The sequence below is a fragment of the Yinghuangia sp. YIM S09857 genome (assembly GCF_051388915.1).
GTDB lineage: Bacteria > Actinomycetota > Actinomycetes > Streptomycetales > Streptomycetaceae > Yinghuangia.
The window spans coordinates 598,758-649,613 of sequence record NZ_JBPKBH010000001.1 but is presented as its reverse complement, the minus strand read 5'-3'; the positions used below and the strand labels follow the sequence as shown (position 1 = coordinate 649,613).

At 72.7% G+C, this 50,856-nt stretch carries 45 protein-coding genes, 1 pseudogene and 2 riboswitches; of the genes and pseudogenes, 27 read left to right on the top strand and 19 right to left on the bottom strand.

The genetic code is table 11. From position 1 onward, the window contains the following. The 4 genes and pseudogenes from ACRX5S_RS02755 to ACRX5S_RS02740 form a co-directional block, all read right to left on the bottom strand. A pseudogene (locus tag ACRX5S_RS02755) lies at positions 1 to 558 on the bottom strand (acyl-CoA dehydrogenase); the annotation flags it as partial. Between the two features lie 2 nt (positions 559 to 560). Further along, a complete protein-coding gene (locus tag ACRX5S_RS02750; RefSeq protein ID WP_436771046.1) occupies positions 561 to 1,703 on the bottom strand; it encodes an acyl-CoA dehydrogenase family protein in 1,143 nt (380 codons plus the stop codon). Positions 1,704 to 2,031: 328 nt separating this feature from the next. Further along, the gene (locus ACRX5S_RS02745) at positions 2,032 to 2,490 is read right to left on the bottom strand and encodes a MaoC family dehydratase (protein WP_436771045.1); all 459 of its coding nucleotides are present in this window, start codon (positions 2,488 to 2,490) and stop codon (positions 2,032 to 2,034) included. A 111-nt stretch (positions 2,491 to 2,601) separates the two neighbouring features. Next, a complete protein-coding gene (locus ACRX5S_RS02740) occupies positions 2,602 to 3,516 on the bottom strand; it encodes a LysR family transcriptional regulator (protein ID WP_436771044.1) in 915 nt (304 codons plus the stop codon). A gap of 163 nt (positions 3,517 to 3,679) precedes the next feature. On the opposite strand from ACRX5S_RS02740, the gene ACRX5S_RS02735 reads away from it, so the two are divergent. The 3 genes from ACRX5S_RS02735 to ACRX5S_RS02725 all read left to right on the top strand — a co-directional run bounded on the left by ACRX5S_RS02735 (position 3,680) and on the right by ACRX5S_RS02725 (position 7,582). Then, positions 3,680 to 5,236, top strand: a complete 1,557-nt coding sequence (locus tag ACRX5S_RS02735) for a 3-hydroxyacyl-CoA dehydrogenase (RefSeq protein ID WP_436771043.1) — start codon at positions 3,680 to 3,682, stop codon at positions 5,234 to 5,236. 103 nt (positions 5,237 to 5,339) lie between these two features. Further along, positions 5,340 to 6,500, top strand: coding sequence for an acyl-CoA dehydrogenase family protein (locus tag ACRX5S_RS02730; RefSeq protein WP_436771042.1), 1,161 nt, complete (start codon positions 5,340 to 5,342; stop codon positions 6,498 to 6,500). 17 nt (positions 6,501 to 6,517) lie between these two features. Next, positions 6,518 to 7,582, top strand: coding sequence for a TIGR03617 family F420-dependent LLM class oxidoreductase (locus ACRX5S_RS02725; protein WP_436771041.1), 1,065 nt, complete (start codon positions 6,518 to 6,520; stop codon positions 7,580 to 7,582). A gap of 217 nt (positions 7,583 to 7,799) precedes the next feature. On the opposite strand, the gene ACRX5S_RS02720 is transcribed toward ACRX5S_RS02725, so the two are convergent. From ACRX5S_RS02720 to ACRX5S_RS02710, 3 genes are all read right to left on the bottom strand, one after another. Then, positions 7,800 to 8,558, bottom strand: coding sequence for an SDR family NAD(P)-dependent oxidoreductase (locus ACRX5S_RS02720; RefSeq protein WP_436771040.1), 759 nt, complete (start codon positions 8,556 to 8,558; stop codon positions 7,800 to 7,802). Positions 8,559 to 8,850: 292 nt separating this feature from the next. Continuing rightward, the gene (locus ACRX5S_RS02715; protein ID WP_436771039.1) at positions 8,851 to 9,885 is read right to left on the bottom strand and encodes a phosphotransferase family protein; all 1,035 of its coding nucleotides are present in this window, start codon (positions 9,883 to 9,885) and stop codon (positions 8,851 to 8,853) included. After that, entirely contained in the window at positions 9,882 to 11,075 is a 1,194-nt protein-coding gene (locus ACRX5S_RS02710; RefSeq protein WP_436771038.1) for an acyl-CoA dehydrogenase family protein, read from the bottom strand. The genes ACRX5S_RS02715 and ACRX5S_RS02710 overlap by 4 nt, the downstream gene beginning before the upstream one ends. Before the next feature lie 151 nt (positions 11,076 to 11,226). Here ACRX5S_RS02710 and ACRX5S_RS02705 point away from each other — a divergent pair, with 151 nt between their 5' ends. The 3 genes from ACRX5S_RS02705 (at position 11,227) to ACRX5S_RS02695 (ending at position 12,868) form a co-directional block, all read left to right on the top strand. Continuing rightward, on the top strand, positions 11,227 to 11,835 hold the full coding sequence (locus ACRX5S_RS02705) for a TetR/AcrR family transcriptional regulator (RefSeq protein WP_436771037.1): 609 nt from the start codon (positions 11,227 to 11,229) through the stop codon (positions 11,833 to 11,835). A gap of 149 nt (positions 11,836 to 11,984) precedes the next feature. After that, a complete protein-coding gene (locus tag ACRX5S_RS02700; RefSeq protein ID WP_436771036.1) occupies positions 11,985 to 12,506 on the top strand; it encodes a FadR/GntR family transcriptional regulator in 522 nt (173 codons plus the stop codon). Then, positions 12,503 to 12,868 carry a FadR/GntR family transcriptional regulator gene (locus ACRX5S_RS02695; protein ID WP_436771150.1) on the top strand — a complete coding sequence of 122 codons (366 nt, stop codon included), beginning with the start codon at positions 12,503 to 12,505 and terminating at the stop codon, positions 12,866 to 12,868. The genes ACRX5S_RS02700 and ACRX5S_RS02695 overlap by 4 nt, the downstream gene beginning before the upstream one ends. 66 nt (positions 12,869 to 12,934) lie before the next feature. On the opposite strand, the gene ACRX5S_RS02690 is transcribed toward ACRX5S_RS02695, so the two are convergent. Continuing rightward, positions 12,935 to 13,813 carry a cyclase family protein gene (locus ACRX5S_RS02690; protein WP_436771035.1) on the bottom strand — a complete coding sequence of 293 codons (879 nt, stop codon included), beginning with the start codon at positions 13,811 to 13,813 and terminating at the stop codon, positions 12,935 to 12,937. A gap of 289 nt (positions 13,814 to 14,102) precedes the next feature. On the opposite strand from ACRX5S_RS02690, the gene ACRX5S_RS02685 reads away from it, so the two are divergent. The 4 genes from ACRX5S_RS02685 to ACRX5S_RS02670 all read left to right on the top strand — a co-directional run bounded on the left by ACRX5S_RS02685 (position 14,103) and on the right by ACRX5S_RS02670 (position 18,471). Beyond that, entirely contained in the window at positions 14,103 to 15,245 is a 1,143-nt protein-coding gene (locus ACRX5S_RS02685; protein WP_436771034.1) for a thiolase family protein, read from the top strand. Between the two features lie 3 nt (positions 15,246 to 15,248). Further along, complete coding sequence (locus ACRX5S_RS02680; protein ID WP_436771033.1) at positions 15,249 to 15,665, top strand: Zn-ribbon domain-containing OB-fold protein; 417 nt, start codon at positions 15,249 to 15,251, stop codon at positions 15,663 to 15,665. A gap of 5 nt (positions 15,666 to 15,670) precedes the next feature. Continuing rightward, complete coding sequence (locus ACRX5S_RS02675; RefSeq protein WP_436771032.1) at positions 15,671 to 17,227, top strand: AMP-binding protein; 1,557 nt, start codon at positions 15,671 to 15,673, stop codon at positions 17,225 to 17,227. Positions 17,228 to 17,397: 170 nt separating this feature from the next. Beyond that, positions 17,398 to 18,471, top strand: a complete 1,074-nt coding sequence (locus tag ACRX5S_RS02670; RefSeq protein WP_436771031.1) for an SMP-30/gluconolactonase/LRE family protein — start codon at positions 17,398 to 17,400, stop codon at positions 18,469 to 18,471. 91 nt (positions 18,472 to 18,562) lie between these two features. Here the strand turns inward: ACRX5S_RS02670 and ACRX5S_RS02665 are convergent, their stop codons facing one another. The 4 genes from ACRX5S_RS02665 to ACRX5S_RS02650 all read right to left on the bottom strand — a co-directional run bounded on the left by ACRX5S_RS02665 (position 18,563) and on the right by ACRX5S_RS02650 (position 20,766). Further along, positions 18,563 to 19,297, bottom strand: coding sequence for a DUF6766 family protein (locus ACRX5S_RS02665; RefSeq protein ID WP_436771030.1), 735 nt, complete (start codon positions 19,295 to 19,297; stop codon positions 18,563 to 18,565). Between the two features lie 87 nt (positions 19,298 to 19,384). Continuing rightward, positions 19,385 to 19,801, bottom strand: a complete 417-nt coding sequence (locus ACRX5S_RS02660; RefSeq protein ID WP_436771029.1) for a hypothetical protein — start codon at positions 19,799 to 19,801, stop codon at positions 19,385 to 19,387. 76 nt (positions 19,802 to 19,877) lie between these two features. Then, positions 19,878 to 20,120, bottom strand: coding sequence for a CDGSH iron-sulfur domain-containing protein (locus tag ACRX5S_RS02655; protein WP_436771028.1), 243 nt, complete (start codon positions 20,118 to 20,120; stop codon positions 19,878 to 19,880). Beyond that, positions 20,098 to 20,766 (bottom strand): HemK2/MTQ2 family protein methyltransferase, encoded by a 669-nt coding sequence (locus tag ACRX5S_RS02650; RefSeq protein ID WP_436771027.1) that lies wholly within the window; start codon positions 20,764 to 20,766, stop codon positions 20,098 to 20,100. Before ACRX5S_RS02650 ends, ACRX5S_RS02655 begins: the two co-directional genes overlap by 23 nt. Positions 20,767 to 20,919: 153 nt before the next feature. On the opposite strand from ACRX5S_RS02650, the gene ACRX5S_RS02645 reads away from it, so the two are divergent. Beyond that, on the top strand, positions 20,920 to 21,864 hold the full coding sequence (locus tag ACRX5S_RS02645) for an iron-containing redox enzyme family protein (RefSeq protein WP_436771026.1): 945 nt from the start codon (positions 20,920 to 20,922) through the stop codon (positions 21,862 to 21,864). Here ACRX5S_RS02645 and ACRX5S_RS02640 read toward each other — a convergent pair. Genes ACRX5S_RS02640 through ACRX5S_RS02630 form a run of 3 tightly spaced genes read right to left on the bottom strand, consistent with a single transcriptional unit; the run spans position 21,810 to position 27,539 of the window. Continuing rightward, the gene (locus ACRX5S_RS02640; RefSeq protein ID WP_436771025.1) at positions 21,810 to 23,306 is read right to left on the bottom strand and encodes an MFS transporter; all 1,497 of its coding nucleotides are present in this window, start codon (positions 23,304 to 23,306) and stop codon (positions 21,810 to 21,812) included. The two genes, ACRX5S_RS02645 and ACRX5S_RS02640, sit on opposite strands and share 55 nt — an antisense overlap. Continuing rightward, positions 23,303 to 25,642, bottom strand: a complete 2,340-nt coding sequence (locus ACRX5S_RS02635) for a hydantoinase/oxoprolinase family protein (RefSeq protein ID WP_436771024.1) — start codon at positions 25,640 to 25,642, stop codon at positions 23,303 to 23,305. The genes ACRX5S_RS02640 and ACRX5S_RS02635 overlap by 4 nt, the downstream gene beginning before the upstream one ends. After that, positions 25,635 to 27,539, bottom strand: coding sequence for a hydantoinase B/oxoprolinase family protein (locus tag ACRX5S_RS02630; protein ID WP_436771023.1), 1,905 nt, complete (start codon positions 27,537 to 27,539; stop codon positions 25,635 to 25,637). The genes ACRX5S_RS02635 and ACRX5S_RS02630 overlap by 8 nt, the downstream gene beginning before the upstream one ends. 166 nt (positions 27,540 to 27,705) lie before the next feature. Between ACRX5S_RS02630 and ACRX5S_RS02625 the strand changes: the two genes are divergently transcribed. The 5 genes from ACRX5S_RS02625 to ACRX5S_RS02605 all read left to right on the top strand — a co-directional run bounded on the left by ACRX5S_RS02625 (position 27,706) and on the right by ACRX5S_RS02605 (position 33,342). Further along, positions 27,706 to 29,010 (top strand): helix-turn-helix domain-containing protein, encoded by a 1,305-nt coding sequence (locus tag ACRX5S_RS02625; RefSeq protein ID WP_436771022.1) that lies wholly within the window; start codon positions 27,706 to 27,708, stop codon positions 29,008 to 29,010. 348 nt (positions 29,011 to 29,358) lie between these two features. Continuing rightward, positions 29,359 to 30,237, top strand: a complete 879-nt coding sequence (locus tag ACRX5S_RS02620; protein ID WP_436771021.1) for a DUF4253 domain-containing protein — start codon at positions 29,359 to 29,361, stop codon at positions 30,235 to 30,237. A gap of 279 nt (positions 30,238 to 30,516) precedes the next feature. Beyond that, positions 30,517 to 31,158 carry a MarR family winged helix-turn-helix transcriptional regulator gene (locus ACRX5S_RS02615; RefSeq protein ID WP_436771020.1) on the top strand — a complete coding sequence of 214 codons (642 nt, stop codon included), beginning with the start codon at positions 30,517 to 30,519 and terminating at the stop codon, positions 31,156 to 31,158. Positions 31,159 to 31,359: 201 nt separating this feature from the next. Then, on the top strand, positions 31,360 to 32,232 hold the full coding sequence (locus tag ACRX5S_RS02610; RefSeq protein ID WP_436771019.1) for an eCIS core domain-containing protein: 873 nt from the start codon (positions 31,360 to 31,362) through the stop codon (positions 32,230 to 32,232). A 270-nt stretch (positions 32,233 to 32,502) separates the two neighbouring features. After that, positions 32,503 to 33,342, top strand: a complete 840-nt coding sequence (locus tag ACRX5S_RS02605; protein WP_436771018.1) for an amidohydrolase family protein — start codon at positions 32,503 to 32,505, stop codon at positions 33,340 to 33,342. A 9-nt stretch (positions 33,343 to 33,351) separates the two neighbouring features. Here ACRX5S_RS02605 and ACRX5S_RS02600 read toward each other — a convergent pair whose 3' ends face one another. Beyond that, positions 33,352 to 33,987, bottom strand: coding sequence for a hypothetical protein (locus ACRX5S_RS02600; protein ID WP_436771017.1), 636 nt, complete (start codon positions 33,985 to 33,987; stop codon positions 33,352 to 33,354). A 64-nt stretch (positions 33,988 to 34,051) separates the two neighbouring features. On the opposite strand from ACRX5S_RS02600, the gene ACRX5S_RS02595 reads away from it, so the two are divergent. Beyond that, on the top strand, positions 34,052 to 34,987 hold the full coding sequence (locus ACRX5S_RS02595; protein ID WP_436771016.1) for a tyrosine-type recombinase/integrase: 936 nt from the start codon (positions 34,052 to 34,054) through the stop codon (positions 34,985 to 34,987). A gap of 24 nt (positions 34,988 to 35,011) precedes the next feature. Here the strand turns inward: ACRX5S_RS02595 and ACRX5S_RS02590 are convergent, their stop codons facing one another. Next, entirely contained in the window at positions 35,012 to 35,809 is a 798-nt protein-coding gene (locus tag ACRX5S_RS02590; protein WP_436771015.1) for a CPBP family glutamic-type intramembrane protease, read from the bottom strand. A gap of 67 nt (positions 35,810 to 35,876) precedes the next feature. Continuing rightward, positions 35,877 to 37,355: a glutamate--cysteine ligase gene (locus ACRX5S_RS02585; protein ID WP_436771014.1), complete on the bottom strand. Its 1,479-nt coding sequence runs from the start codon at positions 37,353 to 37,355 to the stop codon at positions 35,877 to 35,879. Between the two features lie 248 nt (positions 37,356 to 37,603). On the opposite strand from ACRX5S_RS02585, the gene ACRX5S_RS02580 reads away from it, so the two are divergent. From ACRX5S_RS02580 to ACRX5S_RS02550, 7 genes are all read left to right on the top strand, one after another. After that, positions 37,604 to 38,446 (top strand): polysaccharide deacetylase family protein, encoded by an 843-nt coding sequence (locus ACRX5S_RS02580; RefSeq protein ID WP_436771013.1) that lies wholly within the window; start codon positions 37,604 to 37,606, stop codon positions 38,444 to 38,446. Positions 38,447 to 38,665: 219 nt separating this feature from the next. Beyond that, the gene (locus tag ACRX5S_RS02575; RefSeq protein ID WP_436771149.1) at positions 38,666 to 39,997 is read left to right on the top strand and encodes a hemolysin family protein; all 1,332 of its coding nucleotides are present in this window, start codon (positions 38,666 to 38,668) and stop codon (positions 39,995 to 39,997) included. Continuing rightward, complete coding sequence (locus ACRX5S_RS02570; RefSeq protein ID WP_436771012.1) at positions 39,994 to 40,980, top strand: hemolysin family protein; 987 nt, start codon at positions 39,994 to 39,996, stop codon at positions 40,978 to 40,980. The genes ACRX5S_RS02575 and ACRX5S_RS02570 overlap by 4 nt, the downstream gene beginning before the upstream one ends. A 403-nt stretch (positions 40,981 to 41,383) precedes the next feature. Further along, on the top strand, positions 41,384 to 41,998 hold the full coding sequence (locus tag ACRX5S_RS02565; protein WP_436771011.1) for a hypothetical protein: 615 nt from the start codon (positions 41,384 to 41,386) through the stop codon (positions 41,996 to 41,998). Positions 41,999 to 42,501: 503 nt separating this feature from the next. Beyond that, positions 42,502 to 43,095 carry a sigma-70 family RNA polymerase sigma factor gene (locus ACRX5S_RS02560; RefSeq protein WP_436771010.1) on the top strand — a complete coding sequence of 198 codons (594 nt, stop codon included), beginning with the start codon at positions 42,502 to 42,504 and terminating at the stop codon, positions 43,093 to 43,095. Then, positions 43,092 to 43,865 (top strand): anti-sigma factor, encoded by a 774-nt coding sequence (locus ACRX5S_RS02555; protein ID WP_436771009.1) that lies wholly within the window; start codon positions 43,092 to 43,094, stop codon positions 43,863 to 43,865. The genes ACRX5S_RS02560 and ACRX5S_RS02555 overlap by 4 nt, the downstream gene beginning before the upstream one ends. Positions 43,866 to 44,053: 188 nt before the next feature. Then, the gene (locus ACRX5S_RS02550) at positions 44,054 to 44,248 is read left to right on the top strand and encodes a DUF5999 family protein (protein WP_436771008.1); all 195 of its coding nucleotides are present in this window, start codon (positions 44,054 to 44,056) and stop codon (positions 44,246 to 44,248) included. Positions 44,249 to 44,428: 180 nt separating this feature from the next. On the opposite strand, the gene gcvP is transcribed toward ACRX5S_RS02550, so the two are convergent. Next, positions 44,429 to 47,314, bottom strand: a complete 2,886-nt coding sequence (gene gcvP / locus ACRX5S_RS02545; protein WP_436771148.1) for an aminomethyl-transferring glycine dehydrogenase — start codon at positions 47,312 to 47,314, stop codon at positions 44,429 to 44,431. 116 nt (positions 47,315 to 47,430) lie between these two features. Continuing rightward, positions 47,431 to 47,541, bottom strand: a riboswitch (glycine riboswitch). A gap of 2 nt (positions 47,542 to 47,543) precedes the next feature. Further along, a riboswitch (glycine riboswitch) is annotated at positions 47,544 to 47,635 on the bottom strand. A gap of 289 nt (positions 47,636 to 47,924) precedes the next feature. On the opposite strand from gcvP, the gene ACRX5S_RS02540 reads away from it, so the two are divergent. The 3 genes from ACRX5S_RS02540 to ACRX5S_RS02530 all read left to right on the top strand — a co-directional run bounded on the left by ACRX5S_RS02540 (position 47,925) and on the right by ACRX5S_RS02530 (position 50,833). After that, positions 47,925 to 48,554: an NADPH-dependent FMN reductase gene (locus tag ACRX5S_RS02540; RefSeq protein WP_436771007.1), complete on the top strand. Its 630-nt coding sequence runs from the start codon at positions 47,925 to 47,927 to the stop codon at positions 48,552 to 48,554. A 342-nt stretch (positions 48,555 to 48,896) separates the two neighbouring features. After that, positions 48,897 to 49,979, top strand: coding sequence for an ATP-binding cassette domain-containing protein (locus ACRX5S_RS02535; RefSeq protein ID WP_436771006.1), 1,083 nt, complete (start codon positions 48,897 to 48,899; stop codon positions 49,977 to 49,979). Continuing rightward, a complete protein-coding gene (locus ACRX5S_RS02530) occupies positions 49,976 to 50,833 on the top strand; it encodes an ABC transporter permease (RefSeq protein WP_436771005.1) in 858 nt (285 codons plus the stop codon). The genes ACRX5S_RS02535 and ACRX5S_RS02530 overlap by 4 nt, the downstream gene beginning before the upstream one ends. Positions 50,834 to 50,856: the final 23 nt, after the last annotated feature.

Here is a 50,856-nt window from a genome sequence, read left to right as displayed (position 1 = left end):
CCCCGCCCCCTCACCCCCCCCCCCCCCCCGCCACCAGTTCACCATGATCCGGGACGAACCCGGCGCAAGCTTCTCCGTGTGGCGCAGACTGCCGCGCACCGCGACGCGGGCCAGCGGGTAACCGAACGCGGAGGGCAACGGGGTCGCGTCGTGCGTGTCCAGGTCGCCCGCGACACAGTGGTCGGGTCCCGCGATGAGGATGCGTCCGGCCTGCGCGCCGTACCGCACCGGCCCGGCGGCGTCGGGGGCGGCCAGGACGACCGGCCCGTCGTGCGCGGGCAGGCCGAGCGCGGGCAGGACCAGCAGGTGCGGGACGGGGGTGATGGCGCCGAGTTCCCCGCTGATCTGCTCGACGGCGAGGACGGCGTCGAGCGGTCCGGCACCGGGGTCGGCGAAAAGGTCCAGGAATCCGCCGGTGCGCAGGGCCGATTCGAGCGCGTGGTCGTAGTCGCCGCCGACCGCGAGTGCGCGGGAGCGCGCGACCCCGGCGTACCGGCCGAGCAGGGCGCCCAGCGCGTCGCGCAGCGCTCGCTGGGTATCCGATCGTTCGAAATCCACGGCTATTCCTTGGGAAGTTGGAGGATCAGGCGGGAGATCAGATTGAGCTGGACCTCATAACTGCCCGCGGCGATTCCGGCACCCAGCGAATTGCGGAACTGCGCGTCGCCCGGCGACTTCTCGACGAGGGCCTCGGCCCCCATGACGTCGAGCGCGAGGTCGCCGACCGCGCGTTCGGCCTGCACCATCGCGGCCCGGGCCTGGTACGCCTTCGGGGAGGGCTCCTTCGCCTTGGCCCGCTCGTCGATGACCCGGTAGACGAGCACGCGGGCGGCCTCGCACAGCGCGCGGGCCTCGCCGAACTGCTCCCGGATCCCGGGGTCGGCGAACAGCCCGGCTTCGCGGCACCAGGCGGCGAGGCCGTCGAGGACGAGGGCGGCGCGGGCGTAGCGCGGCGCGCCCACGCGTTCGTACGCGAGGGTGCGGCGCACGATGTCCCAGCCCTTGTTCTCCTCGCCGAGGCGGCATTCCAGAGGGACGCGCACGCCGGTGAGGAAGAGTTCGTTGAACGAGTCGTTGCCGACGAACCCCTCGATGCGCCGGACCTCGACGCCGGGCGTGTCGAGCGGCAGCAGGAAGACGGAGATGCCGTCGCGGCCCTCGGCCGGGGAGCCGGTGCGCGCGAGCAGGAAGCAGTAGTCGGCCTGGTGCGCGTACGAGGTCCAGATCTTCTGGCCGTCGATGACGTAGCCGTCGCCGTCCCGGACGGCGCGCGTCTTCAGGGCCGCGAGGTCGGTGCCGGCCTCGGGCTCGGAGAAGCCCTGGCACCAGAACACCTCTCCTCGGGTGATCGGCGGGAGGAGCGTCTTCTTCTGCTCCTCGGTGCCGTATTTGATGATGGCGGGGCCGACCCAGTTCACGTTCATGTACTGCGGGCCACGGGGTTCGCCGCGCTTCCACATCTCCTCACCGAGGACGAAGTGCTGCCACGCGCCCTGGCCCCCGCCGCCGTACTCCTCCGGCCAGTGCGGGGTGAGCCACCCGCGGTCGGCCAGCCGGCCCACGAATCCCCGTGAGAAATCGGTGAACACCGCGCTGCCGAGACCGAACTCGGAACGGTTCCAACCGTCGGCCAATTCGCGATCCAGAAATTCGACCAGGTCGTTCCGAAACGCGGCGTCCGCTTTGCTGAACGCGAACTCCACCAGTTCCTCCCTGTCGTGCGTTCATGCGCCCCGGGCGGATTGCCGCGGCGGGCGCATATTCGGGCGCCGCACTTGTCCGTGGATATCGACCGGAGGAGGCGCCTCGGGAAAAGAGTACACTCTATTGAGTACATCAACAAGTCGGGGCGGAACCACGGGCAGGCGCCGGCAGATGAGTATCCTCAAAGTGGGTCCGTGAAGGCGCCTCACGTCCGGAAGGCGAAGGCGCGTCGCCGGCGCATCGCAGGAAGGCGGCCGTGCGCCGAGCCGACGGGCCCAGGAGTTGACGTCAGGAGCTGAAGCCGGAAGTTGAAGCCGGGAGTTGAAGTCAGGGGTAGAAGTGGGTCAGCGACTCCGCGACGCACGCGGGCTTCACCGAGCCCTCCAGTTCGAAGGTGAAGGCGCGGTGCATCCGGACGCCGCCCCGGGCGACCTCCTCGACGGCGGTCACCGCGGCGTGCAGGCGGACCCGGCTGCCGACCGGCACCGGCGCCGGGTGGCGGACCCTGTCCATGCCGTAGTTGAGCGCCATGCCCACGCCGGTGACACGCAGGAGTTCGGCGCACATCGGCACGCCCCAGCTCAGCACCATGTAGCCGTGCGCGATGGTCCGTCCGAAGGGCCCCTCGGCCGCGCGTGCGGTGTCGACGTGGATCCACTGGTGGTCACCGGACACCCGGGCGAACGCGTCGATCATCTCCTGGGTGACCTCCCTCCACGCCGAGTGTCCGAGGTCCCGCCCGGCGAGCCTGGTGATCTCCGGTATGCCGTCGACGGTCAGTGCCACTGTGAACTCCGGTGTGCGAGAGGGGCGATCGGTTCCCGCCGACCCTCGCATCCCACTACGGAACGGGTCCAATACCGAATAACGGTCGTATCGATACCATATTCGTCTCAATCAGCCTTGATCGGTCTCAGCGAACTCCGGTGTGGGCAGCACCTGTTCGGCCACCGCGAGAACCGAGCGCAGCGCAGCGGACGGGTTGTCGGCCCGCCACGCGAGTGCGGCCCGGAGCCGGATCGGCGCGCCGTCGAGCGGCCGGTAGGCCAGCCCGGTCTGCTGGATGTGGCGGCACGAGGTGAGCGTGAAGGTGACACCGACGCCCGCCGCCACCAGCGCGAGGATCGTGTGCGAGTCCGGCGCCTCCTGGACCACCACCGGGAGGAACCCGGCGGCCTCGCAGGCCCGGACGGTGGCGTCGCGCAGCGACGACCCCGCGTTCGCCGGGAAGCCGACGAACGGCTCCTCGGCCAGCGCGGCGACCGGGATGCGGGCGTGCCGGGCGAGCGGGTGGTCCGAGGGCAGCGCGCAGATCAGCTCCTCCTCGTGGATCACCCGGGCCCGGACGCCGGGACGGTTCACCGGCAGGCGTACGAAGCCGAGGTCCAGCGCCCCTTCGGCGATTTGGGCCAGGGCGACGTTCGCGTACGTCTGGCCGGTCAGCACCAGCTCGATGCCCGGGTGCGCGGCGCGGACCGCGCGCGTCAGCCTGGGCAGCGACTCGTGGCTGGACGCGCCCGCGAAGCCGACCGTGACGCGCCCGTACTCGCCGAGGGCGGCTGCCTTCGCGGCGCGCGCGGCGACGTCGGCGTCCAGCAGGACGGTCCGGGCGGGCTCCAGGAAGGACTGGCCTGCGCTGGTGAGGCGCACCGAGCGGGTGTTGCGCTCGAACAACTGCACGCCCAGCTCGCGTTCCAGGGTGCGGATCTGCTGGCTCAGCGGCGGTTGGGCCATCTGGAGCCGCCTGGCGGCGCGGCCGAAGTGCAGTTCCTCCGCCACCGCGACGAACGCGGTCAGATGGCGCAGCTCCACGGTTCCTCCGTCCCGGGCGGTGCCCGACTGTCCCGAGATTCATAAGTATTGCGTCTCAGTGTGATCCTAATTAGGTATTGGACAGTGATCAATAAGCTTTGGCAGCTTGGGTGCGCGCCCTGTGCGCGCTCCGCCACCCGTCCGAACCCTTGGGGGACTCAACGTGCACATCAGGATCGTCGGCGCCGGGGTCATGGGCCGCGGCATCGCCCAGTGGGCGGCGACCGCGGGCCACACGGTCGAGCTGTGCGACGCCCGCCCGGCGTCGGTGCCCGAGGCGCTGACCTTCGTCGAGGACATGCTGCGGCGCGCGGTGCGGAACGGGCGGATGTCCTCCGAGGACGCGGCGGACGCCCGGGCCCGCATCACCGCGGTCGACGCGCCGACCGCCCCGGGACCGGCGGTGGACCTGGTCGTCGAGGCGATCCACGAAGACCTGGCCGCCAAACGGGAGTTGTTCCGGGCGCTGGAGGACGCGCTGCCCGCCGAGGCGGTATTCGCCACCAACACCTCGTCGCTGACGGTCACCGGGATCGCGGCGGGCCTCGCCGACCCCTCGCGGCTCGCGGGGCTGCACTTCTTCAACCCGGTGCCGCTGATGCGGATCGCCGAGGTCGTGCCGGGGGCCCGCACTCGCGCGGAGATCCCGGGCATGCTGGCCGAGTTCGTACGCGGGACCGGGCATGCCGCGGTGGTCGTGGCGGACACCCCGGGCTTCCTGGTCAACCACGCCGGACGCGGCCTCGCGACGGAGGCGTTTGCCCTCCTGGAGGAGTCTGTCTCCGACGCCGTGGGGATCGACCGCATCGCGCGGGACGTACTCGGGCTGCGGATGGGGCCGTTCGAGCTCATGGACCTCACCGGCCTGGACGTCACCGCCTCGGTCACCGACACGATCTGGCGGGGCTTCGCGCACTCGGACCGGCTGCGTCCGTCCGTGGTCGCGGCCAACCGGGTCGCGGCCGGCCTGCTCGGGCGGAAGACGGGGCGCGGCTTCTACACCTACTCCGGTTCCGGCTCCCGTCCCGAGGTCCCGGCTGAGGCACCGGTCGACGGGGACGCGGATCGACCGGTGTGGGTGCCAGGAGACGGGGCGGATACCGAGGCGCTGCGCCAATTCCTGGGCCGGGCCGGGGTCTTGCTGCGCGATGGCGCCTCGCCGCCGCCCGATGCCGTGGTGTTGGTGCCGACGTGGGGAACGACCGTGGCGGCCGCCGTGGCCTCGGCGGGGCTGCCGGCCGGGCGGAGCCTGGGCGTCGACCCCCTGTCTCTTGCCGCGCGGCGGCGCGTGCTGGCCGTGACACCGGCGACGGACCCGGTGGCGGCGCGCGACGCCCGGGCGGTGCTCGCGCGGGCCGGAGCCGGCGAGGCGCCACGGCGCGTCACGGTCGTCCGCGACACCGCGGGCTCGGTCGCCCAGCGCCTGCTGGCGTCGATCGTCTCGGTGGCCGCGTCGATCGCCGAACGGTCCATCGCCGACCCGGCGGACATCGACACGGCGGTCGTGGCCGGACTCGGCTACCCCGCGGGACCGTTGTCATGGGGTGACAAGCTCGGGGCGCGGCGCATGCTCGCCCTTCACGAGGGCCTGCACCGCAGCACCGGCGACCCCCGGTACCGGCCGACGCGCTGGGTCGCCGAACGGGTGCAACTCGGGCTGCCGCTCACGGAGTCGGGCACGCCCCCGACGCTCACTGAGCGGGTGGCGTACCGCACCTGACCCTGGCCGATCCGGTCGGGTATCGCACCCCCGGCCACGCCCGTCGGGTGTCGCGCCCGACCCCCGCCGCGCCGATCGCGGCGACCACACCAAGGAGGATCCTTTGCGTTCACGGGAGTTCGGTCTCACCGCGACCCAACGCGAGATCAAGGCCATGGCCGCGCAGTTCGTCGACCGCGAGGTCGCGCCGCACGCCCGCGAGTGGGACCGCGCCGAGCGGGTCGACCCGGGCATCGCCAGGCGCCTCGGGGAACTCGGCTTCCTGGGGCTGATGATCCCGGAGGAGTACGGGGGCGTGGACGCGGACATGCTGTCGTACGCCCTCGTCACCGAGGAACTGGGCCGCGGGGACTCCTCGGTCCGCGGAATCGTGTCGGTCTCGCTCGGCCTGGTGACCAAGACCATCGCGGCACACGGCACCGAGGCGCAGAAGAAGGAGTGGCTGCCGCGGCTGGTCCGCGGCGACGCGCTCGGCTGCTTCGCCCTCACCGAGCCCGGCACCGGTTCGGACGCGGCCTCGCTCGCCACCCGGGCGGTGCGCGACGGCGGCGACTGGCTGATCACCGGCGCCAAGATGTTCATCACCAACGGAACCTCGGCCGCGATCGCCCTCACCTTCGCACGGACCGGCGATGCGGGCATCACGGCCTTCCTCGTGCCGACCGACTCCCCCGGCTTCACCGCCCGGGAGATCCACGGCAAGCTCGGGCTGCGCGCCCAGGCGACCGCCGAGATCGGGTACGACGCGGTACGCGTCCCGGACTCCGCGCGCCTCGGCGGCGTCGGCAAGGGGCTGGCCATCGCCCTCGGGGCGCTGACGCGCGGGCGGGTCTCGGTGGCGGCAGGCGCCGTGGGCGTGGCGCAGGCGGCGCTCGACGCGGCCGTGCGGTATGCCCAGGAGCGGCCCCAGTTCGGCCGGCCGATCGCGGGCTTCCAGCTCGTCCAGGAACTGCTCGCCGACTCCGAGGTGGACGTACGCGCGTCCCGTCTGCTGACCCACCAGGTCGCGCGGATGGCGGACGCCGGGATCGAGCCGAAGGACTACGCGGTGGACGCCTCGGCCGCCAAGTACCACGCATCCGAGACCGCGGTGCGGGTGACCAACAACTGTCTTCAAGTGCTGGGGGGTTACGGCTTCATCGACGAATACCCGCTCGGCAGATACCTGCGGGACGCGCGCGTCCTCACCCTCTACGAAGGCACCAGCCAGGTCCAGAAGCTCATCATCGGTCGCGCCCTCACCGGCGTGAACGCCATGGCCTGAAGGGGATTTCGCGCACCATGACCACCACCTCGCAGTCCCGCCGGCCGCTGCCTCCGCCGAAGCTGGACGTCGGCACGGGAGCCTCACTCCGCGCGGCGGAGGCCGCGGCCACCGCCGAGCAGCGCGGCGTCGACCGCGTCCTGATACCGGAAACCGCACAGGACCCCTTCCAGCACCTCGCGGTCGCCGCGTCGCGCACGTCCCGGATCGAGCTGGCCACGGGCGTGGCCATCGCCTTCGCCCGCACGCCGATGACGCTGGCGTCCAGCGCCTGGACCTTGCAGCAGATCTCCGGCGGCCGGGCGGTGATCGGGCTCGGGTCCCAGGTGAAGGCGCACATCACCCGCCGCTTCGCCATGCCGTGGTCGCAACCGGCTGCGCGCATGAGGGAGTTCGTCGCCGCGACCCGGGCGATCTGGCAGAGCTGGCAGACCGGCGGAAAGCTGGATTTCCAGGGCGAGTTCTACCGCCACAGCCTGATGAACCCGCTGTTCGACCCGGGCCCGGTGGCCCAGGGCGAGCCGCTGGTCCTGGTCGCGGCGGTCGGACCGCGGATGGCCGCGGCGGCGGGCGCGGTCGGGGACGGCGTGATCTGCCACCCGTTCAGCACGGTTTCGTACGTCGCCGAACACCTCGCCCCGCGGGCGCTGGCCGCGCGGACGGAGGCCGAGGCGGCGCAAGAGCCTTGGACCGCAAGGCCGTTCGAGGTCGCCGGGAACGTGCTCGTGGCCACCGGTCGTTCGGAGGAGGAGTACGAGCGCGGCCGCGCCGGGATCCGGGGACGGATCGCCTTCTACGGCTCCACACCGGCGTACCGGAGCGTGCTGGAGCACCACGGCTGGGGTGCGCTCCAGGAGGAGTTGCGCACGCTGTCCCTCGCAGGGCGGTGGCAGGAGATGGGACGGCTGATCGACGACGATGTGCTGAACGCATTTGCCGTCGTCGCCGAAAAACCGGCGGACGCGGGCAGGTTGATCCGCGAGCGATGTGCCGGGGTCTACGACCGCGTGTCGGTGTCGCTGGCCGACGGGGCGGATCCTGGACTGGCTTTGGACGTCCTTGACGGGGTCCGCGGCCACTGAGGGGGCCTGGGGGCGGCCCCGGGGGGCGAGCTGGGGACAGCCTCGGGCGAGGCCCCAAGGCACAGGGGGGCCGGGGCCCAGGGCACGGGCCCGGAGCCTCAGGACACCGGGCCAGAGCCTCAGGACACGGGGCCGGGACCTCAGGCACGGGCCCGGAGCCCCAAGCCGGGCCCGGAGCCCCAAGCCGGGCCGGGAGCCCCAGGCACGGGGCGGGGCCTCAGGACACGGTCAGGCCGCCGTCGACGGTCAGCGTCGTGCCGGTGACGTAGCCGCCCGCGTCCGAGGCGAGGAACAGGACTGCGGCGGCCAGCTCCTCGGCCTCGCCGAGGCGCGGGATGGGCAGGCCGCCGAGGCGGTCGGCGAGGTAGCCGTCCGGGTACTGGTCGGTCATCTCTGAGGCGAAGAAGCCGGGCGCGACGGCGTTGACCCGGATGCCGCGGCGGCTGCTCCACTGCGCGGCGAGGTCCCGGGTGAGGCCGAGGAGCCCGGCCTTGGAGGCGGCGTACGCGGCCTGCGGGAGCCCGGCGGTGACCAGGCCGAGAATGCTGGAGATGTTGACGATGGAACCGCCGTCGCGCATCTCGGCCCCGGCGGCCTGGGCCATCCAGTAGGCGCCGGAGAGGTTGACGTCCAGGACCGACCGGAACTGCTCGGGTGTCTCGCGGGCCGCCGGGACGGCGGTGCCGATTCCGGCGTTGTTGATCAGGACGCGCACCGGCCCGAACTCGGCAGCGGCGGCGGCGAGCGAGCGGCACTGCTCCGGCGAGGAGACGTCGGTCGGCACACAGAGCGCGCGCTGCCCCGCCTTCTCGACGAGTTCGGCGGTTTCCGCGAGTTGCTCGGCCCGACGCGCGGCCAGGACGACGTCGGCACCGGCCTCCGCGAGAGCACGCGCGATCACGACGCCGACACCGGAGGACGCCCCGGTCACGACGGCGACCCGGCCGTCGAGCCGAAAGCGGTCGAGGATGGGCATGGGAACTCCTGGGTTTGGTAGGGATGTTGGTTCCGCGGCACCACAACCGCTGCGCGTCGGTCGGCCGTAAGGTGGCCTTGAGGTGGTCGGCGGTGAGCCGACCGGTGGTGAGTTCGCCGGTGGCGAGTGGCCCGTGGTGAGTGGCCGGTGGCGAGCCGGCCGGTGTGTGGGTCGGCGGTGGGGACAGACCGGTCGGTGCCCTGGGCGATCGGTGTTTCCACGTCGGCCGACGGGCGTCGGCGTCTCGGATGCCGACGCCGAGGGATTCGGACCCGAAAGAGCAGAGCCCGACTCAGACGCCGTCCGACAATGCACGCAGGCCGGCCGCCGCCAACGGTGCCGGAGCGTCCGCCACGGTTTCGAACCCGGCTCCCCTGGTGAGCCCCTGCCGGTAGCGGGCGTGGATGCCCTCGGCGATGACCGCGGTCTTGAAGTAGCCCAGCGCGATGTGGAAGCCGAGACCGCTCAGGTCGCGGCCGGACGCCGTCGCGTAGCGGCGGGCCAAGTCCTCGGTGCGGGGCAGGCGTTCGCTGGTCGAGGCGGCGGTCCCGGCGAGCACCGGGGCGAAGGCCGGGTCCGCGTACGCCAGGTGCAGGCCCAGGTCGGCGAGCGGGTCGCCGAGGGTGGCCATCTCCCAGTCGACGATGGCGCGTACGTCCTCCGGATCGTCCGCGCCGAGGATGGCGTTGTCGATCCGGAAATCGCCGTGCACGATCGCGGTGGCGCTCTCGGGCGGGCAGGTTTCGGCGAGGCGCGCGTGCAGGGTGTCGATGTCGGTGAGTTCGCGGGTGCGCACGCGGTGCCACTGGTCGTACCATCGCGCGATCTGGCGGGCGAGATAGCCCTCGGGCCGCCCGACGCCGCCGAGTCCGATCGCCTCGGGGTCGACCGCGTGCAGCAGGGCGAGGGTGTCCACGAGGGCGTACGCGCAGCCCGCGATGCGCTCGTCGGGCAGCCGGTGCAGTTGCTCACACGTGCGGATGACGGTCCCCGGCACGAACTCGACCACCGAGAACGGCACGCCCAGCAGCGCCCCGTCGGACAGCGCCACCGCCCGCGGAACCGGAACGGGGCTGTCCGCGAGCGCCGAGACGAACCGGTACTCCCGGGCCATGTCGTGTGCCGAGGGGGTCAGTCCACCGAGGGGCGGGCGGCGGATCACCCAGCTCCGTTCGCCGTCGGTCGCCTTGTAGGTGAGGTTCGACCGTCCGCCGTCGAGGAGTTCGGCGGTGAGGCCGCCTCGGAATCCCGCCACGTGCTCCGCGAAGAAGCCTTCCAGAAGCGGGAGTTCAAGGCCGTCGACACCTGGCTGCGACCCGCCGGTCATCGGGCGCCTGCCGCGTCGTGGCGGCGGACGACGCGCCGGGCGATGGACCAGCGGTGCGTTTCGGAGGGTCCGTCGTAGATCCTGAACGGCCTCGTCTCGCGTAGGAATCGGCTGAGTAGCACGTGCCCCGACACGCCCAGCGAGCCGCAGATCTGGAGCGAGCGGTCGACCACCCGCCAGACGGCCTCCGCGCAGAATGTCTTGGCGATCGACGTCGACTGCGCGCCTGATCCGCCCACGTCGAGGTCGGCGCAGGCCCGGAGGATGAGGCCGTGGGCGGCGGCGATGTCGATCTCGTTGTCGGCGATCATGTGCTGCACCATGCCGAGTTCGGCCAGCCGTGAGCCGAACAGCTCGCGTTCGGCGGCCCGTCCGACCGCGATGTCCTGGGCGCGCCGGGCGATACCGAGCCAGCGCATGCAGTGCGTGGTACGCGCCGGACCGAGCCGGACCCGGGCATACCGGAACCCCTCGTCCACCTCGCCCAGCACCGCCTCGTCCGGCACCGTGCAGTTGTCGAACAGCATCTCGGCGTGGCCCCCGAAGAGACTCTCGTCGAGCGTGTCGATGTGGCGGACGATGCGCATGCCCGGATTGTCCGCATCGACCAGGAACATCGTCGCGCCGCCCGCGTCTCCGGGCGCCCCGGAGGTGCGCGCCATCACGATCGCGAACCCGGCGCCGTCGGCGCCGGTGATGAACCACTTGCGGCCGTCGATGCGCCAGCCGCCGGGTATGCGCTCGGCCGTGGTGGCGAGCGCGGCGGGGTCGGAGCCCGCTCCGGGTGCGGGCTCGGTCATGGCGAAGCACGAGCGCATGTCCCCGGCGGCCAATGGGCGCAGGTAGCGCTCCTTCTGTCCGGAGGACGCGATCGCTTCGAGCATGTGCATGTTGCCTTCGTCGGGCGCGGCGATGTTGAGCGCGAGCGGGCCGAGCAGCGAGTAGCCGGCCTCCTCGAAGACGAACGCGCGGTCGCGCATGTCCAGGCCGTGGCCGCCGTACTCGCGGGACACGTGCGGCGCGAAGACGCCCGCCTCGCGTGCGGCGCGCTGGAGTTCCAGCCGTACGTCGTCCGAGCCCGGAACCCCGCCGGTGCGCTCCTCGACGGGAACGACCACCTCGCGGACGAAGCGCGCGGTCCGCCGGGCCAGGTCCTCCGCGACCGGGCCGGGGGTGAGGTCGACAGTCACACAGCCTCCCTGGCTCTTCATGAGCGACCATGGCTAATGGTCATTAGCCTCGACCATAACAGCAAGGCCTGCCGAATCAAGATAGGATCGGAGGAGATTTGGACCATCGGGCTAAGACCTGTTAGCCGACCGCAATCCAGGAGGAGCGGCCTTGTCCGGTTCACCGTCCGGCTCGCCGCGGGCCGACGACATCCGCGCCGCCGCACTCGACCTGTTCACCAGGTTCGGCTACGAGGCGACGACCATGGCCGACATCGGCGCCGCGGTCGGCGTGCGCGGCCCGAGCCTGTACAAGCACGTCGCCTCGAAGCAGGACCTGCTGGTCGACATCACACGCCGGACCATGGACGAGCTCCTCGCCCAGCACCGCGCGGCCGTCGCGACGACCGGCGATCCGACCGAAAGGCTGAGGCGCGCCACCGAGACTCATGTGCGCTATCACGCGCGGCACCACCTGGAGGCCTTCGTCGGCAATCGCGAACTGCGCAGCCTCCAGGAGCCGTTCCGCAGCGAAGTGCTCGCCCGGCGCGCGGAGTACGAGGCGTGCTTCCGCGACCTGGTCACCGCGGGCGTGGCCGCCGGCCGGTTCCGGGTCGCGTCGGCGAGACTGGCCTCATACGCGATCCTGGACCTGGGCATGGGTGTCGCCGTCTGGTTCCGCGAGGACGGCGAGATCGGGGAGGATGCCGTCGTCTGGGAGTACGGCGAGCTCGCGCTGCGCATCGTGGGTGCGGACCCGGCTACTGCTCCCGAGGGATAAGTGCCCTCATTTGCGTCGGCGTCAGCCGTATTGCGCGGTGAGAGCCGGGCATCCTCTACCATGGACACCGAAAGAGTGCTCTGTATCGAGCGCGACATCAGCCTGGAGATACGCCCCCGGCGACGGGGCAGACGGGATGGGGCCGGTCCATGACAAGCGCTGCCAGGGCGACGCGGCACACGCCGGAAGGCGGCGGCCCGCAACGGCTCGCCGAAACGGTGGCGGCGCTGATCGAGCAGGACATCCTGGACGCGGGCTGGCGCACCGGCTCGGTCCTCGGCTCCGAGCGCGACCTGATCGAGCGCTACGGCGTCAGCCGCGCGGTGTTCCGGGAGGCCGTACGCCTGGTCGAGCACCACCAGATGGCCCGTATGCGCCGCGGCCCGGGCGGCGGCCTGGTGGTGACCGAGCCCGATCCGGGCATCGTCCGCGACGCCGCGCGCGTCTACCTCCGGCACGCGGCGGTGAACCGGCGCCAGATGTTCGAGGCGCGGATGGCCCTCGAACTCGCCGGGGTCACCGCCGCGACCGAGAAGCTGACCGAGGCCGGGATCGCCCGCCTCACCGAGGCGCTGGACACCGAGCAGGACCTGATCGACCGCGGGGTCACCCTCGGACACNCCCCCTCTCCCCCCCCCCCCCCCCCCCCCCCCCCGCGACCGAGAAGCTGACCGAGGCCGGGATCGCCCGCCTCACCGAGGCGCTGGACACCGAGCAGGACCTGATCGACCGCGGGGTCACCCTCGGACACGCACGGAACCTGCACAGCGTGATCGCCGACCTGGCCGGGAATCCGGCCATCACGCTCTTCGTGGAGGTGCTGACGCAGCTCGACCAGGACATGGTGCAGCAGACCTGGGCGTCGGGCGGGCAGCCGGACGAGGAGCAGCACGACAGCGCGGTGCGGTCGCACGAGGCGCACCGGGCGATCGTCGAGGCGATCGTGGCGGGAGACGCTCCGCTGGCTCAGCACCGGATGCGCAGGCACTTGCAGGCGATCGCGGCTCTGCTGCCGGAGGACGCACGCGAATAGCCCGAACAGCCCACGACCCTGCCGCCGGACGACGCACCCGAACAGCGCGCCGCCCGGCGGCATCCGTCACGCCACGGCGATCGGCCGCAGCGGCGACCCGCTCCCCCCGCGGATCGTCAGCGGCAGGCCGATGAAGAGGAACGTCGACACGCCGTCGGCCGCGAGGCCCTCGCAGTTGACCCACTCCATGATGTGGATCCCGTGCTCGTAGAGCAGGAACAGGTGCACGGGGAAGGCGTTGCCGGGGATCGGGGACGGCTGGACCTCGAAGGCCAGCGTGTCGGCGCCGACGTACCCGGCGCCCTGCGCCACCAGCCACTCGGCCCCGTCCAGCGCGACGCCGCTGCCCTCGCTGAGCTTGCGGATCTTCCGGATGTCCGGCCAGTACTTCATCTGCCCGGTGCGGACCAGCACGATGTCCCCGGCCTCGATCGACACCCCGGCGGCCTCCGCCGCTGCCCGCAGGTGCTCCTCTCCGACCCCGAAGCCGGGCGGCAGGACGTCCAGCCTGAGCACGCGCGGGATGTCCAGCAGCACTCCCCTGCCGATGACCGGGGCCAGCTCGGACGCGTCGCCGCGCTCCGCGCCGAAGGTCCCGAGCGCGTCGTTGGCCGAGACGCCGCCGTGCCATTCGTCGTTGTCCCCGCAGGTGATGTGGCACAGGGCGTCGATGTGCGTCCCGGTGTGCAGCCCGCCGGAGACGAACTCGGAGACGTAGCCGACCTGGACCTCGTTCTCCTCCGGCTTGTGGAAGGGGAAGCGCCCGGTGGCCCGCTGGTCCTGCGGAGAGTTGTAGGTGATCACCTCGAAGCGCGGGTAGCCCTCGAAACCCGGCATGTGCCGCCACCACCCCGACGCCAGGTCGTACACCGCTCCGCGGTCCGGGATGCCGAGGCTGCGGAGGAGTTGTGCGGCGTCGTGGCGCGGCCGGATCGGCGAGTTCATGCGGGACGTCCCTTTCGCGAGTGCTGGAGGGCGGCCGCGACGCTGCCGCCCGGTTCCGCACGGCAGCCGACCGACCCGTTAAACAGTGTACTCATCATCCGGAGACGGGTCCAGATTGCAGTCGGAATGCGGCAACTAGCGGCTCAAATCGCCGCACTGACTCAGGATGTCGCCCCGCGCCATTGAATCTTGGCGGATATAGAGGATACTCTTTAGCGCGTCAGCCGGATCGGCATGCCATCCGGCGGAGGCCGCCGGGCCCGGACGGCGATCACACGAGGAGGCTTCTTTGGCGAAGGACATCGGCCGCGCCCTGCAAAGCGTCGCCATCGTCGGCGCCCACAACACCCCTCAGGCGCGCTCCCTGCCCGGACAGACGTCGTGGTCCGTCACTCTCGACGCGGCCCGGGGCGCACTGCGCCAGGCCGGGCTGGGCATGGCGGACGTCGACGGCTTCAACGTCACCGTGGGGCTGGACGCCGACGCCGGCAGCGCCTTCGCGTACGACGTGGGCGCCGAAGGCTTCTGGCTCGGGCGGGAGATGGACGGCGTGCAGGCGGTGCTCGAAGCCGCGCTCGCGGTGGCGTCCGGCGAGTGCCGCGTGGCGCTGATCGCCAGCGGTCAGGCGTCCCTCTACACCGACCGCGACTCGACGGCGCCGTGGACCCGGCCGACCAACGAGTTCATCGAGACCTGGGGACTGCACACCGCGGTCGAGTGGGCGCTGCCCGCGCAGCGCTACATGCACGAGTTCGGGGTCAAGCCCGAGGACCTGGCGCACATCCCGGCCGCCATCCGCAACTACGGTGCGGTGAACCCGAACGCGGTCTACTACGGGCGCGGACCGTTCACCCCCGACGACATCCTGGCGTCCCGGATGGTCGCGTCCCCGTACCGGCTGCTGGACTGCGCCACGACCTCCGAGGGCGGCAGCGCGGTGGTCCTCACCACGATGGAGCGCGCCCGCGACCTGCCGGCGGCGCCCGTCCGGCTGCTCGGCGGCGGGCGCGAGGAGTGGGGTCCGACGTACGTCAACCCGCCGACGTACGAGCGGACCGGGACGGTCGGACGCCGGGCGGCCGCCGCGGCGTTCGCACAGGCGGGGATCGGGCGCGACGAGGTGGACGTGTTCGAGGTGTACGACAACTTCACCTACGAAGTCGTGCGCTACTTCGAGGCGTACGGCTACTGCGCCCCTGGCGAGGGCGCGCAGTTGCTCTCCCCCGAGAACATCCGCCTCGACGGCCGGTTCCCCATCTGCACCGACGGCGGCGTCATGTCGCATTCGCACACCGGCTATTCGCAACTGATCCAGAAGGTCGTACGCGCCGTGCAGCAAGTTCGCGGCGAGGCGAACGTGAACCAGGTCCCGGGCGCGAAGGTCGCGCTGGCGAACTGGCCCAAGGGCCTCCTGCTCATGACTTCGGAGTGAACCGTGACCACCAGCCCCGCACGCAGGCCGGTTCCCAGGCCGACCAAGCTCTCCGAACCCTTCTGGCGCGCCTGCGCCGAGGGCCGGCTGCTCCACCAGCGCTGCTCCGATTGCGGCGCCGCGGTCTTCAAGCCGCAGGCGTTCTGCCCGCGCTGCCTCTCGAACAGCATTGAATGGAAAGAGAGTTCAGGACGCGGGGTGGTCAACACCTTCTCCGTGGTCTGGCGGCCGCAGACTCCCGCGTTCCAAGTCCCGTACGTCGTGGCCGTCATCGAACTGGAGGAGGGCTACCAGATGATGAGCAACATCGTGAACTGCGATGTGGACGCGGTCCATTGCGACATGCCCGTCTCCGTCGTCTTCGAGCCGGTCGACGCGGACGAGGACGTGGTGCTCCCCTTCTTCGAGCCGCGCCGGTGAGCGGCATGGCCTTCGCGGAGCTGACGCCGGTCGCGTTCGCCGCCCGCGCCGCCAAGGTGTACGCCGACCGCCTCGCCGTGGTCGACGGCGAAGTACGCTACTCCTACGCCGAGTTCTGGGACCGCTCGCAGCGGCTGGCCGGTGCGCTGGCCGGGCTCGGCGTACGGCCGGGCGACCGGGTCGCGGTCATCGCGCCCAACACCCATGTGCTGCTTGAGGCCCACCACGGAGTGCCGCTCGCGGGAGCGGTGTTGGTCGCGCTGAACACCCGGCTGGCTCCGGCCGAGGTGGCGTACATCCTCGGCCACTGCGGGGCGCGTGTGGTGATCGCCGACGTCGCCTGTCGCGAACTCGTCGACGAGGCACTGCGGGACAGCATGGCGCAGCCGACCGTGGTCGACTGCGGGCGGCCGGAGGACGAGTACGAGGCGCTGCTGAGCGCGGCCGCTCCCCTGGCGGTTCCCGTCACCGACGAGCGGTCGCTGCTGTCGATCAACTACACCAGCGGGACGACGGGCCGCCCCAAAGGCGTCATGTACCACCACCGCGGCGCCTACCTCCAGGCGCTGGCGATGGCCTACCACACCGGGCTGGACCCGTCGTCGCGCTACCTGTGGACACTGCCGATGTTCCACACGAACGGCTGGTGCTTCCCGTGGGCGGTGACCGCCGCCGGGGCGGTCCACCACTGCCTGCGCAAGGTGAACGCGGCGGACATCTGGCACGCCGTCCGCCACGACGGGGTGACCCATTTCTGCGCCGCGCCGGTGGTGTTGGGCATGCTGGCCGATGATCCGGCGGCAACTTCCACCACTCCCAGGCCCGTTCGGGTGTTCGTGGGCGGCGCGCCGCCACGCCCGGCGCTGCTGGCCAAGCTCGGCGCGCTCGGCATCGAGATGCGCCATCTCTACGGGCTCACCGAGACGTTCGGGCCCGCGGTGGTTTGCGAGTGGCAGCCGGAGTGGGAGGACCTGCCGGACGACCGGCGCACCGCGCTCGTGGTACGGCAGGGCATCGCCAACGTGGTCGGCGAACCGCTGCGGGTGATCGACTCGGCGGGCCGGGACGTCCCGGCCGACGGGGCGAGCGTCGGCGAGATCGTCCTGCGCGGCAACAACCTGATGCTCGGCTACTACCGCGACGGACAGGCCACGGCCGCCGCGGTGACCGCCGACGGCTGGTTCCGCTCGGGGGACATCGGCGTCATGCACCCCGACGGGTACGTCGAACTGCGCGACCGCGCCAAGGACGTCATCATCTCCGGCGGCGAGAACATCGCCTCCGTCGAGGTGGAGAACACGCTCGCCGAGCATCCCGCCGTGCTGGACACCGCCGTGGTCGCCGCACCGCACCCGAACTGGGGCGAGGTCCCCGTCGCGTACGTCACGCTTCGCCCCGGCGCGGCCATCGGGGAGGCGGAGCTGGTGGCCTTCGTACGCGCCCGCATCGCCCGGTTCAAGGCACCGCACCGGGTGATCTTCGGCGAGTTGCCGAGGACGTCGACCGGAAAGATCCAGAAGGCCCTGCTGCGGCAGCGGGCCTTCGGCATCGTGCTGGAGTAGCCGCCCGGCTTCCCGCCGCGATGCCGCCCGGGCACCTGTGCCCCGTCCGCCGCGAACACACCGCACCTCATCACGATCACGCTCACGACCGCCGAAAGCACGGTCGGCGTGCGCTGCCGCATGCGCAGGCAGCGGGGCGCCGCCGACTCGGAGCACGACCGGGAGGAACCATGATCAAGAAGACCAGGCGGCTCACCCTCGCCGCCGCACTGCTGGCCGCACTGGCCGTCGGCGGGGCGGCGGTCGTGCCGACCGCCAACGCCGACCCGTCCGCCGACGCGTCCACCGATCGCGCGGACACCGGGAACTCCGCGTCCGGGCGCGGCGGGCAGGTGATCCGGGCCGACTACGTCGCCAGGGTCGCGCCCCTGGACCCGCCGTCCCCGTTCGGCCACCTGACGGTGCTGGAGGGCCCCGCCTTCGGGCCGGACGGCAGGCTGTACTTCGTCAACCTCACCGCAGCGCCGGGGCGTCCGAAGATCCTCAAGTTCGACCTGCGCACCAAGGAGGTCATACCGGTCCACGCCGACGCGACGAGCGGCTATTCGTCCCTCCAGTTCAGCCCGGCCGACGGCAAGATCTACGCCACCGACTTCCACAGCGGGGAGATCGACCGGCTCAACCCCGACGGCACCGGGTTCGAGACCGTGCTCGCCGGGCCGGTGGCCGGGCGGCCGATGGTGCCCGACGACATCGCGTTCGACCGGGCCGGGAACATGTTCGTCACCGACTACCACGGCTCGCCGTGGAGCCCGACCGGCCGCGTGGTGCGCCTCGACGCGGACGGCACCGACCCGACCGTGCTCCAGGACGGGCTGGCCGGCCCCAACGGCATCAGCTTCACGCCGGACTTCACCGGCGTGTGGGTGAGCGAGTACAACTTCGGCCGCGAGAACCTCTTCACGCTGGCGCCCGACGGCAAGAGCTTCACCGAGGGCCGGGTCGGCATGACCGCCAATGTCGGCCTGCACGGCTTCGACTCCAACACCGTCGACGCGGACGGCAACGTCTACCAGGTGGTCATCGGCACCGACAAGATCCTGGTCTGGAACCAGAAGGGCGACCTGATCGCCACCGTGACCGTGCCGTACCCGCAGTCGGAGAAGCGACTCGTGAGCAACCTGGCGATCAAGCCCGGCACGAACACCGCGTACGTCACGGTCGGCGGTGACGACGGCGGCCACATCTACAAGTTCCGCACCCTCGCCCCCGGCATCCCGCAGTCGAACGGCGGCGGTGCCTGACCTCCGATCGTTCGCGCCGTCCCGGCACCGGACCCGCAACGGCCGGTGCCGGGACGGCTTTTCCGTGCCGCGGTGTGCCGCGTACCGGAGCTCAACCGCCTTCGACGCCGGTGGCGGAGTGCGGTGCGCCGACCGGCTTCGACTCGGGCGAGCCGCGGTGGCGGAGGTAGATGGACAGCAGGGCCATCGAGGCGATCGCCAGGAGCTCGGACTGCCAGTTCTGGAGGGTGCGGTCCCAGAAGTCCGCCGATGCGATGTACTGGGTCCAGCCGACGGGCGCCTGGAGGTCGCGCAGCCGCTGCTCGTTGTAGGAGGCCGTGCCGGTGACGGATTGGGCGAGCCAGGAGAGCACGAAGACGGCGCCCATCACCAGGCCGAGCGAGCGGGCGTACACGCCCTGCCGCCACCCTCGGGCGCGGGCCCAGGACGGGGAGTCGGCGCCGGCGTGGCGTCCCACCCGCTGGGCCTCGTCGGTCTCGCGACCCGCGGTGCCGGGCCGCTTGGACTCGGGCGAGCCGCGCTGGATCAGCCAGATCGTGGCGGTGATGTAGAGGAAGAACTGCAAGTACTCGGACTGCCAGTTCTCGGTCACGTCGACGGCGAAGTCGGACGAGGCCACGTAGTTCCAGAACCCGACCGAGGCGAAGCCGTCGACCGCCATCTGCTCGTTGAACTCCGCGCGCCCGGCGAAGGCCTGGCCGACCAGCGTGGCCAGGAAGGCGAGGAAGAACGCCAGGCCCAGGCCGTTGTCTCGGACGAACCCGGCGACGCGCCGCCGCGGGGAACTGCCGTCCCGCCGCTTGCGGGATCGGGGGCGCCCGGTCACCGCTGCATCAACCCGATCGCGGTGAAGTAGGCCAGCCCGACCACGATGACGACGAGGCAGGTCGTGAACATCGTCCGCACGCCCAGGTCACCGCCCCTTGACCGTGCAGTTGTACGGGCGGTCTCCCGGCTGCTCGCGGCAGCCCGCCGCGGTGACCCGCCACCCGGACGGGAAGCGCGCGAGGAACAGCGTGTCCCCGTCGAACACCGCCCGGGCCTGGTCGCCGTGCACGTTGGTACGCCGCACCGCACCCGCGTCGGGCAGCTCCTGCCCGGGGAGCGCGTCCGCGCACGCGGCCTTGGCGTTCTGCTCCAGTTCCTCGCGGGTCGCCGGCGCGAGGGCGGCGCACGCGGCGGGCAAGTCGCCTGCACGCAGGGCCTGTTCGAACCGCGCGGCGGCCTCGGCGGCGTCGTCGCGGCGCTCCGTCAGGGAGGCGCAGCCGCCGAGCGCACCGAGGATCGCGGCGAGTGCGATCGTGCGCAGGCACGCTGCGGGTCCGTGCACGTGCCCTCCCTGTCCAGGCGTCCGACGCGAGGCCACGCTATATCAGGAAGAGCCACAAACTGGTGCATTCAACTTGTTAAGGGCATTTTGGGGAGGCGGATGAGGGAGCGGCGCCGGGCGCGCGCCGGGTGCGGTGGCTGGTGTCGCACCACGGCAGGCGTTTGCTGCGACGGCAGGTGCACAGGGCGACCACGACACGGTCCGACCGCACGGTGCCGCCGCCGTCCGGGAGTTCGGCCTCGACCGGTCCTTCGATCAGCACCGGGCCGCCGGGCACGGCCTCCACCCGGCGGACTTCACCCGCTTCGCGCGTCGCCACGGACGACCACCAACTCCTCTTCCCGGCATCCCGGCTCGATGAGCCCGGCCTCCTCCAGATACGGGGCGCGTTCGGTGAGGACGGGGCCGAACGGCTCCCGCCTCCGCGCGACCACGCGGGCCCGCAGCCCGGCCGCGGAGAGGCGGCGCAGCGTGGCGCCCACCCCGCACAGGGCGGAGTGCACGATCAGGACCGTGCCGCCGGGTTTCAGCGCGCCGGGCACGCCGTCGCACAGGCGGTCCAGGACGACGCGGCCGTCCGTCCCCGCGTCCCACGACCGTGCCGGGCCGTGCCGGGGCGCGAGGTGGCGGCGCGACGGCACGTACGGCGGGTTCGCCAGGACCACCCGGAAGCGCCGCCCGGCGACGGCACCGAGCAGGTCGCCCCGGCGGACCGCGACGCCGCGCCGGAAGCGGAGGCTGTTGAGGCGCGCCGCCCACACGGCCGAACGCGCGATGTCGACCGCCGTCACCCGGCACCGCTCCCCCGATGCCTCGGCCGCCGCCAAGGCGACCGCCCCGGTGCCGGTGCCCACGTCCAGAAGGCTGTCGGCGTCCCGGAGGTCCGCTTGTTCGAGGTACGCGGAGACCAGGAGCCAGGTGTCGGCCTGCGGTCGGTACACCCCCGGGATGCGCAAGAGATCCATTGCCTGCGGCTGCCCGGGCGTGATCAAGGCAAACGGGCGCGGGGTGTGGGGTCGGCGGGGGCGGGTAGCCGCCCGGTCATGGGCGATGGTGGCGGCCTCGTGGGGCCTTCCGGCGAGAGTGTGGTGCCTGGGCTGCCTTTGGCTCGGGGGGAGATGTCACAGGCGGTGGTGAACGCGCTGCGGACGGCGCCCGGGGCCGGGTTCGAGGCGCCGGAGGCGATGCCGGGTGCCTGGTCGGAGGACCTGCACCTTGCCCTCTACATCTGTTACGAGCTGCACTACCGGTCGTTCGCCGGTGTGGACCCCGCGTGGGAGTGGGATCCGGACCTGATGCGTGTCCGGGCCCGGCTTGAGTCGGTGTTCCTCGGCGCGCTGCGCGACGAGGTGGGCCCGGCGCCGGATGCCGAGGCCGCCCTCGCGCCGCTGCTCGTCGAGTCCGACGACGAGTCGGGCATCTCGCATTTCCTGCTGCGCGGCGGGAATCTCGACCAGTTCCGCGAGTACGTGGTCCACCGCTCGGCGTACCACCTCAAGGAGGCCGACCCGCACGCGCTGCTGATCCCGCGTCTCACCGGCCGCGCCAAGGCCGGTGTGGTCGCCGTCGAGTTCGACGAGTACGGCGGGGGCCGGGCGGAGCGCATGCACTCGGCGCTGTTCGCGGACCTGATGACCGGCCTCGGCCTGGACGCCTCGTACGGCGCCTATCTCGACCGCATCCCCGCACCGATGCTCGCGACGGTGAACCTCATGTCGTTGTTCGCCTGGCACCGGGGACGCCGCGGCATGATGGCCGGCCACTTCGCCGCCGCCGAGGCCACGATGCCGCCCAGCGCGGCCCGGTTGGCCGAGACACTGACTCGGCTGGGCGTCGCCGACCCCGCCTGCGCGCGGTTCTTCACCGAGCACATCGAGGCCGACGCGGTCCACGAACAGCTCATGCGCCGCGACGTGATCGGCGGCCTGCTCCGCGAAGAACCGGGCCTCGACGCCGACATCGCCTTCGGTGTGCGGGCGACGGGGGTCGTCGGGGCCCGGTTCGCGGATCACTTGACCGGAGCCTGGACCGGCGGACGCAGTTCGCTCCGGCCGGCGGCGTGACGTCGGCCGTCGTGCGGGGGCGTCCGCTTCATCGCGGCCACGGCGAAGGCCACCAGACCGCACGCCGCGGCGGCGAGGAAGGCCCACATGAACCCGGCGTCGGCGTAGACCGGTTGGTGCGTCTGCGGGTCCGTGCGCAGGACGTGCTGGGCGAGGATCGTCCCGGAGACCGGGATGGCGATGCCGCTGCCCAGGCTGCGGGCCACGCCGAGGACGCTCGCGCTGACCGCGGTCTGGTCGGCCGGGGCGGCGTCCAGGACGATCTGGCCGGTGGAGAGCGGAGACAGCAGGTAGCCGACGCCGTACAGGCCGGTCCAGACCAGGATCTGCCAGGAGTGCGACGGGAAGAACGCGAACAGCGCCATGCTGACGGCGAACGACGCCATCGCGAGACGGAGGGTGGCGACCGGTCCACGCCGCCGTACGAGCATGCCCGCGCCGAGGCCGCCGAGCACGGCGATAAGGGCGTACGGCAGTTGGTACGTCGCCACGCCGAACGCGGAGAGTCCGAAGCCGTAGCTGATGCCGTCCTCGCGCGGCGTCTGGAGCATCAGCGCGCTGAGGTAGGCGTACGCGGACAGCACGAAGGTACCCAGGAACGTCACCAGCATCGTGGGCGCGAGTGAGCGTCCGAACATCAGCCGGACGTCGAACAGCGCGTAGTCGATGCGCAGTGCCCGCACCGCGAACACGGCCAGCAGCACGGCCCCGGCCACGTAGCACGCCCAACTGCGCCCGGCCGTCCAGCCCCACACAGTGCCCTGGCTGACCACCAGGAGGATGAGGCCGATGCCGCCTCCGACGAGCAACGCGCCCAGGATGTCGAGCCGTTGGCGCAGCCGGACGGTGGACTCGGGGACCGCCCACCAGAACAGCGGGGTGACGACGGCGACATAGATCAGGCCGAACCAGAACACGCTGCGGTAGCCCAGGTGGTCGATGAGCGCGCCGCCCGCGAACGGGCCGATGACCGCCGAGAGGCCGAGCCCGGTCGACAACACGCCGAGCCCGAGCGGCACCTTCTCGGCGGGCAGGACGTCGCGGACCAGGCCGTACGCGATGCCGGTCACCGCGAGGAACGCCCCTTGCAGCGCACGCCCGATCAGCAGCACCGTCAGGTCGGACGTGAGCGCGCACATGACCGAGCCGACGGCGAACAGCACGACCAGCCCCAGCAGCACGCGTTTCTTGCCGTACATGTCGGCCAGCCGCCCGGTGAGCGGCTCGGTCGCCACCCCGACGAGGCTGACGATGGTCAGCGCCCAGGCCACGTCGGCGGTGCGGAAGACCGGGATCATGTGGCGGATCGCCGGGTAGACCATGGTGAGTTCGAGTGCGGCCACCATCGACAGCAACATGATCGGCGCGAGCACCAGCACGCTGCGCGCGTCGAGCGGGGACTTGCTGGAGGTACGCGGCGAGGACGCCGGATTCGGTCTCATCGTTCGGCCTCTCGGCTGGCGCGGGACGGGTGGGGTGCGGGCCGGTTCGCGGCGTGGCGAAGGGTCAGGTGGCTGCCGGGGGTCGCGTCCGCGGTCCAGCCGACGGGCACGACGACGGTCGCGTCGGCGCCGAGGACGACGGCCGGGCCGGATATGGGCGTGCGGCGGTGTTCGAGGGTGTCCCAGTGGCAGACGTGGGGTGCGGAACTGCTCTTCGGGGGGCCGGTGGGGGCGGCCTCTCTCGCGAACGCGCTTTCGGCGAACGGGCTTTCGATGGATGGGACTTCGGATGGGGGCGCGGGGGAAGGGACTTCGGAGGGTGCTGCTGCGGTCGGGGCTTCGGCGGACGGGTTCGCGGCGGTTGCGTGTGTCTCGGCGTCCGCGGTGACCCGGGCTCGGAAGGTGACGAGTTCAACGGGTGCGTCGGGCGCCGCGCCGTACGCCGCCTGGTGGGCGGCGCGGAACCGGGCCGCGAGGTCGGCGGGTTGCGGCGGTTCCTCGGTGGCGCCCAGGACGACCGTGAGTTGGTGGGACTGGCCGACGTACCGCATGTCCACGGCCGTCCGCACGACCACCGGTCCGTCGTGGGCGAGTTCGCCGCGTGCGGCGGCCACGAGATCGGCGAAGACGTCGCCGGCTGCCTCGGCGGCGCCGGGTGCGTCCAGCGCCATCGGACGGGTACGCACCCGCTCGACGCCCGCGGTCGCCGACGCCAGCCCGTGGGCCGCCATCACTCCGGCGCCGCGCGGCACCACGACCTCGGTGATGCCGAACTGTGCGGCCAGGTCCGCCGCGTGCATCGCTCCGGCACCGCCGAAGGCGACCATCGGGAAGCCGCGCGGGTCGAGTCCGCGCTGCACGGTGACCAGGCGAATCGCGGTGGCCATGCGGGCGATGGCCACTTCGCGGATCGCGCGGGCGGCGTCCTCGACGTTCAGACCGAGCGGTTCGGCGACGCCGATGCGGATCGCCTTCTCGGCGGCGGCGAGGTCCAGGCGTACGCCGCCTGCGAGTTTGCCTCCGATGGGTGCGGCGTGCGCGACTTCCCCGGCGGCCGGGTCGTGGTCCGCGTTGCCGCCACCCGACGTTGCGGCTCGGCCGCTCCCGAACAGCCCCAACACCGCGTTCGCGTCGGTCACCGTCGCCGCGGTGCCGCCGCGCCCGTAGCACGCCGGCCCGGGGTCCGCCCCCGCCGAACGCGGGCCGACCCGCAGCGCTCCGCCGTCGTCGACCCACGCGATGCTGCCGCCGCCGGCCCCGACTTCGGACAGGTCGACCACCGGCCCCTTGACCGGCAGCCCCGTCCCGGCGCGCGGCATGCCGAAGCTGCCCTTGCCGCCGACCTGGAAGTCGTGGGTGATGCCGGGGCGGCCGTCACGCACGATGCCGGCCTTGGCGGTCGTACCGCCCATGTCGAACGACACGGCCATGCCGCCGGTGTGCTCGCGCGCCACCCGCGCCGCGGCCGCCATGCCCGCCGCGCCGCCGGACTCCACGGTCCGTACCGGCAACCCCGCCGCCGCGGCCGCGGGCATGATGTCGCCCGCCGAGTCCATGACGCGAACGCCGCAGGTCACGCCGAGGTCCGACAGCCGCGTGGTGAGGCGTTCGAGGTAGCCGGTCATGACGGGTCCGACGTACGCGCACAGCAGGGTGGTCATCGCCCGCTCGTACTCGCGCATTTCCGGCCAGACGCGGGACGAAAGCGCGAGGTAGGTGTCCGGGAGCGCTTCGCGCAGGGCCTCGCCGAGAAGGTCCTCGTGGTCGGTGCGGGCCCAGGAGTGCATGAGGCAGACGGCGACGGCGTCCGGGCGCAGCGCGGCGACCCGGGCGGCGACCCGGCGGGCCGCGTCGCGGGTCAGGGGGCGGCGGATGCGCCCGTCCGCGAGGGTGCGTTCCGGGGCCTCGACGACGAGTCCGGCGGCGATCGGTGCCGGGGGCGGCCGGAAGCCGAGGTCGTAGCGGTCCTCCTCGACGCGTGCCTCACGGCCCAGCAGGAAGAGGTCGCCGAAGCCCTCGGTGGCCACGAACGCGACGCGCACGCCCGCGCGTTCGAGGATCACGTTGGTGGCGAGCGTGGTGCCGTGGACGACGGACGCGACGTCGCCCGGTGCCACGGACGCGGCGGCCAGCGCCTCGGCGACGCCCTCGCAGACGCCGACGGCGGGGTCCGCGGGCGTGGTCAGGACCTTGGCGGAGACGGGTGCGGCGAGCGGTCGGCCGTCGGGGCCGGGGAAGGTGACGACGGTATCGGTGAAGGTGCCGCCGACGTCGACGCCGACGACGACGCGGGGTGCGGACGCCGGGTCCCCGCCATGGTTCTTGTGGTCAGGCATGCCGGGTCTCGTCCTTGCTCGTGGGGGTGTGCTTTGCGCCTGCGGCGCCGGCCGGGGTGTGCGCGCTCGCCGCGGTGTGCGTCGCGCCCGTGGCGCGGATGCGCAGGTCGCGTGTCGCCGGGAGGTCGAGGCGCCCGTCGGGAGTGCAGACGACGCCGTACGTCCGCCTGGCGGCCTCGGCGCTGACCCGGCCGTCGCGTACGTCTTCGGCGACCAGGTCGGGCGCCCGTTCGAACGGGTCGCCCAGCCCGCCGCCGCCGGACGTGCCGACGACGAAGACGTCCCCCGGCTCCAGGTCGATGCCGGTCTGTTTGGGAGCCAGCGCCTGGACGCGCCCGTCGGCGGCCCGCCGCACCTCGTGCCGCCCTGCGCCGCCCGGTTCGCCGCCGCCGCGCCCGGCCGGGGGCCGGCTCATGCGGTCGCCGCGCACCGTGAGCACCGCGGGTTCGGTGGCCTCGATGGCCAGGTCGGTGCCGAGGCCGCCGCGCGTGCGGCCCGGGCCGCCGGAGTCGGTGCGCAGCCGCGCGTGCCGGAAGACCACCGGGTACGCCGCCTCCAGCGGTTCCAGCTGCGGGACCACCGAGCGTCCGCCGAGGAAGTACGCGCCGGTGGCGTCCGGCCCGTCCGACGCGGTCCGCGCGCCGATGCCGCCGAACTCGTAGAGGAGCGCCAGCCAGGGTGCTCGGGCGCCGTCGCCCGTGCGGGCGCCGCGTCCGGCGGCGAGGGCGTACACGTGGACGAGCCCGCTGGCCGCCACCGCGCGTTCGGGGCAGGCCTGTGCGAGGGCTTCCACAACCGCCTCGATCACGGCGGCGACGGTCACGACGCGGCCGCCGCACGCCGCCGGGGGCTCGGGGTCGACGAGGCTGCCCGGAGACAGGCGTATGTCGAGGGGGCGCAGGCAGCCGTCGTTGACCGGGATGTCGGCGGCGAGGAAGCAGCGCACCGCATACAGGACGCCCGAAATGGTCTGCGAGCGCGACGAGTTGATGGCGCCGCGGGCCTGGCCGGAGGTGCCGGTGAGGTCGACGGTGACGGTGTCCCCGGCGATCGTCACCTCGGCGGCGACCACGTGCTCGCGCCCGCTCTCCACGCCGTCGGTCTCGATCGTGTACGAGCCGTGCCAGGTGCCGTCCGGGAGGGCGGCGATCTCGTGGCGGGTGCGGGTCTCGGCGTAGTCCGTCCAGTGTCCGGCGACGCTGCGGACGGTGGCGGCGTCGTACCGGCCCATCAGCTCTTCCACACGCGCGGCGAGGGTGCGTGTGCCGGCGACCAGCGCGCGGACGTCGCCCGCGACCGCGTCGGGGGTGCGGCTGTTGCGCAGCAGGATGCGCCAGACGGCGTCGACCGGCTCACCGCGGTGTTCCAGCGCGACGGGCGGCAGCAGCAGACCCTCGTGGAAGGTGTCGGTGGCGACGGCGGCCAGGCCGCCGGCCACGGCGCCGCCCAGGTCGGCTACGTGGATGAGGGTGCCGGCGAAGAAGAGCGGTGCGGTGTCGGTGGATGCCTCGGTGGCCGCTTCGGCGGCCGCGTCGGCGGACGGCGCGAAGACCGGGCGGATGACGACCAGGTCGTTCGCGTGGATGCCGCCGCGGTACGGGTCGTTGGTGACGTACACGTCGCCCGGCCGCATCGTCGACGCCGGGATGTCGCGCAGGACCTCCGGGACCGTGCAGCTCAGGCTCGCCGAGTGCATGAGGCTCGTCGCCGTCGACTGCGCGACGAGGTTCCCCGACGCGTCCAGCAGCGCGGCGCAGGCGTCGGCGCCCTCCTGGATGAAGGTCGAGTGCGACGCACGGACGACGACGATGCTCGCCTCCTCCGCCGCGGCGGCGAGGGCGGCCCGGATCAGTTCCGTCGTGACGGTGTCGGGCGGTGGGTGCGGTGACGTGGCCATGAACGCCTCATTGCGAAATTGGAATGTAGTATTGCAGTAATGATGTGAAGGTAGACCGCACAGGCCGCCCGCACAAGAGGGAGCTGACGGATCGTCAGCAAACTGCGGGTGGAAGGATGGCCGTGCCCGGCGCCAGACCGGGGCAGGCCGGGACGGGACGACGGGCATGAGCAGCGACAACACGTCAGAGACGGGCGGCGCGCGGGACGCGGCGGGTTCGGCGTCGGCCCCTGCCTCGCCTTCCGGGCCGGGGGCCACGGGCGGCGTCACACGGGACGCCACGCGGGGGGCGGCCGGGGACGGCGTCGGGAGCGCCTCCGGTGGCACCGCGCGCGGCGGCGCCGCCCCGGGCGCGTCCGGAGGCGCGGCCTCGGATGCGTCGCCGGACGGCGCGGCCCCCGGTGCGGGCACCTCCGGTGCGGGCACCTCCGGTGCACCCTCCCCCGGAGCAGCCACTTCCGGTGCCGGCGCCCCCGGAGCAGCGACTTCCGGTGCGGACGCCTCCGGTACAGCCGCACGGGGCCCCGCCGAGCCCGCCGCCCGCTCGGGGCGTACCTCCCCGCCCACCGCGCGGGCCGTACGCATCCTCGACGTCCTCGCCGCGGCCGCTCCCGAACCGCTCGGCGTCTCGGAGATCGGCCGCCGCGTCGGCCTCGCCCCGTCGACCTGCCTCGGCATCGTCAACGAGCTGACCTGGGCCGGATACCTCGTACGCGACGGCTCCGGCCCGCGCTACGGCCTCGGCCCCGCGCTCGCGCTCATCGGCCGCGCCGCCGAGCGCAGCCGTCCGACCTTCCGCGCCGCCCGCGCCGGGATCGAGCAACTGGCCGGAGAGCTGGGCCTGCTGTGCTCCGCCGCGTCCGTCGTCGGCGGCGACATCACGGTGCTGGGCCTGGCCGGCACCGCCGCCGGGACGCCTCCACTGGTCGAGGTCGGCGCCCGCTACCCGTTCGCGGCCCCGGTCGGCGTGATGTTCGCCGCGTGGGACACCGACCCGGCGGTCGACGCCTGGCTCGCCCGCGCCCCGGTGTCCCTCGACCCGGACCGCGTCGACCGGATCCGCGACGTCGTCCGCACCTGCCGCGCACAGGGCTGGCTCGCCGAACGCCTCACCGACGTCGAGCGCGACCTGCACCGCTTCCTGCCCGAACTGGGCACCCACGGCGAGGGCGAGCGCGGCCGCCGCGCCCTCGCCGAGGCCGCCGCGGTCTTCTCGCACCGCGACTACCTGCTGGGCGACCTCGACGACGCCCCCGACGCGGCCCACCCGGTCAGCACCGTCTGCGTCCCGACCTTCGACGTCGACAACCGGCCGGACCTGATCCTGTCGGCGTACGTCATGCGCCCCGACGTCACCACCGCCGAGATCCGCCGCATCGCCGAACGCCTGGGCGCGTGCGCGGCCGCCGTCACCGCGCTCGTGGGCGGACGCGATCCGTGGCGGGACGGGGCCGCGGGCGGCGCCGACTGAGCCGGACTGCCCGCCGAACGCGCGGGGTGGCTACCGTTCCACCACCGCCGCGCACCCGGCCCCCGCGGCGAAGTCGCCTTCGCACAAACCGCGTTCCCGGTCGACGCGGTGCAACAGCGCGCGTCCCGCATGCGCGGGCGCGGGCGCGGGCGCGGGCGCGGGCGCGGGCGCGATGAAGTCGTTGGCGTTTTTGCCCCCACGCCGTCGCCCACACCGACTCGAACGCGGTCGGCCGTCAACTGTGCGCGGGGTTGAGCAGCCCCCTCAACGGCTCGACGTGCGCGACATGCCGACGCCAAGCGGCACCGGACCGACGGGACCATCACCCGTCCGGGCTACGTTGTTCGCATGGCAATGTCCATTTCCGAACTCCAGCGACTCTTTGACGCGCCCGACGGCGATACATCCGGTATGCCCGGCTCATCCGGCCCGTCGGCCGTGCCCGCCGCGCCGGGCCGTCCGCACGTCCCCTCCCTGCCCGTGCTGCACGAGGCCGCGAAGGCGGTGGACGGGTCCCCGGTCTACACCGGCGAGGTGACCGGCACGGACGCGTTCCGGCTGTGGAGCCGCCTCCGCGCCCTGCACGGCCGCACGGGCTGGTGGCCGGTCCTGGCCGGGAGACCCGCGGAACTGGAGCAGGTACTGATCGGGTTGGACCCCGCTCACGCGCCGCCGCCCGTGCTCGGCGGCATGCAGCCCGACGGACGCGCGCTCCTCGACGGCTGGGCCCGGGACGCGGTGCGGTTCCTGCCCTCCCCCGCCGCCGGGCCCGGCGGGGCCGCCGTCCAGCCGGACGTGCCGCGCGTCCTGCGGCGCCTCACCGAACACGTGGCCGCGAAGCTCGACCTCGACCACGTCGGCGGCCTGCACGTGTCCGCCGTGGACCAGGAGCGGACGACGCTGTGCCTGGTGCGGGCGGAGTCGGGCGCGGACGTGCCCACCCTGCTGAACTGGCTCGGAGGCTGCAACTACGACATCACCGGCCCCGAACACAGCGCTGTGCTCCGGCACTTCGACCGGCACTACGGCGCCGAGCTGGTGACCCTGGAAACGGGCGTCATGGAGGTTTTGGTGGGACGCCGCCCGCGTACGCCGGAGACGGTGGCCGCCGCCGCGGTCGAGCACTACGCGTACTGCAACGACATCGTCCACCAGGGAACCGGGACGATCGAGGAGCTGATCGAGGGCCAACTGCGCAGCAGCACCTGGTACTTCTGGTGGGACTGAGGCGCGGCGACGTGGCCGCCGCGAGCGGGCCCGGTCGGCGTCGACGGCGGCGGGGCAGGCGTCGACTGGCGTCGATCGAACGCTGGTGCGGGCGATCTGAGGGTTGGACAGGATAGTTTCGTCAACTTTTGCCATAGCGGCCGACTCGGCCGACGCAATGTGCATCCTTTAAGAAATGGGACAGTGCGTCATGGAGAGTTACGGGGGTCGGCTGCACGGCGGAAGTGGAGCATCCCCCGCCCTCCACACATCACCGCGCTGCCGAACCGAGGGAGACCCTTGCGCGACACCGACCACCGCTCCGCCCACACCGATCCCCCGGCCGAACTGCGGGCCGTGCCCAGGAAGTCGCCCGACGCGCCGAACGACCCCCCACCGACGAACGCGGCGACGGCGGCACTGTTACGGGAGGCGTCGCGGCACCTGCACACGGTCCTCGCCGAGCGCCTCGACGAACAGGGCCTCAGCACGGGCCTGCACGATCTGCTGCGCATCGTCGCAGCCTGCGATTGGCTGCCCCAGCACGAGATCCAGCACATGCTGGCACGCGAACACTCCGCCCCCGCCCTGATCATGACCGCGATGGCCAACGGCTGGGTCAGGCGCTGGCGCGCTCCCGCGGACCGCCGCCGCTACGCACTCCACCTCACCGAGGCGGGAACGCACGCCCGCCTGCGCGGCGACGCCGTCGAGCGCGAAGTCCACAGCGATCTCCTCGCCGCACTCGCGCCCGAGGAACTCGCCGCGCTCCACACGGCTTTGACCAAGATCATCCCCCGTCCCGCCGGCACCGACGCCAGGTCGGCTCTGCCCCGGGCCGCGGGAACGCCGTCCCCGCGCCGGACATCACCGGCACGCCCTCGCAGCACACCCCGCCCGCGAACCCCTGACGGCTCCCCGACGCGGCCTCCGACACGCTGACGCACCCGGACCGGGCGGGGGACGCAGCCGGCGGGCCTCCGGGTTCCCCTGGCGCTTTTGCGTCCCCTCCCGCACCGCGACGATGCCCTTGTGGGCAGGTGTCGGTGTCCGCAGCTCGGGTGGTGGCGGTATGGACGGCGGGCGCGGCCGCGGTCGATGGTCGTTGCGTAGAGCGATCGTTGAGTGCCACGGGAGCCGTCCATGCGCGCACAGCAGCACGACCACGACGAGGACCGGGCGGGGACGCGTACCCCCGAGCGACACGAACACGAGCACACCGCCCTGCTGTTCAAGGCGGCCGCCGCCGGACGGCCGGAGGTGGTGGGGCGTTCGGGTGCGGGCACCCTCCAACGCGCGGTCGGAAACAGAGCGGTTCGGGCGATGCTCGCGGAGGAACGGGCGGTGGACGAGCCGACCCGGCAGCGCGCCGCCCAGGAACCCGAGCCGAAGTCCAGCGTGCACGACGTGGTCGGCTCCGGCGGTTCGCCGATGGACACGGACACGCGCACGGACATGGAGGCCCGGTTGGGCGCGGACTTCGGCGACGTACGCATCCACACCGACGGGCAGGCGCACGAGTCGGCGAAGGACGTGGGGGCGCACGCGTACACCGTCGGCAGCGACGTGGTCTTCCAGCGCGACAAGTACGACCCGGCCTCGCACGAGGGCAAGACGATGCTCGCGCACGAGCTGACGCATGTGATCCAGCAGCGCAATGGTCCGGTCGAGGGCACGCAGACCAGCGGCGGCATCCGCGTCAGCGACCCCTCGGACCGCTTCGAGCGCGAAGCGGTCGCGAACGCGGACCGGGTGATGTCGGCGCCGTCGCCCGCGACTCCGAGCGCGGACGCAGGACCGTCGGTCGCCCGGTCCGCCGCGGACAACACCACCCCGGCCCCTGCCGCGGCGGTTCAGCGAGCGGTGGACGAAGGCGGCGCGTCCGCGGCCGCGGACCCGACGCCCGTGCAGCGTGCGGGTGAAGAGGAGGAGGACGAGGAGCCGGCCGACGTCCAGGGTGCCTTCGTCCAGCGCGCGGCCGGGGAGGAGGAACAAGAGGAAGAACCGGTGGAATAGCGGGTGTTCCTCCGTCGGATCACACGGCTCTGCCGCTGTCCGGTTGTCCGCTCTGCTTGGGAGTGCTCACCGCCGGTGCCCCGTTGTGTCGCAGACCCCGCGAGGGCGTGCGTCGGCCCGCGGTCAGGCCCGCGTTTCGCTTGGCAGGGCCGTCAAGGCCCGCGGCAAAGGTCGTAACGCAGCGACTTGGGCGGGCCGTCAAAGTCGAAGCGTGCCACGGCCCGGGGGCCCCGCGGGAATGTAGAAACGCGACCTAGTACCGTCCCCCGGGTGACAACCTTGGTCGACACCCACGTCCACGTCGTCTCGCCCGACACCGCGCGCTACCCCCGTACCGGCGGCACGGGCGACGGCGCCGACTACTGGTCGGACGGTACCTCCACCGCCGAACACGTCCTCGGCGTGCAGGCGTCCGCAGGCGTCGACAACTGCGTGCTGGTCCAGGGCGTGGGGGCGTACGGGTACGACTGCCGCTACGTACTCGACGCCGCCGCCGCGCACTCCGAGCGCACCCGGGCGGTGGTCGCGGTCGACCCCGCGGATCCGGCCGCGCCCGCCCGGCTGGGCGAGCTGACGGGCCGCCAGGGTGTGGTCGGCGTACGCCTGTTCGCGGTCTCCGGCGGCCCCGGCCAACCGCTTCCCGGGTGGGTCGGCGCCCCGCACACCGCCCGCCTCCTGGACACCGCGGCTGACGCGGGCGTCACGCTTGTCCTCACCGCGTTCGCCGCGCACCTCCCGCACTTCGCCCCGCTGCTGGCCGAACGCCCGGAGCTGCCCGTGGCGTTGGACCACGCCGGGTTCCCCGACCCCACCGCCGGTGCGGACGGCCTGGCGCCGGTGCTCGCACTCGCCGAACTGCCGTCCGTGCGCCTGAAGATCAGCACCCACCTGTTCCAGTCGTACGCCCCCGCCGACCCGGCGGACATCGTGGACACCCTGGCGGCCGCGTTCGGCGACGAGCGCCTGCTGTGGGGCTCGGACCACCCGCAGACCCGCACCCCGGACTACCCGGGCATGGTGGCGATGGCCGAACAGGCCCTGCGGCGCCGCGCGGCAACCGCGCGCGACGCGGTCCTCGGCGGCAACGCCCGTGCGCTGTGGTGGAGTTGACCGGACCCGTCACCCCACCGCCGAACAGTCCGGCACCTGCGTGATGATGACCCCGCCCGTGTCGAGTTGGCCGACGTGGGCGTACCCGACCTTGCCGCTCACGATGATGCGCGCCCACGTCGGATCGGCCTTGCCGCTGGTGTACTGCGTCTGTCCGGCGGTGTGGCAGACCACCATCACCCGCGTGCCGTGGTCCGCGCTGAGCACCGGCTTGCCGCGGGCCGACGCCTGCTTGTAGACCGCGAGCGCGACGCGCGACCGCACCGTGCCCGGGACCGAGCCGGCCGGTGCCGTCGGCGGGAGGGTCGAGGACGGCTCGGCGGACGCGGTGGCGTCCGCGTCGCGCGAATCCCCGGTCGAGGTGGTGCGGTTCTCCTCGCCGCCACCCATCCTGACCACCATCAGCACGACGACCAGGAAGAAAGCGATCAGCATCACGGGCGCGAGCAGGCTCGGGCGGCGACGCGGGGGCGGGGGGCCGTCGGCCGCCGCCACCTCCCTGCGCAACCGCAACCGCTCGCGGATCCCGCCACCCACCATGGGCCACCCCCAACTGAGCCGTACCGCCGTACCCGACACACCTGCCGACACGCCGCTGCCGGTGTCCGCGACCGGTAGCGTGGTGTCCATCATCCCGTCCCCCACGACAGTTCCCCACCGCAGTCGCCGGGAACCGGCTTCCCGGTCCGCCAGAGGAGTCCGCCCGCACGTGCACGTCCCCGAGCAACCCCCGGCACCCGGAGTCGAATTGGCGGTCTCCGGCGCGGTCGCGCTGCCCGGCGAAGGCGATACGGCGCAGCGCCTGGCCCTCGGTTTCCTGCTGTCGCACCACGGCAACACCCGTGCCGCCTATACGCGTGACCTCGCCGCCTACGGCGTGTGGTGTGCGGGGGTGGGCCTCGACGTGCTGGCGGCGCGGCGCGTACACGTGGACGCGTACGTCGAACACCTCGTGCGCGAGGGGGCCGCCGCGTCCACGGTGGTGCGGCGGCTGTCGGCGGTGTCGGGCTTCTACGCCTACGCCGTCGACGAAGGCGCGCTGGACCGCAACCCGGCCGCGCGCGTGCGGCGCCCCAAGGTCGGCGAGAACGTCCAGTCCACCGGTCTCTCCAAGGACGAGGCCGGGCGGCTGCTGGCGGCCGCCGAGGAGCACTCGCCGCGCGCCGCCGTGGTGGCGAACCTCCTGCTGTTCTGCGGGCTTCGCGTCTCCGAGTTGTGCAACGCGCAGGTGACGGACCTGGGTTGGGAGCGCGGCCACCGCGTGCTGACGGTGACCCGCAAGGGCGGCAAACGGCAGCGCATGGTCGTCCCGCCGCGCGCGGGCGAGCTGATCGACGCCTACCTCGCGGACCGCACCGACGGCCCCCTCGTCGCGACAGCCACCGGCCGCCCCCTCGACCGCCAGGCCGTCTGGCGCCTCCTGCGCTCCCTCGCCACGACCGCCGTGCCACACCTCGCCGCCACCCTGCACCCCCACGACCTCCGCCACGCCTGCGCAACCCTCGCCCTCGACGCCGGCGCCTCCCTCCGCGACGTCCAGGACCTCCTGGGCCACGCCGACAGCCGCACCACCCGTCGCTACGACCGAGCCCGCCACAACCTCGACCGCTCCCCCACCTACGCCCTCGCCGGCCTCATCGATTAGGTCGTGTCCACCGGGGCGTCCGCGTCAGGGCGTGGGGAGCCAGCCGACCTTCCCGGCCAACAGGACATAGCCAACGAAAGCGACGATGTCGATCAAGGCGTGGGCGACGAGCAGAGGCATGACGCGGCCCCAGCGTTTGTAGAGCATGCAGAAGATCACGCCCATGGCGAGGTTGCCGAAGAATCCGCCGATGCCCTGGTACAGGTGGTACGAGCCGCGCAGCAGGGAGCTGGCGGCCACGGCCTTGGGGAACGACCAGCCGAAGCCCTGGAGCCGGTGCATCAGGTAGCCGAGGACGACGATCTCCTCCAGCGCGGCGTTCTCGATCGCCGAGAGGATGAGGACCGGGATGCGCCACCACACGTCCGGGAGGGTCGTCGGGACGACTGTGAGGTTCGCGCCGGACGCGCGGGCGCCGAGGTAGAGGGCGAGGCCGGTGCCGCCGATCGCGGCCGCGACCAGGGCGCCGCGTCCGAGGTCGAGCAGGCGCTGCCCGGCGTCGACGCCGAGGTCCCGCAGCGACTCGCGGTTGCGCATCATCAGGTGGGCCACCAGCAGCACCGGGACCAGCGACGTCGCGATGTCGAACAACTGCCACGCGAGGTCCAGCCAGGGGCGGCCCGGCGCCGCGGAGCGGTTGAGCACCGCGGACTGGTTGGCCAGCCCGCCCGGCCGGGTGATCGAGCCGATGAACGAGATCATCGCCGAGACCGCGGACGCGCCCAGCGACACCGCGAGGACGAGCCAGACCTCGTCGCGCAGGATCCTGCGGCGCGGCGGCAGCGCTCGGTCGGCCCGCTCGGGCTGTTCTTCGGTGATCACGGGGACAATGTAGCCGCGGCCGCGGCGGCCCCGGACAAAGAGAGGTGCGGCCCCCGCGGCCCGAGGCTCAACCGATCGACCAGGTGTGCACCGGTGCGCCGCCGCGCATGTGCTCGGCGTACCGCAGGGTCATCGCCCGCAGCGCGCCGAGGCGGTCGAGGCCGAGGCGGTCGCGGCAGTGGTGGAACATCGCGCTCTGCCACGCGGCGCCGTTGGTGCGGCGCAGGCAGCGCTGCTCGATGATGCCGAGATACTGCTCGCGCTCACGCGCGTCGATGCCCCACGCGTCGAGGCCCCGGTGCGCCCGCGGCAGCAGCTCACGCAGCACCAGTTCGGTGACCGGCACCTGCCCGAGACCCGGCCAGACCAGCTCGGCGTCGATGCCGTGCCGGGCGCCGCCGTGGAAGTTCTCCGCGGCCTGCTCGAAGGACATCCGTTTCCAGACCGGGAGTTCGTCCTCCACGAGGGACCGCACGACGCCGTAGTAGAACGCCGCGTTGGCAAGGATGTCGTCCACGGTGGGTCCGGCCGGGAGGACGCGGTTCTCCACGCGCAGGTGCGGTTTGCCGCGGGCGACGTCGTACACCGGGCGGTTCCAGCGGTAGATGGTGCCGTTGTGCAGCTTGAGTTCGCGCAGGTGCGGGATGTCGCCGCGGTCCAGCGCCTCCAGCGGGTCCTCGTCGTCGCAGATCGGCAGCAGCGACGGGAAGTAGCGGATGTTCTCCGCGAACAGGTCGACCACCGAGTCGATCCAGCGCTCGCCGAACCACGCGAGCGGCCGTACCCCCTGCGCGATCAGTTCCTCGGGCCGCGTGTCACACGACTGCTCGAAGAGGATCGGCCTTGTCTCGCGCCACAGTTCGCGGCCGAAGAGGAAGGGCGAGTTGGCGCCGAGCGCCACCTGCACGCCGGATATCGACTGCGCCGCGTTCCACGCCGACGCGAAGTTGTCCGGGGTGACCTGGAGATGCAGTTGCACGGACGTGCACGCCGCCTCGGGCGCGATGCTCGACGACGTGGTGACGAGGCGTTCGACGCCCTCGATCTGGAGCTGGATGTCCTCGCCGCGCGCCATCAGGATCTGGTCGTTGAGCAGCGTGTACCGCGGGTTGTGCGACAAGTTCTCCAGCACCATGTGCGCGTCGGTCAGGGTCGGCAGGATGCCGATCATGACGATATGAGCCCCGGATTCCCCCGCCTTGCGGTCGGCGTAGTCGAGGCTGGTCCGCAACTCCTCGGCCAGTTCGGAGAACACCGGCCCGGCGAGCCGGTGCGGCGGAATGTTCACCTCGATGTTGAACTGCCCCAGTTCTGTCTGGAAATCGGGGCTCGCGATGCGGTCCAGGACCTCGTCGTTCACCATGCACGGCATGCCCTCGCGGTCCGCGAGATTCAGCTCGATCTCCACGCCCATCAACTTGCGCGGGCTCTCGAACCGGCGTTCGCCGAGCAGCCGTTCCAGCGTTTCGAGGCACCGGCGCAGCTTGTGCCGGTAGCGCTGGCGGTCGGAGCGGGTGAACTCGATCTGGTCGACCTTCTCCCCCATGGGCGTCCCTCCCCGTCGAGTCGGTGCCGCGCATCCTCAGGGAACCGCACGGCGAAGTGCCGCGTCACCCCTGGCATCGGGTCACCCGGCCAGGCGTGACGCGCACTCATGGATGCCTCTTCCCGGCTGATTTCGCGATCACTAGGGTGTGTGCGGCCTCGGTGGCGCGTTTCTCCGCGCACCGGCGTGCCCGTGCGCCGTGTCGGGGGCGGCTCGGCGCCTTACCACGTACCACCTGGGGGTTTGCCGTGTCCGTTGTGCCGGTGCGCAGTGCGTCGTTCCAGGCCGCAGTCGTGCTCCTCGCGGTCTTCCTGTGCGGGTTCCTGGTGTGGACCGCGAGCGCGGACACCACCCCGGCCCGCACCCACGCCGGTCCGCGCCCCACGCAGGACGACGCCGGGCAACCGCCGGGCGGGGAGGTGCCGTTCGAGGACCCGACCACGCCGCCGACCGCTCAGACGCCGGACGCAACGCCGGGTCCCAAGGTGCCGACGTTCCTCCAGTCGAAGGTGGGCCGGACCGATCCCGGCAAGTGGGTGGCGCTGACGTTCGACGACGGGCCGTGGAACACATACACCCCGCAGGTTCTCGACATCCTCAAGCAGTACGGCATCAAGGCAACGTTCTGCGTTGTCGGCAACCAGGCCAAGGCGCTTCCCGGCCAGATCCGCGAGATCGTGGCGCAAGGGCACACCCTGTGCAACCACACGATGACCCACGACACGGCGATGCCGACGCGTACCCCCGAGGAGATGCGCGCGCAGATGCAGCAGACGCTGGACGCCATCCGCGAGGCCGTGCCGGGCGTACCGGTGCCGTGGTACCGCGCGCCGGGCGGCATGTGGTCGGCGCAGGTGCAGGAGGTCGCGGCGTCGCTGGAGATGCGGTCGCTCGGCTGGTCGGTCGACACCCTGGACTGGCGCAAGCCCGGGATCGACAAGATGACGCAGACCGTGCACAGCCAGCTCGGCCCCAACGCGGTCATCCTGATGCACGACGGCGGCGGGGACCGTACGCAGAGCGTGGAGTTCCTGCGCAAGCTCATCCCCGAGCTGCTGGCGCAGGGCTACCAGTTCACCGTGCCGGCGTAGGCGGGACGCCCGTCCGGCGTGGCGTGGCGCGTCGGCGGATGTCCGGTCTGCGACGTAATCTGACCGGGCGGTGACCGCAGCGGACACCCCCGGGGCCCGCCGCGGCGTCCCCGACCGTCCCGGCCACCTCCGACGCGCGACCCGGACGACCAGGCGGCGCGGCCGACCCGGCCGGCGGGTGGCCGCCCCGGACGACCCGGCCGACCGAGGAGACCGCCGATCGACGTCGCGCTGCCGATACTCCTGCTTGTACTGCTGATCGCGGCGAACGGCATGTTCGTCGCCGCCGAGTTCTCGCTGATCACCGTGGAGCGCAGCGAGGTCGAGGCGCGGGCCCGGTCGGGTGACCGCGGCGCGCGGCGCGTCCTCAAGGGCCTGCGCACGCTGTCGTTCCAACTCTCCGGCGCGCAACTGGGCATCACCATCACGTCGCTGGTCGCCGGGTACGTCGCCGAACCCGCGCTCGCGCCGCTCGTGGAACCGGTCGTCGCCGCCGTCCCCGGAGTGGGAGACGCCGCCGCCCGCCACATCGGGGCGCCCCTCGCGCTCGTGGTGGCGGCCGCGGTGCAGATGGTGCTGGGCGAACTGGTGCCCAAGAACGCCTCGATCGCCCGCCCGTACGGCGTCGCCGCGGTGGCCGGGCCGTTCCAGACCGCGTTCTCCACGGCTTTCCGTCCGGTCATCACCTTCCTCAACGGTTCGGCCAACTTCTTCGTGCGGAGGCTCGGCATCGAGCCACAGGAGGAACTGGGCTCCGCCCGCTCGGCCGAGGAACTGACTCAGCTCGTGCGGCACTCGGCCCGCGAGGGCGCGCTGCCGCAGGGCACCGCGCGCGTTCTCGACCGGGCGCTGCGGTTCTCCGGCAAGCAGGCGGCGGAGGCGATGACGCCGCGCACGGACGTGGTCATGCTGCCCGCGTCGGCCACCGTGGCCGACCTGATGGCCGCGGCCCGGGACAGCGGCCACAGCCGGTTCCCGGTGCGCGCCGCGAGCCTGGACGAGGTGACCGGCGTCGCGGTGGTGCACGACGCCTTCCGGGTGGCCCCGCGGCGTCGGGCGGACACTCCGGTGCGCTCCATCGCCCGCCCGCCGGTGCTCGTCCCGACGTCCCTCAACCTGGACCACGTCGTCGAACGCCTGCGCGAGGCGCACACGCAACTGGCCGTCGTGGTCGACGAGTACGGCGGCACCGCCGGGGTCATCACCGCCGAGGACCTCGCCGAGGAACTGGTCGGCGACCTCGCCGACGAGCACGACCCCGCGGACGAGCCGGACGCCCCGCCCGCGGCCCGGGCCGCGTCGGGCACCGCGCCCGTGCGCCTGTCCGGCCTGCTGCGCGCCGACGAGGTCGAGGAGGCCACCGGCTGGCGGATGCCGGAGGGCGACTTCAGCACGCTGGCCGGACTGGTGCTGGCATACCTCGGACACGTGCCGCAGGTGGGCGAGTGGGTGGACGTCGGCGACCGGCGCCTGATGGTGGCCGCGATGGACCGGCACCGCGTGGACGAGGTGGAGATCGCGCACCTGGGCGGCGCCGGGGAGGCCCGGTGACCGGCCAACTCGCACTGTCCGTCGTGCTGCTGCTGGCCAACGCCTTCTTCGTGGGCGCCGAGTTCGCGCTGATCTCCGCGCGGCGCACCCGGATCGCGCCGCGCGCCGCCGAGGGCTCTCGGCGGGCCCGCATCGTGCTGCGCGGCATGGAGCAGGTGTCGGTGATGCTCGCGGGCGCGCAACTCGGCATCACCGTCGCGTCGCTGGGCCTCGGCGCGGTCGCCGAGCCGGCGCTGGAGCACCTGCTCGAAGGCCCGTTCGAGGCCATGGGGGTCCCGCACGGCGCGGTACGGCCGCTCGCGTTCGCCGTCGGGCTGGCCTTCGTGGTGTTCTGCCATATGGTCCTGGGCGAGATGGTGCCGAAGAACATCGCGCTCGCGGGTCCGGAGGAGTGCGCGCTGTGGCTCACGCCCCCGCTGTGGGTGTTCTCCCGGGTCACCGCGCCGGTGTTGTGGGTGTTCCAGCACGCGGCCAACGGTTTCCTGCGCATGGCGCGCGTAGAGCCGGTGGACGAGGTGCGCAGCGTCTACACCGTCGAGGAACTCCCCGCGGTGCTGGCCGAGTCGCGCGAGCACGAGTTGCTCGACAAGCGGGGGCACCACCGGCTGTCCGCGGCGCTGACGTTCCAGTCGCGGACCGCCGAGGAGATCATGCGGCCGTGGGCGGACGTCCGCACGCTGCCCGGTCCGGTGACCGGCCGGGCCCTCGAACGCGCCTCGGTCGAGACCGGCCGCTCGCGCTTCCCGGTGCTGCGCGACGGCGGCGTCGAGGGCTACGTCCACGTGCACGACACCCTGGACCGCGGCCTGGACGACGCCGTGCCGGTGTATCCGCTGCTGGCGGTGGACCCGGAGACGACGCTGTCGGCGCTGCTCGGCCGGATGCGCGCCGGACGCACGCATCTCGCGCTGGTCCGCGCTCCGGACGGCGGCATCGCGGGGCTCGCGAGCCTCGACGACGTACTCGCGGGCTTCCTGGCCTGACCGCGCCCGTTTGGGCCCGGCTGGGCCCGGCTGGGCCCGACCGCGCCCGGCTGGGTCCGGCTGGGCCGGATCACGGTGGCCGGATCCCGCCGTCGCCCGCACCGCGCGCGTCGCTCCACGTCCCGTGCGCCCCTTGCGCTCCCCGTACGCGGCCCTGACCGGCGAAAACGCCGCAAACAGGTGGCGGGCGGCCACCATTCGGAAGGATCTGTCCTCAGTTCGTTACTTTTCGCATTCATTCAAGTACAATGCGCTGACCGGCTTGTACGGTCGGTTCCTGCATTGCGCGGCGCAGCACCCGCCCGGCCCGGACCGGCACAGCGGCATTTTTCGATCCACGCCCAGCCTCGCTCCACGCCCCGCGGCGTGACAACGGACGCTGCATCAGAAATGAGGCGGTCTCATGGTTCTGCGTGTGCCCGAAACACCCGAGCACGCCCGGGCGGCGGTACGCGCGGTGCTCGACGCACCGCATCGGCGGCCGGCGCCCGCGCACGCCGGCACCGACGAGCCCGACGCCCCCGGTTCGCCCGACGCGGACGCGCTCGCCCCGTTCAACGCGGTCTGCCCGCACCGCATGTTCGAGATCGACCTCGCCGACCTCGCCGAGGGCCGCGGTCTCGACACCGCGCGCCCGGTCGGCTGGCGCTGGCTCGTGCACGACGGCGCGCACACCGTCGGCGCGGTCGAGGTCGCCGACGCGGGCACCGGCACCGGCCACCCCGTCGCACGCTTCACCCAGGGCCCGTTCACCACCTGCACGGACGCCGCGGTGGCCACCGTGCGCAGCCTGCCGCAGATCGAACGCGGCTACTACGAACTGCGGTTGCTGCACGTCCCGGCGCTCTACACGGTCGCCCTCTGGCTCGCCGACCTGGTCGGCTGGCAGGACCTCCTGGTCCCCCTGGCCCCGGCGCCCCCGGGCGTGCAGCCGCTGCGGCCCTACCCGGCCGAGGAACTGGCCGACCTCCTGGGCAGCCGAGGCCGCCGACTGGCCCCCACCGCGCCGCAGCCCTGACCGGCGCGCTACGCAGCCCGCCCGGCCCCCGACCGCGACGGCACCCGCACCCGCACCCGCACCGAAATCTCCCGGACCCACCGACCAATCCGGTCCCCTCCCGGCCGCGAACTCCCGGTGAATCACACACGGGTCCGCGAGGGCTCGGGCGTCGGACCGTCCACGACAGCACCCCCGTCACCGCCCTTGACGGTCCGTCGCCCGGCCCTCCTCGGCCGCCGGCTTCGCCGGCCACCGGAGAAGGGGTGCACCATGGCATCGACGCTGCGCACCGGACGCCCACCGCTCGCGGGAGTTGCCGTGTCCGAGCCCCTGAGCACTACCGGTCGGGACACCACCGGTCCAGACACCGCCAGTCGGGACACCACCCGTCCAGGCACCACCGGTCGGGACACCACCGGTCCGGGCACCACCAGTCCGGGCACCACCCGTCGTGACACCACCGGTCCAGGCACCACCGGTCCAGGCACCACCGGTCGGGACACCGTCGGTCGAGGTCGGCCGTGCGGGCACTGAGAGCCGTGCGGGCCGCGGGCGACCCCGTGCCCGACGTACCGCTGGAGACCCTGCTGGGCCGCGTCGCCCTCGGCGACACCGCCGCGTTCGAGGAGGTGTACGCCCGCGTCTCCCCCGTGGTCCTCGGCGTGGTCCTGCGCGTGATGCGCGACCCCGCGCAGTCGGAGGAGGTGGCGCAGGAGGTGCTGGTCGAGATCTGGCGCACCGCCTCGCGCTTCGACCGCGAGCGCGGCAGCGCCAACGCGTGGGTGTGCACGATGGCGCACCGCCGGGCCGTGGACCGGGTGCGCTCGGCGCAGTCCGCCGCGGACCGGGAGGACCGCGTCGGCCGCCGCGAGGGCACGCCGGCCTACGACGCGGTGGCCGAGGAGGTCGAGGCGCGGTTGGAGCGGGAGCAGGTGCGGCGCTGCCTGGCGTCCCTCACCGAGCTTCAGCGCGAGTCCATCACACTCGCCTACTACGGCGGCTACACGTACCGTGAGGTCGCCGACCTGCTCGGCGTCCCGCTCGGCACCGTCAAGACGCGCCTGCGGGACGGCCTTATCCGCTTGCGCGACTGCCTGGGGGTGACCTCGACATGAACCACCCCCTCGGCCCCGCGCGGCGCGGTTCCGGCGACGGAGACGACGCGCACGCGCTGACCGGGCCGTACGCCGTCGACGCCCTGGACGCCGGGGAACGAGCCCTGGTGGAACGCCACCTGGAGTCGTGCCCCGCCTGCCGGGACGAGGTCCGCGAGTTGCGCGAGACGGCCGCGCGCCTCGCCGCGACCACCGCCGTCCCACCGCCCGACCGGCTGCGGTCGCGCGTGCTCGCGGAGATCGGCACCGTACGCCAGGCCCCGCCGGCCGGCACCGGCACCGCCCCGCCCCGCCCCGCCCGGTTCGGCGGCGCCCGCCTCCCGTGGCTCGCCGCCGCCGCGATGTTCGTCGCCGTCGTCGTGCTCGGCGCGCTGCTGGCCGACGCGCGCAGCGGTGAGTCGGGGGCCGAAACCCGGGCCGACCGCATCGCGGCGATCGTCACCGCCCCCGACACGCGCACGGTCACGGCGACCGGCGACGGGGCGACCGCGACCGCGCTCACGTCGCGCTCCCGGGACGAAGCTCTGGTAGTGGCGAGCGGCTTGCACGCCCCCGGGCCCGCGCACGTGTGGCAGGTCTGGTTCATGACCGACCAGGGCGCCCGGTCCGCCGGGCTGCTCGATGACGTATCCGCAGGTCAGAACGCTGTCGGACGGCTCGTCGCGGAAGGGCTCGGCGACGCGGCGCGCATCGGGGTCACCCTCGAACCGGCCGGCGGGTCACCCGCGCCGACGACCCCTCCGGTGGTCGTGATGACCCTCCCAGTGTGAACAGCATGGTGCGGTCGGGTGAGAAGTCGGTAATTCGCTGCGGGGGCCTCGCGGGAGGCGCAGGATGGGACCAGACACGAGTCAGGTCGTGTCACAGAGATGGGAACGCGCACGACTCCCGCATGGCCGGTCGGCAAGCGCCCGGCCCGAACGCGCCGCATGGCGTCGATCATCGAGAAGGTACGAGGATGTGCCAGCACCAACCGCAATGCCCGTCGGCCGAAGGCCCTGACCGGGAGGCCGCGCACGTTGTCGCGGCCCACCCCGAGCAGGGGTGGAGTCTGCTGTGCAATGGCGTGGTCCTGTTCGAGGACACCGGGGAAATCCTGCCGGACGGGCGCTTGATCGCGCCGCACCGGCCGCGCGTCCGTCTCGCCGCCTGAGGGGCCTCAGGCGACGGCAAGGACGCGTGTCCCGCGCGAAGTCCCCATCCGGGGAACGCCGGAGGGCGGCCACCATGCCCGGTGGCCGCCCTCCGGCGTATGTGCGTGCGGTCGCGGTCCGCGCCGCCCGGTGGTCGGATCAGTGCTCGCGGGCACGGACCCCGCCGCCCGGCGGTCAGGTCAGTGCTCGTAGGCCTCCACCGACGGGCACGAGCAGACCAGGTTGCGGTCGCCGTACGCCCCGTCGATGCGCCGCACCGGCGGCCAGTACTTCCCGGCCGCCTTCACCGTCCCGGGGAAGGCCGCCTCCTCGCGCGTGTACGGGTGCGCCCAGCCGTCCCCGGCCGCCATGGCCGCGGTGTGCGGGGCGTTCCGCAGCGGGTTGTCGTCGGCCGGAAGGTCTCCCGAGCCGACCCGGTCGATCTCCGCCTTGATGGCGATCATCGCGTCGCAGAACCGGTCGATCTCGGCCAGGTTCTCGCTCTCGGTCGGCTCGATCATCAGCGTGCCGGGCACCGGGAACGACATCGTGGGCGCGTGGAAGCCGTAGTCGATCAGCCGCTTGGCCACGTCGTCGACGGTCACCCCGGTGGCCTTGGTGATGCCGCGCAGGTCCACGATGCACTCGTGCGCGACCAGGCCGCCGGGGCCGGTGTAGAGCACCGGGTAGTGCGGGGCGAGGCGCCGCGCGATGTAGTTCGCGCTCAGCACCGCGACCTGCGTCGCGCGCTTGAGGCCCTCGGGGCCCATGAGCCGGATGTACGCCCACGAGATGGGCAGGATCGCCGCCGACCCCCACGGCGCCGCCGAGATCGGGCCGACCCCGGTCGCCGGGCCCGCGGTGGGCTGGAGCGGGTGGTTCGGCAGGTACGGCGCCAGGTGCTCGCGCACCGCCACCGGGCCGACGCCGGGCCCGCCGCCGCCGTGCGGGATGCAGAAGGTCTTGTGCAGGTTCAGGTGCGACACGTCGGCGCCGAACTTGCCTGGTCGGGCGAGACCGACGAGCGCGTTGAGGTTCGCGCCGTCGACGTACACCTGCCCCCCGGCCTCGTGGACCAGCGCGCACACGTCGCCGATGTGCTCCTCGAACACACCGTGCGTCGACGGGTAGGTGACCATCAGGACCGCCAGCGCGTCCCGGTGCGCGTCGATCTTGGCGCGCAGGTCGTCGAGGTCGACGTCGCCGTTCTCGCCGGTGCCGACCACGACCACGCGCATCCCGGCCATGACCGCGCTCGCCGCGTTGGTGCCGTGCGCCGACGACGGGATCAGGCACACGTCGCGCCCGGTGTCGCCGTTGGCACGGTGGTACGCGCGGACCGCGAGCAGCCCGGCCAGCTCACCCTGCGAGCCGGCGTTCGGCTGGATCGACACCTTGTCGTAACCGGTGACCGCGACGAGCGCGTCCTCCAGGCCGTGGATCAGCTCCAGGTAGCCGGCCGCCTGGTCGGCGGGGGCGAAGGGGTGGATGTCCGCGAACTCGGGCCAGGTGATGGGCTCCATCTCGGCGGTCGCGTTGAGCTTCATCGTGCACGAGCCGAGCGGGATCATGCCTCGGTCGAGGGCGTAGTCCTGGTCCGCGAGGCGGCGCAGGTAGCGCAGCATGTCGGTCTCCGAGCGGTGCGCGTGGAAGACCGGGTGGGCCAGGAACTCGTCGGTGCGCAGCAGCGCCTCGGGCAGCGCGTCGGGGGTCTCGGCGTCGAGCGAGCCGATGTGGTCGTCGCCGCACGGGACGTCGCCGGTGCACGAGAAGGCGCCGTTCGGCGAGAACGCCCGCCACACCGCCGCCAGATCGGCGCGCGTGGTGGTCTCGTCGCAGGTCACCGACACGTGGTCGGCGTCGACGCGGTACAGGTTGACGCCCTCGGCGCGGGCGTTCTGCACGACCGCGTCGGCGCGGCCGGGCACCCGGGCCAGGACGGTGTCGAAGAAGTGCGCGTGCACGACCTCGACCCCGTCGTGCCGCAGACCCGCGGCGAGGACGGCGGCGTACCGGTGGGTGCGGCGGGCGATGTCGGTGAGGCCGTCCGGGCCGTGGTAGACCGCGTACATCCCGGCCATGACGGCGAGCAGGACCTGCGCGGTGCAGATGTTGCTGGTCGCCTTCTCGCGGCGGATGTGCTGCTCACGGGTCTGGAGCGCGAGGCGGTACGCCTGGTTCCCGTCGGCGTCGACGGACACGCCGACCAGGCGTCCGGGCAGCGACCGGGCCAGCTTCTCGCGGACCGCGAGATACCCGGCGTGCGGCCCGCCGAAGCCCATCGGCACGCCGAAGCGCTGCGTGGTGCCGACCGCGATGTCCGCGTCCATGGCGCCCGGCGAGGTGAGCAGGGTCAGCGCCAGCAGGTCCGCGGCCACGGCGGCGAGCGCGCCGCGCGCGTGGGCGTCCGCGATCAGCGAGGTCAGGTCGCGCACCAGGCCGTCCGAGCCCGGGTATTGCAGCAGGACGCCGAAGAACCCGCCCTCGGGAAGCCCGTCGGAGGTGTCCGTGACGAGCACGTCGATGCCCAGCGCCTCGGCGCGCGTGCGCACGACCGCGATGGTCTGCGGCAGGCAGGCCGCGTCCACGACGAACACGTTGCTCTTCGACCGCCCGGCGCGACGCGCCAACGTCATCGCCTCGGCCGCCGCGGTCCCCTCGTCGAGCAGCGACGCACCCGCGACCTGGAGCCCGGTGAGGTCGCACACCATGGTCTGGAAGTTGAGCAGCGCTTCGAGGCGGCCCTGCGAGATCTCCGGCTGGTAGGGCGTGTACGCGGTGTACCAGGCGGGGTTCTCCAGCACGTTGCGCAGGATCACCGGCGGCGTGTGGGTGCCGTGGTAGCCGAGCCCGATCATCGGGCGCAGCACCGTGTTGCGGGACGCCAGGGCGCGCAACTGCTCGTGCACGGCCGCCTCGCTCACCGCCTCGGGCAGGTCGAGCCGGTCGAGGGTGCGGATCGAGCCCGGCACGGCGGTGTCGGTCAGCTCGTCCAACGAGCCGAATCCGATGTGCGCCAGCATCTTGGCCTGCTGGTCGGCGTCGGGGCCGATGTGCCGGCCGGTGAACGGCCCGGCCGCCTCCAGCGCGGCGAGGCTTCCGGGGCCGGACGGTCGGGGCGAAGGCGACGACGAGCTCACGGTGGAGGCCCTCCTGAAGACGCGGAGAAGGTCACGCGGGTACGCGCGGCCTTGCGGCCTCCCCCTCTGTCATCGGTACCTGAGAGCTTCACCCGCGCCACCGCATCTTCCGCGGCCGGGGCTTTCACCGTCGGTGAGTCCCGCCGTCGTGCGCGGGACTGCTTTCCAGAGTGCCCATGGCCGCGCGGTACGGGTGCCTGAGAGATTCCGGGGAGGGGTTGCTCCTTCGGCGTCCGGATCGGGTCCGGACTCTCCCGCGTGGCTTTCGGTGCAGCCTCAAAGCTATCAGTGCGGGCCCGCGTCCGGGATCACGCGCGGCCCGCAAGATCGGCACGGGCCGGGGCCGTCGCGCGACCTGGCGGCGATCGCGCGCGGTACGGCCTCGCGGTCGCGCGTGTGCGGCCTTGCGGTTCCGGCGGTCCCGGCGCGGTCCCGCCAGACGCGGTCTCGCGACCGCCGGACCGCGTCTCGCGCCTTACCGGTGAGGGCAGCGCAGATGGAGCCGCTGCCACACGTGAGGCGGTGCCGAGTCGGCGGGCACCGGGAGGAGGGCCCGATGAGCGACCGGGAGCACGGCTTCCCCGCAGGCGCCCCGGGCGGCGGTGCCGTCGTCGCGGACGGGGGCGGCACCGCGCCGCTGCGTGTGGCAGTGATCGTGGGCAGCACCCGCGAGGGCCGGGTCGGCGACCGGGTGGCCCGGTGGATCGCGGATCTCGCGGCCCGGACCGCGGTGCTCGAACCGACCGTCGTGGACCTGGCCGACTTCGCGTTCCCGACCCGGCTGCCCGAGCGGCCGAATCCCGACATGCTGGGGTTCGTGTCCGCGGTCGGGGACGCCGAGGCGTACGTCGTGGTCACGCCCGAGTACAACCGCAGCTACCCCGCGTCACTCAAACAGGCGATCGACTACGCCTACGACGAGTGGCGGGCCAAGCCTGTCGGATTCGTCTCCTATGGTTACAAGGCACGGGGACTGTTGGCCGCCGAGCACCTGCGGCAGGTCTTCGCAGAACTCCACACCGTCACGATGCGCGACGTGGTCGGGCTCGACCTCGCGGCCCTCGCCGATCCGGTCGGCGCGGCCGACGGGGACGCCGAGGCCGCCGCCGAAGCGCTGCTCGACCAGCTCGTCTGGTGGGGCACGGCACTGCGCGAGGCGCGGGCGGCGAGGCCCTATGTCGCCTGACCGAACGCCGTCCGCCCGTGTGCGGCCTGACCGTATGCGGCGTGACCGAGCACCGGGCGCAGCGCGACCGCAGCTGCGACCGCATGTCGACCGCGGCTACGCCGACGGCACCCGCGGCCCGACGCGTACGACACTCGCCACACGCACGGCAGGCACCTCACGCACCGCACGCGGCCCCGTCGGATTCCCGAAAAATCGTCCACCGAGGACCGATGAGTTCCCCGCCCGGCCCCGGTCCAAGTCATCGGGAGAACGGCCCGACGAGACCCGCGCGACATCCGCACCGCCCGTACGACACCCCGCACGAGACCCGTACGCGACCGAAACCGAAGAGGACACACCATGACGACGCACTCCCCCGGCCTGGCGATCGAGACGCAGGGGCTGGTGAAAGTCTTCGGCACCAACCGCGCCGTCGACGGCATCGACCTGCGGGTCCCCGCCGGCACCGTGTACGGCGTCCTGGGCCCCAACGGCGCCGGGAAGACGACGGCGGTCAAGATGCTGGCGACGCTGCTGCGCCCGGACGACGGCGAGGCGTACGTGTTCGGCAAGTCGGTCATCCGCGAGGCGGACGCGGTGCGCAGCCGGGTCAGCCTCACCGGCCAGTACGCGTCGGTCGACGAGGACCTGACCGGCACCGAGAACCTGGTCCTGCTGGGCCGCCTGCTCGGCCACCACAAGAGCTACTCGCGCTCGCGGGCCGCCGAGTTGCTGGAGGTGTTCGGCCTGACCGCCGCGGCGGACCGCCAGGTCAAGACGTACTCCGGCGGCATGCGGCGCCGCATCGACATCGCCGCGAGCATCCTCAACACCCCCGACCTGCTGTTCCTGGACGAGCCCACGACCGGCCTCGACCCGCGCAGCCGCAACCAGGTCTGGGACATCGTGCGCGCGGTCGTCGCCCAGGGCACGACGGTCCTGCTCACCACGCAGTACCTGGAGGAGGCCGACCGCCTCGCCTCGCGGATCGCGGTCATCGACCACGGCAAGGTCATCGCGGAGGGCACCCCGGGGCAGCTCAAGTCGTCGGTCGGGGCCGGGTCGATCCACGTGCGGCTGCGCGACGCGGACCAGCGCGAGCACGCCGAGCGCGTGCTGATCGGCGCACTCGGCTCGTCGGTGCAGCTCGACCCCGACCCGGTGGCGCTGACCGCGGCGATTCCAGGGCACGGAACTGACCTCGGAGCCGCCGAGGACGCGGCCCGGGCGCTGGCCGAGCTGGCCCGCGCGGGGATCATCGTCGACGACTTCTCGCTGGGCCAGCCCAGCCTGGACGAGGTCTTCCTGGCGCTCACCGAGTCCTCGGTGCAGACCGGCGGCGTCCGCGCGGGCAACGGGAACGGCGGCGGCAACGGCCGCGCCGGCAGCAACGGCAAGGCCACCGGCAAGAACGACGACATCGTGAAGGAGTCGGCAGCATGAGCACCGTCGTCACCCCCAAGGACGTCGACGTCGACGTCCCCGCGCCGGTCGTCGCGGAGGACCTGGCCGCGGTGTTCGCCGCCAAGGAGCGCCCGTCGCGGCCCGGCCCGCTGTCGGCGTCGGTGACGTTCGGCTGGCGGGCCATGCTCAAGATCAAGCACGTGCCCGAGCAGTTGTTCGACGTGACCGCGTTCCCGATCATGATGACGCTGATGTTCACGTATCTGTTCGGCGGCGCGCTCGCCGGATCGACCAGTGAATACCTCCAGTTCGTGCTGCCGGGCATCATGGTCCAGAGCATCGTGATGATCACGATGTACACCGGGGTCTCGCTCAACAACGACATCGAGCGCGGCGTCTTCGACCGGTTCCGGACGCTGCCGATCTGGCGGCCCGCGGCGCTGGTCGGCATGATCCTCGGCGACCTGCTGCGCTACGTGCTGGCCTCGACGGTGATCATGACCGTCGGTCTGATCCTCGGCTTCCGACCGGACGGCGGCGTGCTCGGCGTGCTCGCCGGGATCGCACTGCTGGTGGTCTTCTCGTTCGCGTTCTCGTGGATCTGGACCATGTTCGGCCTGCTGCTGCGCAGCGAGAAGTCGGTCATGGGCGTCAGCATGATGGTGCTGTTCCCGCTGACATTCCTGAGCAACGTGTTCGTCGACCCGAAGACGATGCCCGGCTGGCTCCAGGCGTTCGTGGACGTCAACCCGATCACGCACCTGGTCAGCGCGGTGCGCGACCTGATGGACGGCGACTACGCGACCACCGAGACGCTGTGGGTGCTGCTGTTCTCGGCGGTGTTCGTGGCGGTCTTCGGAACGCTGACGATGCGCTTGTACAACCGCAAGTAGCCGGATCTGCACGTACGTCCGCC

Coding starts and splice junctions, on each gene's coding strand:
- ACRX5S_RS02625 (WP_436771022.1), top strand. CDS start 27,706: ATGAGCAGCGACAACACGTCAGAGACGGGCGGCGCGCGGGACGCGGCG.
- ACRX5S_RS02610 (WP_436771019.1), top strand. CDS start 31,360: ATGCGCGCACAGCAGCACGACCACGACGAGGACCGGGCGGGGACGCGT.
- ACRX5S_RS02675 (WP_436771032.1), top strand. CDS start 15,671: ATGGCCTTCGCGGAGCTGACGCCGGTCGCGTTCGCCGCCCGCGCCGCC.
- ACRX5S_RS02555 (WP_436771009.1), top strand. CDS start 43,092: ATGAACCACCCCCTCGGCCCCGCGCGGCGCGGTTCCGGCGACGGAGAC.
- ACRX5S_RS02540 (WP_436771007.1), top strand. CDS start 47,925: ATGAGCGACCGGGAGCACGGCTTCCCCGCAGGCGCCCCGGGCGGCGGT.
- ACRX5S_RS02720 (WP_436771040.1), bottom strand. CDS start 8,558: ATGCCCATCCTCGACCGCTTTCGGCTCGACGGCCGGGTCGCCGTCGTG.
- ACRX5S_RS02530 (WP_436771005.1), top strand. CDS start 49,976: ATGAGCACCGTCGTCACCCCCAAGGACGTCGACGTCGACGTCCCCGCG.
- ACRX5S_RS02650 (WP_436771027.1), bottom strand. CDS start 20,766: ATGGATCTCTTGCGCATCCCGGGGGTGTACCGACCGCAGGCCGACACC.
- ACRX5S_RS02690 (WP_436771035.1), bottom strand. CDS start 13,813: ATGAACTCGCCGATCCGGCCGCGCCACGACGCCGCACAACTCCTCCGC.
- ACRX5S_RS02565 (WP_436771011.1), top strand. CDS start 41,384: ATGGTTCTGCGTGTGCCCGAAACACCCGAGCACGCCCGGGCGGCGGTA.
- ACRX5S_RS02585 (WP_436771014.1), bottom strand. CDS start 37,355: ATGGGGGAGAAGGTCGACCAGATCGAGTTCACCCGCTCCGACCGCCAG.
- ACRX5S_RS02635 (WP_436771024.1), bottom strand. CDS start 25,642: ATGCCTGACCACAAGAACCATGGCGGGGACCCGGCGTCCGCACCCCGC.
- ACRX5S_RS02630 (WP_436771023.1), bottom strand. CDS start 27,539: ATGGCCACGTCACCGCACCCACCGCCCGACACCGTCACGACGGAACTG.
- ACRX5S_RS02550 (WP_436771008.1), top strand. CDS start 44,054: ATGTGCCAGCACCAACCGCAATGCCCGTCGGCCGAAGGCCCTGACCGG.
- ACRX5S_RS02670 (WP_436771031.1), top strand. CDS start 17,398: ATGATCAAGAAGACCAGGCGGCTCACCCTCGCCGCCGCACTGCTGGCC.
- ACRX5S_RS02645 (WP_436771026.1), top strand. CDS start 20,920: ATGTCACAGGCGGTGGTGAACGCGCTGCGGACGGCGCCCGGGGCCGGG.
- ACRX5S_RS02535 (WP_436771006.1), top strand. CDS start 48,897: ATGACGACGCACTCCCCCGGCCTGGCGATCGAGACGCAGGGGCTGGTG.
- ACRX5S_RS02640 (WP_436771025.1), bottom strand. CDS start 23,306: ATGAGACCGAATCCGGCGTCCTCGCCGCGTACCTCCAGCAAGTCCCCG.
- ACRX5S_RS02620 (WP_436771021.1), top strand. CDS start 29,359: ATGGCAATGTCCATTTCCGAACTCCAGCGACTCTTTGACGCGCCCGAC.
- ACRX5S_RS02715 (WP_436771039.1), bottom strand. CDS start 9,885: ATGACCGGCGGGTCGCAGCCAGGTGTCGACGGCCTTGAACTCCCGCTT.
- ACRX5S_RS02725 (WP_436771041.1), top strand. CDS start 6,518: ATGACCACCACCTCGCAGTCCCGCCGGCCGCTGCCTCCGCCGAAGCTG.